This is a genomic window from Pseudorhodoferax sp. Leaf274 (genome assembly GCF_001422445.1).
Lineage (GTDB): Bacteria > Pseudomonadota > Gammaproteobacteria > Burkholderiales > Burkholderiaceae_C > Pseudorhodoferax.
Genome location: NZ_LMNA01000028.1, coordinates 168038 through 224164 on the forward strand (window position 1 = coordinate 168038; position 56127 = coordinate 224164).

Genomic DNA, 56127 nt, shown 5'->3' on the forward strand with positions numbered 1-56127 from the left:
GCTCTCGGCCACGTTCCGCATCAACCCCAAGGCGCGCTTTCACGACGGCTCGCCGGTGCAGGCGGCCGACGTGGTGCATTCGTACGAGATGCTGGTCGGCAAGCTCGCGGCGCCGCAGTACCGCGTGATCTACGCCGAGGTGAAGCGCGTGCGCGCGCTGTCCGAGCGCGAGGTGCGTTTCGAGTTCGCCAATCCCAACGCCGAGCTACCGCTGGTGGTGGGCGGCATGGCGGTGTTCAGCCGCCACTGGGGTGGCGGCAAGCCCTTCGACCAGATCACGACCGATGTGCCGATCGCGTCCGGCCCCTACAAGATCGCCAACCCGCGCCTGGGCCGCGACATCACCTACCAGCGCGACCCGGCGTACTGGGGCAGGGACCTCGCGGTGCGGCGCGGCCAGTTCAACTTCGACCGCATCGTCTACAAGATCTACCTGGACGAGACGGCGCGTTTCGAAGGGCTCAAGGCCGGCGAGATCGACTTCATGCGCGAGTTCACCTCGCGCAACTGGGCACGGCAGTACTACGGCCCGCAGTTCGACCGCGGCGACCTGGTCAAGCGCGCGTTCGAGAACCGCAACCCGGGCGACTTCCAGGGCTTCGTGTTCAACCTGCGCAAGGACAAGTTCAAGGATGTGCGCGTGCGCCAGGCCATCGGGCTGGCCTACGACTTCGAATGGCTCAACCGCCAGATGTTCTACAACCTGTACCAGCGCGTGCAGGGCTGGTTTCCGAACAGCGAGTTCCACGCCGATGGCCTGCCCGGGCCGGACGAGCTGGCGCTGATGGAGCCGCTGCGCGCCAAGCTGCGGCCCGAGACCTTCGGCCCCGCGCTGGTCTCGCCCAGCACCGCGCCGCCGGGCAGCCTGCGTGAGAACCTGCGCCAGGCCCAGCGGCTGCTGGCCGAGGCGGGCTGGACCTACCGCGATGGCGCGCTGCGCAACGCCAAGGGCGAGCCGTTCACCATCGAGCTGCTGAACGACCAGCCGGGGCTGATCCGCGTGATCACGCCGCTGCAGGGCAGCCTGCGCAAGCTCGGCATCGAGATGACGTTCCGCACGGTCGATTTCTCGCTCTCGCAGCAGCGCATGGACGGCTTCGACTTCGAGATGACGACGATCCGCCTGCCGGGCACGTCTGCGCCGGGCGGCGAACTCATCGAGCGCTTCGGCTCCGAGGCGGCCAAGACCAATGGCTCTTCCAACATCTGGGGCATCGCCGATCCGGGTGTGGACGCGATCGTGGCCAAGGTGGTGGCCGCCACCACGCGGCCCGAGCTGGCCACCGCCATGCGCGTGCTCGACCGCGTGCTTTCCTACGGTTACTACACGATCCCGCAGTACTACGGCAGCCCGTTCCTGATCGGCTACTGGCCCAAGCGCTTCGTGCTGCCCGAGACCATCCCGCCCTACTACGATGCCGGCACCTGGGCCGCGTCGACCTGGTGGGCGTCCGAAACCAACAAGTGAGCGAGGCGACGACGCGTGGCAGCCTATATCTTCAAGCGTCTATTGCTGATGCTGCCCACGCTGTTCGGCGTGTTGCTGTTGACCTTCGTGGTGATCCAGTTCGTGCCGGGCGGGCCGGTGGAGCAGATGGTGTCGCAGCTGCAGGGGCGCGATTCCGGCGGCGAGGGTGCAGCCGCCAGCGGCGCCGGCTACCGCGGCCGCCAGGGCCTGGACCCCAAGCGCATCGAGGAGATCAAGGCCTTCTACGGCTTTGACAAGCCGGCGCCCGAGCGCTTCTGGCAGATGCTCAAGTCCTTCGCGCGGTTCGATTTGGGCCAGAGCTTCTACCAGCGCAAGGGCGTCTGGGAACTCATCAAGGAGAAGATGCCGGTGTCCATCAGCCTGGGCTTGTGGACCTTCTTCATCAGCTACCTCATCGCCGTGCCGCTGGGCGTGGCCAAGGCCGTGCGCGCGGGCTCGCGCTTCGATTTCCTGACGACGCTGGTCGTGCTGGTGGGCTATGCGATCCCCGGGTTCGTGCTGGGCGTGGCGCTGCTGGTGGTCTTCGGCGGGCAGCTGCAGTGGTTCCCGCTGCGCGGGCTGGTCTCGTCGAACTGGGAGCAGCTGTCATGGGGGGCGCGCATCGTCGACTACCTCTGGCACATCACGCTGCCGGTGACGGCCATGGTGCTGGGCAGCTTCGCCGTGACGGCCATGCTGACCAAGAACTCGTTCCTGGAAGAGATCCGCAAGCAGTACGTGCTGACGGCCCGCGCCAAGGGCCTGGACGAGCGCCGCGTGCTGTGGAAGCACGTGTTCCGCAACGCGCTGATCCCCATCATCACGGGCTTTCCGGCGGCCTTCATCGGCGCGTTCTTCACGGGTTCGCTGCTGATCGAGACGCTGTTCTCGCTCGACGGTCTGGGACTGCTGAGCTATGAGAGCGTGATCCGGCGCGACTACCCGGTGGTGCTGGGCACCTTGTTCTTCTTCACGCTGATCGGGCTCGTGACCAAGCTGATCAGCGACCTGTCCTATGTGCTGGTCGATCCACGGGTGAAATTTGACTAGCAGCACCATGCCCCCCACGGCAGCGGCGCCAGCGCCGGTGCCGGCGCCCGAACCGCGCCACCTCTCGCCTGGCCGCCGCGCCTGGCAACGCTTTCGCCGCAACAAGCTGGGTTTCTACAGCCTGGTGATCTTCTGCACGCTGGTGGTGCTGAGCCTGTTCGCCGAGGTGCTGTCCACCGACAAGCCGCTCGTCGTGCGCTACGAGGGCCAGACCTACTTCCCGATCTGGCAGGACCACTCGGAGAAGGTGTTCGGCGGCGACTTCGAGAGCCCGGCCGACTACCTGGACCCCTTCATCCGCGAACGCATCACGGGCGGCGGCAACTGGGCCGTCTATGCGCCCAACCCCTACGGCCCACGCACGCTGAACTACTTCGCCAGCAAGCCCAACCCGGCCGCACCGTCGACCGAGAACTTCTTCGGCACCGACGACCGCGGCCGCGACCTGCTGGCCCAGCTGATCTATGGATTCCGCGTGAGCGTGCTGTTCGCGCTGGCGCTGACCGCGATCGGCGTGGTGCTGGGCATCGTCACCGGCGCCATCCAGGGCTACTTCGGCGGCAGGACGGACCTGGCGTTCCAGCGCTTCATCGAGATCTGGGGCTCCATGCCCGAGCTGTACCTGCTCATCATCTTCAGCGCCATCTTCGCGCCCAGCGTGTCGCTGCTGCTGGTGCTGCTCTCGCTGTTCGGCTGGATGGGGCTGTCGGACTACGTGCGGGCCGAGTTCCTGCGCAATCGGCAGATGGACTATGTGCGCTCGGCGCGCGCGCTGGGCGTGTCCAGCGTGCAGATCATGTGGCGCCACATCCTGCCCAACTCCATGGTGCCGGTCGTGACCTTCCTGCCCTTTCGCATGAGCGCGGCCATTCTCGCGCTGACCTCGCTCGACTTCCTGGGCCTGGGCGTGCCGCCCGGCACGCCCTCGCTGGGCGAGCTGCTGAGCCAGGGCAAGGCCAACATCGACGCCTGGTGGATCTCCATGTGCACCTTCGGCGTGCTGGTGCTCACGCTGCTGCTGCTCACCTTCATGGGCGACGCGCTGCGCGATGCGCTCGATCCGCGAAAGGCCGAGAAATGAGCGCCGTGCCGGGCCGTTCCGAACAAGCCCGCTCCCGCCTGGCGGGACAGGCCGCAGTCAGAAGGGTGCGCCGATGACCCAGCCGTTGTTGCTGAACGCCAAGCAGCTGCAGGTCTCCTTCGGCGGCCACACCGTGGTGCATGGCGTGGACTTTGCGCTGGCCCCGGGCGAGAAGCTGGCCCTGGTGGGCGAGTCCGGCTCGGGCAAGACGGTCACGGCGCTGAGCCTGTTGCGCCTGGTGCCGGACGCGCAGGTCACGGGCCAGGCGCTGTTCCAAGGGCGTGAAGGCTGGAGCGACCTCGCGAGCCTGCCCGAGCGCGAGCTGCGCGCCATCCGCGGCCAGGAGATCTCCATGATCTTCCAGGAGCCGATGACCGCGTTGAACCCGCTCTACACCGTGGGCGAGCAGATCGCCGAGGTGCTGCAGCTCAAGCAGGCCCTGCTGCGCGGCGAGGCCTGGCGCGAAGCCGTGCGCCTGCTCGGCGACACCGGCATTCCCGATCCCGAGCGCCGCGCTGGCGCCTACCCGCACCAGCTGTCGGGCGGGCAGCGCCAGCGCGCCATGATCGCCATGGCGCTGGCCTGCAAGCCCGCACTGCTGCTGGCCGACGAGCCCACCACCGCGCTGGACGTGACGCTGCGCGGCCAGATCCTGGACCTGCTGTCCGACCTGCAGCGCAGGAATGGCATGGCCGTGCTGCTGATCACGCACGACCTGAACCTGGTGCGCCGCTTTGCCGACCGCGTGGCGGTGATGGAGGCCGGCCACATCGTGGAGCAGGGCGCGGTCGAGCAGGTCTTCGCCCAGCCCAGGCACCCCTACACGCGCCGGCTGATCGACAGCCGGCCGCAGCGCGATGTGCTGGAGGCGCCGGCCGAGGGCGCGCCCGTGCTGCGCGCCGAGGGCATCCGCGTGAGCTATCCGGTCACACGCCCCGGCGTCGCGGGCTGGTTCCGCAAGGGCCGCTTCGAGGCCGTCAAGGGCGCGGACTTCGCGGTGCCGCCGGGCCGTACGCTGGGCGTGATCGGCGAGTCCGGCTCGGGCAAGTCGACGCTGGCGCTCGCGGCGCTGGGCCTGCTGCCGTTCCAGGGCCGGCTGGACGTGGCCGGCGGCGCCTGGGGCGGCGGGCGGCGGGCCGAACTGGCGCTGCGCCGGGCCGTGCAGGTGGTGTTCCAGGACCCGTTCTCCTCGCTCTCGCCGCGCATGACCATCGAGGAGATCGTCGGCGAGGGCCTGCGCGTGCACGCGCCCGCGCTCACGCCCGAGCAGCGGCGCCCGCGCGTGCAGGCGGCGCTGGCCGACGTGGGCATGACGGCCGAGCGCTTCCCGGGCCTGCTGCAGCGCTATCCGCACGAGTTCTCGGGCGGCCAGCGCCAGCGCATCGCGGTCGCGCGCGCGCTGATCGTCGAGCCCACGCTGCTGGTGCTGGACGAGCCCACCAGCGCGCTGGACGTGACGATCCAGAAGCAGGTGCTCGAGCTGCTGCAGAAACTGCAGCGTTCGCGCGGCCTGGCCTACCTGCTCATCACGCACGACGTGGATGTGGTGCGGGCCATGGCACACCACGTCATCGTCATGAAAGACGGCGAAATCGTCGAGGCCGGCGCCGCCGACAGGGTGCTGGACAGCCCGGAACACCCCTATACGCGCAGCCTTGTAGCGGCTGCCGCACCCGTAGGTGGTCACAGCGCGCCGAATCTGGGCTAGAATGCGCGCTTCACGACCAAATGGGCGGGTAGCTACCGGCCCTTTTTTTTTGGCCGCTTGATTTTGGGGATTGACGCAGGCACATAGGGCAAGTAGGCGCTTGTGCCTGGTTTGCGTCGATCGCGTTGTTGGTGTCGGTTGTTTGGGTTGAAGGAGAGCCGTGGCATTGCAGGAGCTGGTGACCAAGACTGTCGAAGGTCTGGGATACGACTTGGTGGAGATCGAGCGCTCCGCTGGCGGCTTGCTGCGCATCACGATCGACCATCCCTGGGTGCCGGGTACCGGCAAGGGCGCCGAGCAGTTCATCACGGTGGAAGACTGCGAGAAGGTCACGCGCCAGCTGCAATTCGGCCTGGAGGTCGAGGGCGTGGAGTACCGCCGGCTCGAGGTGTCCTCGCCCGGCATCGACCGCCCGCTGCGCAAGGAAGCCGATTTCCAGCGCTTCGCCGGCGAGCTGGTCGACCTGACGCTCAAGGCCCCGCTGGGTGCCGCGGCGGGTGGCCAGGTGGCGCCGACCCGCAAGAAGTTCCGCGGCCGCCTCGAGCGTGCCGAAGCCGTGCAGGCCGATGCGCCGGCGCAGTGGCAACTGCTGTGGAGCGAGGAGCCGCCCGCACCCAAGCCCGGGCAGAAGCCCTCGCGCAAGAAGCTCGACCTGCCGGTGCATGTGCTGGGCTTCACGCTGGACGAACTGCGCGACGCCCGCTTGGCGCCGGTGGTGAATTTCAAGGGCCGCGGCAACAGCGCGGCCACCGAAGAATGAAGGGACGCCCCAGGATGTCCCCGCAACGAATGAAGACTGCAGGAGAAGCATGACATGAACCGCGAAATGCTGATGTTGGTCGACGCGATCTCGCGCGAGAAGAACGTGGAGCGCGATGTCGTGTTCGGCGCGGTCGAGGCCGCCCTGGCCCAGGCCACCAAGAAGCTGTACCAGGGCGAAGTGGACATCCGCGTGGCCGTGGACCGCGACAGCGGCGTCTACGAGACGTTCCGCCGCTGGCTGGTGGTGCCCGATTCCGCCGGCCTGCAGAACCCCGAGGCCGAGGAGCTGTTCTCCGACGTCAAGGAAGACATCGCCGACATCGAAGAGGGCGACTACATCGAGAAGCCCGTCGAGTCGGTGCCGATCGGCCGCATCGGCGCCATGGCCGCCAAGCAGGTGATCCTGCAGAAGATCCGTGACGCCGAGCGCGAGATGCTGCTCAACGACTTCATGAGCCGCGGCGACAAGATCTTCGTCGGCACCGTCAAGCGCATGGACAAGGGCGACATCATCGTCGAGAGCGGCCGCGTCGAAGGCCGGCTGCGCCGTAGCGAGATGATCCCCAAGGAAAACCTGCGCACGGGCGACCGCGTGCGGGCCATGATCATGGAGGTCGACCTCACGCTGCGCGGCGCGCCCATCATCCTGTCGCGCTCCTCGCCGGCCTACATGGTCGAGCTGTTCCGCCAGGAGGTGCCCGAGATCGAGCAGGGCCTGCTGGAGATCAAGTCCTGCGCCCGTGATTCGGGTTCGCGCGCCAAGATCGCCGTGGTCTCGCACGACAAGCGCGTCGACCCGATCGGCACCTGCGTCGGCGTGCGCGGCACCCGTGTGAACGCGGTCACCAACGAGCTGGCCGGCGAGCGCGTGGACATCGTGCTGTGGAGCGAAGACCCCGCGCAGTTCGTGATCGGCGCGCTGGCCCCGGCCAACGTCTCGTCCATCGTGGTGGACGAAGAGCGCCACGCCATGGACGTGGTGGTCGACGAGGAGAACCTCGCGATCGCGATCGGCCGTGGCGGCCAGAACGTGCGCCTGGCAGCCGAGTTGACCGGCTGGAAGATCAACATCATGGATGCCGCCGAATCGGCGCAAAAGCAGGCCGAGGAGACCGACTCCAGCCGCAAGCTGTTCATGGAAAAGCTCGATGTGGACGAAGAGATCGCCGACATCCTGATCAGCGAGGGATTCACCAGCCTCGAAGAAGTCGCCTACGTGCCGCTGCAGGAAATGCTGGAGATCGAGTCCTTCGACGAAGAGACCGTCACCGAGCTGCGCTCGCGCGCCAAGGATGCCCTGCTTACCATGGAAATCGCCAAGGAAGAAGGCGCCGAAGGGGTGTCGCAGAACCTGCGCGACCTCGAAGGCCTGTCGGCCGAGACGATCGACAAGCTCCAAGCGAATGGGGTGAACACCCGCGACGATCTGGCCGATCTGGCCGTCGACGAACTCACAGATATCACAGGCCAGTCCGCGGACGAGGCCACGGCCCTGATCATGAAAGCGCGCGAGCACTGGTTCTCCAGCGATGCCGCTTCGCATGAGTAATGGCTATGAAAGGTTGCGCAGTACATGTCCACCACCACCGTCGCTGAATTCGCCTCCGAACTGAAGAAGCCCGCAGAAACCCTGCTGGAACAGCTCAAGGGAGCTGGCGTCTCCAAATCCTCCTCGGCCGACACCCTGTCCGAGACCGACAAGCAAAAGCTGTTGAGCTACCTGCAGGCCAGCCATGGCACGCAGAGCGCCGACCGCAAGAAGATCACGCTGGTCAAGAAGTCGACCACCGAGATCAAGCAGGCCGACGCCTCGGGCCGTGCGCGCACGATCCAGGTGGAGGTGCGCAAGAAGCGCACCTTCATCAAGCGCGACGATGCCGCCGAAGGCGAGGTGCAGGCCGAAGGCAGCGAGGAAGCCGAACGCGCCGCCGAGCGCGAGGAAGCCGAACTCGCCCGCCGCGAGGAAGAAGCCCGCCAGCAGGCCGAAGCCCTGCGCCGCCAGGAAGAAGAACTGGCCGAGCAGCGCCGCCGGCGCGAGGAACAGGAGCGCCGCGACCGCGAAGCCGCCGAGAAGGCCGAGCGCGAAGCCGCCGCCGCGGCTGCCGCGGCCGAAGCCGCGCGCAAGAGTGCGCAGCAGGCCCAGGCTCAGGCGCAGGCTGACGCCGCCCGCGCGGCCGAGGCCAAGGCCACCGGGCCGGCCACCGCAGCCCCTGCGGCTGCCGCACCGGCCGCTGCTGCCCCGGCACCCGCTGCAGCCCCCACACCTGCCGCAGTGGCACAGGCCGACAAGGCCGCCGCCGCTGCTGCCGCTTCCAAGGCCCGTGCCGAGGAAGAAGCCGCCCGCGCCAACGAACTGGCCGAGCGCCGCCGCAAGGCCGAGGCCGAGGCGGCAGCCATCCGCTCCATGATGGCCGCGCCCAAGAAGGTGCTGGTCGCCAAGAAGGAAGAACCCAAGCCCGTCGCCAAGCCGGCCGAAGCCGCCAAGCCTGGCGTCAAGGGCACGCTGCACAAGCCCACCACGCCTGGCGCTCGCCCGGCGGTGGGTGCGCGCCCGGGTGCACCGGCGCCAGCCGCGCCCGGCGGTGCCGGCAAGGAAATCAAGTCGGCCAAGACGTCTTCCGCCTGGGCCGGCGATCCGGCCAAGAAGAAGGCCATTCCCACGCGCGGCGATTCCAGCGGCGGTGTGGGCCGTGGCAACTGGCGCAGCGGCCCGCGTGGCCGCCGTGGCGACAGCCGCGACCAGCGCGACGACCATGGCCAGTCGGCTCCGGCCGAGGCGCGCATCCTCGAGGTGCACGTGCCCGAGACCATCACGGTGGCCGAGCTCGCACACAAGATGTCGATCAAGGCCTCCGAGGTCATCAAGCACCTGATCAAGCTGGGCCAGATGGTCACCATCAACCAGCCGCTGGACCAGGACACGGCCATGATCGTGGTCGAGGAAATGGGCCACAAGGCCGTCGTGGCCGCGCTGGATGATCCCGAAGCCTTCACCGAAGACGAAGTGCAGGGCGCGCAGGCCGAAGCGCTGCCGCGCGCACCGGTGGTCACCGTCATGGGCCACGTGGACCACGGCAAGACCTCGCTGCTGGACCGCATCCGCACCACCAAGGTGGCGGCGGGCGAAGCCGGCGGCATCACGCAGCACATCGGCGCCTACCACGTCGACACGCCGCGCGGCATGGTGACCTTCCTGGACACCCCGGGCCACGAGGCCTTCACGGCCATGCGTGCCCGCGGTGCGCAGGCCACCGACATCGTGATCCTGGTGGTGGCCGCCGACGACGGCGTCATGCCCCAGACCAAGGAAGCCATCAAGCACGCCAAGGCGGCAGGCGTTCCCATCGTGGTGGCGATCAACAAGATCGACAAGCCCGAAGCCAACAGCGAGCGCGTCAAGAGCGAGTTGGTGGCCGAGCAGGTCGTGCCCGAAGAATTCGGCGGCGATTCGCCGTTCGTCGAAGTCTCGGCCAAGACCGGCAAGGGCATCGACGACCTGCTGGAACAGGTGCTGCTGCAGGCCGAAGTGCTGGAACTCAAGGCGCCGGTGCAAGCCGCGGCCAAGGGCCTGGTCATCGAAGCCCAGCTGGACAAGGGCCGCGGCCCGGTCGCCACGGTGCTGGTGCAGTCCGGCACGTTGCGGATCGGCGACGTGGTGCTGGCCGGCTCGACCTCGGGCCGCGTGCGCGCCATGCTGGACGAAGACGGCCGCCCCTCCAAGGAAGCCGGTCCCTCGATCCCGGTCGAGATCCAGGGCCTCACCGAAGTGCCGCAGGCCGGCGACGAGTTCATGGTCATGGCCGACGAGCGCCGTGCCCGCGAGATCGCCACCTACCGCGCCGGCAAGTTCCGCAACACCAAGCTGGCCAAGCAGCAGGCCGCCAAGCTGGAGAACATGTTCTCCGACATGACGGCGGGCGAGGTCAAGACGCTGCCCATCATCCTCAAGGCCGATGTGCAGGGTTCGCAGGAAGCGCTGGCGCAGTCGCTGCTCAAGCTCTCGACCGACGAGGTCAAGGTGCAGCTGGTCTATACCGGCGTGGGCGGCATCAGCGAGTCGGACATCAACCTGGCCATCGCCTCCAAGGCCGTGGTCATCGGCTTCAACGTGCGTGCCGACGTCGGTGCGCGCAAGCTGGCCGAAGGCAACGGTGTCGACCTCAAGTACTACAGCATCATCTACGACGCCGTGGACGAGCTGAAGACCGCGATGGCCGGCATGCTGGCACCCGAGCGCCGCGAAGAGATCATCGGCCATGCCGAGATCCGCACCGTGTTCGTGGCCACCAAGATCGGCACGATCGCCGGTTCCTACGTGCTCGACGGCGTGGTGCAGCGCAATGCGCACTTCCGCCTGCTGCGCGACAACGTGGTCATCTACACGGGCGAAGTCGAGTCGGTGCGCCGCATGAAGGACGACGTCAAGGAAGTGCGCGAAGGCTTCGAGTGCGGTATCAAGCTGCGCAACTACAACGACATCCGCGAAGGCGACCAGCTCGAGCTGTTCGAGATCAAGGAGATCGCCCGTACCCTGTAAGGGGTCCGGGAGGAGCACGCCATGCCCGCCAAGAAGTCCGCAGCGCCCAACCGCAGCCTGAAGGTGGCCGACCAGATCCAGCGCGATCTGACGGAGATCATCGCGCGCGAGCTCAAGGACCCGCGCGTGGGCATGGTCACCGTGCAGGCCGTCGAGGTCACGCCCGACTACGCCCACGCCAAGGTGTTCTTCACCGTGCTGGTGGGCAAGCCGGACGAGACGCAGGACGCGCTGAACCAGGCCGCAGGCTTCCTGCGCAACCACCTGTTCAAGCGCCTGCACATCCACACCGTGCCGACGCTGCACTTCCAGTTTGACCGCACCACCGAGCGTGCGGCCGACATGAACGCGCTGATCGCGCGCGCCGTCGCCTCGCGCGCCAAAGACGACTAGACCGTGAGCAACGCCGGGCCGCCCCAAGGTGCGAGAGCCCCCTTGGGGGGCAGCGATTTACACGCAGTGAAAGAGCGTGGGGGTCAAATTCGAGCGCCACGCACCAGGGTGCAGCGGCGCCCTGTGCATGGGGTGTTGCTGCTCGACAAGCCGCTGGGGTTCTCCAGCAACGACGCCTTGCAGAAGGCGAAGTGGTTGCTGCGCGCCGAAAAAGCCGGCCACACCGGCACGCTGGACCCGCTGGCCACCGGCGTGCTGCCGCTGTGCTTCGGCGCGGCCACCAAGTTCAGCCAGCTCCACCTGGACGCCGACAAGACCTACGAGACCACCGTGCGCCTGGGTGTCACGACGACCACGGCCGATGCCGAGGGCGACATCGTCCAGCAGCGGCCCGTGGCCTGCAGCGTGGGCCAGGTGGTCGAGGTGCTGGACCGCTTCATGGGGCCCATCGCCCAACTGCCGCCCATGCACAGCGCGCTCAAGAAGGACGGCAAGGCGTTGTACGAGTACGCGCGCGCCGGCCTGACCGTCGAGCGCCAGCCGCGCAACGTGGTCATCCATGAACTGGAGCTGCTCGAGATGCAACTGGAGGGCGATGCGCCCTTCCTGCGCCTGAAGGTGGAGTGCTCCAAAGGCACCTACATCCGCACGCTGGGCGAAGACATCGGCGAGGCGCTCGGCTGCGGCGGACACCTCGTCGCGCTGCGCCGCGTGGCCACCGGCCCGTTCGAGGCCGCGCAGTGCATCACGCTCGCCGACCTCGAAGCCCTGCCCGAAGAGCAGCGCCTGGCACGGCTGCTGCTTTGCGAAGCCCTGCTGCCCGAACACATGCGCGTCACCTTGTCCGTGCAGGATGCGGGCCGTTTCCTGTCGGGCATGCGCAGGCGTGGTGCCTGGCCCGACGCCGATGCCGCCGCGGTGTTCGGCGACCAACCGCATGCCCTCCTGGGCACCGCCCATGTCAAAGCCGGGGAGCTGATCCCGTCCCGGCTGCTGAGTCCGACCGAAATCCAACAGATCCTGGAAACCCAACCATGAGCAAACAGATCCGCAACATCGCCATCATCGCCCACGTCGACCATGGCAAGACCACGATGGTCGACCAGCTGCTGCGCCAGAGCGGCACCTTCGCCGAACACGAGAAGGTCGTCGACACCGTGATGGACAACAACGCCATCGAAAAAGAACGCGGCATCACCATCCTGGCGAAGAACTGCGCCGTGACCTGGAAGGGCACGCACATCAACATCGTCGACACCCCGGGCCACGCGGACTTCGGTGGCGAGGTGGAACGCGCCCTGTCCATGGTGGACAGCGTGGTGCTGCTGATCGACGCGCAGGAAGGCCCGATGCCGCAGACGCGCTTCGTGACCAAGAAGGCGCTGGCCCTGGGCCTGAAGCCCATCCTGGTGGTGAACAAGGTCGACAAGCCGGGCGCGCGCCCGCAGCACGTGGTCAACGCCGCGTTCGACCTGTTCGACAAGCTCGGCGCGACCGACGAACAGCTCGACTTCCCCGTGGTCTACGCCTCGGGCATCAACGGCTGGTCCTCGCTCGAAGAAGGCGCACCGGGCGAGCAGTGGGGCTCGGACATGTCGGCCCTGTTCGACACCATCCTGGACCACGTTCCCGCGAACTCGGGCGACGCGGCCGCACCGCTGCAGCTGCAGATCTCCGCGCTCGACTTCTCCACCTTCGTCGGCCGCATCGGCGTGGGCCGCATCAGCCAGGGCACGATCAAGCCCATGATGGACGTGGTGGTCATGGAAGGCCCGGACGGCAAGACCTACAAGGGCCGCGTGAACCAGGTGCTGACCTTCCAGGGCCTGGACCGCGTGCAGGCCACCGAAGCCGGCCCCGGCGAGATCGTGCTGATCAACGGCCTGGGCGACATCGGCATCGGCGTGACCATCACCGACCCGGCCAACCCGGCGCCGCTGCCCATGCTCAAGGTGGACGAGCCCACGCTGACCATGAACTTCTGCGTCAACACCAGCCCGCTGGCCGGCCGCGAAGGCAAGTTCGTGACCAGCCGCCAGATCTGGGACCGCCTGCAGAAGGAACTGCAGCACAACGTCGCGCTGCGCGTGAACGAGACCGACGAAGAAGGCATCTTCGAGGTCATGGGCCGCGGTGAACTGCACCTGACCATCCTCTTGGAAAACATGCGCCGCGAAGGCTACGAGATGGCCGTCTCCAAGCCACGCGTGGTGTTCCGCACCGTCGACGGCGAGAAGCACGAGCCGATCGAACTGGTCACGGCCGACATCGAAGACCAGCACCAGGGCGGCGTGATGCAGGCCCTGGGCGAGCGCAAGGGCGAACTGGTCAACATGGAGCCGGACGGCCGCGGCCGCGTGCGCCTGGAGTACCGCATCCCGGCGCGTGGCCTGATCGGCTTCACCAACGAGTTCCTGAACCTGACGCGCGGCTCCGGCCTGATCAGCAACATCTTCGACAGCTACGAGCCGCACAAGGGCGACATCGGCGGCCGCAAGAACGGCGTGCTGATCTCGATGGACGACGGCGAAATCTTCACCTACGCGCTGGGCAAGCTGGACGACCGCGGCCGCATGTTCGTGCGCGCCAACGACCCGGTGTACGAGGGCATGATCGTCGGCATCCACAGCCGCGACAACGACCTCGTGGTCAACGCCACGCGCACCAAGCAGCTGACCAACTTCCGCGTGAGCGGCAAGGAAGACGCGATCAAGATCACGCCGCCGATCGACCTCACGCTGGAATACGGCGTCGAGTTCATCGAGGACGACGAACTGGTCGAGATCACGCCCAAGAGCGTGCGCCTGCGCAAGCGCTATCTGAAGGAACACGAGCGCAAGCGCGCCAGCCGCGAAGGCTGATCGGTATTTCCTAGGGTTAACCCTTGAAGCGGCCTCCGGACATCCGGAGGCCGTTTTGCTTGTGCGTCTGGAAGGCCGGGGCGGCGGCATGTGGCGCGGTTGGAATCCATTGGTAAATCAATGGGTTGCGCGCCCGTCTACGGTGGCACGGGCATTGCGAAGCGGCTTCTTTCTCCACCACCAAGAGACAAGCCATGGACCAAGACTCCAAGCCCCGTCCGTTCTACCGCTCGCTGTACTTCCAGGTCATCACCGCCATCGTGATCGGCGTGCTGCTCGGGCACTTCTATCCCGACACCGGCGCCGCCATGAAGCCGCTGGGCGACGGCTTCATCAAGCTGATCAAGATGATCATCGCGCCCATCATCTTCTGCACGGTGGTGGTCGGCATCGCCGCTGCTGTATTTCGAGATCGTCAGCTCCATCGCGCTGGTCGTCGGCCTCGTCATCATCAACATCGTCAAGCCCGGTGCGGGCATGAACGTGGATGTGAGCCAGCTCGACACCAAGGCCATTGCGGCCTACACGCAGCCCGGCCAGATGCAGGGCACGGTGGACTTCCTGCTGCACGTGATCCCCAACACCGTGGTCGATGCGTTCGCCAAGGGCGAGATCCTGCAGGTGCTGCTGTTCTCGGTGATGTTCGGCTTCGCGCTGCACCGCTTCGGCGGCCGGGGCACGCTGGTGTTCGACTTCATCGAGAAGTTCTCGCACGTGCTGTTCGTGATCGTGGGCTACATCATGAAGGTCGCCCCCATCGGCGCCTTTGGTGCCATGGCCTTCACCATCGGCAAGTACGGCCTGGGCTCCCTGGTGCAGCTGGGCCAGCTGATGGCTACGTTCTACGCCACCTGCCTGTTCTTCATCTTCGTGATCCTGGGCAGCATCGCCAAGGCCCATGGCTTCTCGATCTGGAAGTTCATCAAGTACATCAAGGAAGAACTGTTGATCGTGCTGGGCACCTCGTCCAGCGAATCGGTGCTGCCGCGCATCATGGCCAAGCTGGAGAACCTGGGCGTGCGCAAGTCCACGGTCGGCCTGGTGGTGCCCACGGGCTACTCGTTCAACCTGGACGGCACCAGCATCTACCTGACCATGGCCGCGGTGTTCATCGCCCAGGCCACCAACACGCCGCTGGACATCACGCACCAGATCACGCTGCTGCTGACCATGGCCGCGGTGTTCATCGCCCAGGCCACCAACACGCCGCTGGACATCACGCACCAGATCACGCTGCTGCTGGTGCTGCTGCTGACGTCCAAGGGCGCTGCCGGCGTCACCGGCTCGGGCTTCATCGTGCTGGCGGCCACGCTGTCGGCCGTGGGCCATGTGCCGGTGGCCGGCCTGGCGCTGATCCTGGGCATCGACCGCTTCATGTCCGAGGCCCGCGCGCTGACCAACCTGATCGGCAACGGCGTGGCCACCGTGGTGGTCGGCAAGTGGACCGGCGACCTGGACACCGCGCGCATGCAGCGCGTGCTGAACAACGAGACCGGCGCCCTGGCCGACGCGCCCGAGGCCGTGCTCGATGCGGTGGACCACCACATGCCGACGGGCAAGGCGGGCGCCTGAGTTCTGCGGGCAACTTGGTGCAAGATGGGGGCCGGCCGCCGCACCGGCGTCCGCATCCGTCCTTTGCATCCAGGAGACAAGCCATGGCAAGCAGCAAGACCGGTATCGACACCGAGGCCCTGATCGCGCAGTACGAGCAGGCCACCACCCAGCAAGGCCAGGCGCTGCGCCAGGCCGTGCACGACATGACGCTCAAGGCCCTGCAGCAGCGCGAACTCACGCTCAAGGCCATCAAGGAGGTGGTCAAGTCCGTGACCGAGGCCGCCGCGCAAGGGGCGGCGCGCAACACCCACGGCGTGGACGTCGAGGCCATGCTGGCCCAGACCGTGGCCGGTGTCGACGACGCCGTGCGCCAGGCCGTGCAGGCCAGCCAGCGCGCCTTGCAGCAGCTGCTCGACCAGGGGCTGGATCTGCGCGAGAAGCAGGCCAAGAAGGCCATGGACGACATCGAGAAGATGGAGGACATGGTGTTCCAGACCATGCGCAAGGCCACCAGCGGCGCCGCGCTGGCGCCGATGCAGGGCGCCTGGGCGCAGGCCCTGATGCTGTTCGGCCAGGGCGACAGCGCCACCGGCCAGGCCGCCAACGACGCGGTGGAGCAGTTGCTGGCCAAGGCCCAGGCCGCCACGCGCGAAGGCCGGGCCTTTAACCAGCGCGCGGCCCAGGCCTTCATGGACCACTACGCCACGCTGGTCAGCGGCGTGCTGATCGGCATGTCCGAGGCCATGGGCGCAGCGCCCGCACCCGCTGCCAAGCCAGCGCGCAAGAGCCGTTGACCGGCCGGCGGGAGCGCGATGGCGGACAGCCCGACCCAGCCAGCCCGCCCGATGCGCATGGCAGCGCGCCCGGCCACGCGCCTGACCGCGCGCCTGGCCGTGCGCACCGCCACCGCCGTGCTGCTGATCGGCCTGGCGGCCTGGGCCGGCAGTTGGCTCGCCATGCGCCAGGGCCTGGCCGCGCTGGAGCAGGTGGCAGCCCAGCGGCTGGAGGTGGCGGCCGCGCGGCTCGACGCACAGCTGTCGCGCTTCGACTTCCTGCCCTCGCTGCTGGAGACCTCGCCCGAGGTCATGCAGTTCTTCGCCCAGCCCGACAACGCCCAGCGCGGCTACGGCGTCAACCTGTACCTGCAGTCGCTCAACGCCATCGCGGGTTCCGACAACCTCTACCTGGTCGACCGCGCCGGCATCGCCATCGCCGCGGCCGACTTCGCCTTGCCCGGCACGCCGTACGGGCGCGACCTTTCGTACCGGCCCTACGTGCGCGAGGCGCTGGCCGGGGGGCGTGGCCACTTCTACGGCCTGGGCGTGACCAGCGCGCGCGCGGGCTACTACCTGTCGTACGCGCTGCCTTCGCAGGGCACGGCCCTGGGGCTGGCCACCGTCAAGGTGGACCTGGCCGGCATGGAGCAGGAGTGGCGCCAGCTGCCCGGGCCCGTGCTGGTGGTGGACGAACACCAGGTCGCCATCCTGTCCAGCCGCGACGACTGGCGCTGGCGCCCGCTGGTGGCGCTCTCCGAGGCGGCCCGCGCCGAGGCCGCCGCCGCGCGCCGCTACGGGCCGAGCAGCCTGGAGCCGCTGGGCTGGCGCGACCGCGGCGCGGGCGAAGGCCAGGCCCGGCGCGTACAGGCCGCCGGCCAGCGCTGGCTGGCCAGCACGCGCCAGGTGCACCAGGGCCGCTGGCAGTTGATCCTGCTCGACGACGAGGCCGCCGTGCGTGCCAGCGCACGCAACTGGGCCTTCAGCGCGGCGCTGGCGATGGCGCTGCTGCTGGCGGCGGCGGCCTTGCTCGACGCGCGCCGCCGCGCGATCCGCCAGCACCTGGCCAGCCGCGCGGCACTGCAGCGGGCCCATGACGCGCTGGAGCGCAAGGTGGCCGAGCGCACGGCCGCGCTGCAGGCCGCGCAGGACGAACTCGTGCACGCCGGCAAGCTCGCGGTGCTGGGCCAGCTGTCGGCCGGCCTGGTGCACGAACTCAACCAGCCGCTGGCCGCGCTGCAGACCGTCTCGGACAACGCCGACCAGCTGATCCAGCGCAACCGGCTGGACGAGGCGCGCGACAACCTGGCCCGCATCGGCCGCCTCGTGGCCCGGCTCAAGCGCCTGTCATCGCAGCTGCGGCTGTTCGCCAGCAAGCCGGCCGGCATCCTGGGCAGCGTCGAGCTGCTGCGCCTGGTGCAGGAGCTGCAGCAGCAGCTCGCGCCGCGCCTGCAGGAGGCCGGCATCGCGCTGTCGCTGGACGGCGTGCCGGCCACCTTGGCCGTGGCCGGCGACGAAAGCCGCATGGAGCAGGTGCTGGCCAACCTGCTGGGCAACGCCATCGATGCGCTGCAGGGCGTGCCCGGGCCACGGCGCATCGAGGTGCAGGCCACGGTGGCCGAGGGGCGCGCCCGCGTCGCGATCCGCAACAATGGGCCTCTGATCCCCGACACCATCCTGGCCCGCATGTTCCAGCCCTTCATCACCACCAAGCCCGCCGGCAAGGGCATGGGCCTGGGCCTCATGGTCTCGGCCCACCTCGTGCGGGAGTTCGGCGGCACGCTCAGCGCGCACAACCTCGTGCCCACCGGCGCCGAGTTCGTCATCGACCTGCCGCTGCGGCGCGCGGACGCGGAATGAACCGATCCCGCCTGTTGCCGACGAGCCGCAGCCATGTGCGCTGCGCTGGAGCACCGGCATGAGCACGGGCCTGCATCCCATCCATGTGGTCTTCGTCGAGGACGACGAGGACGTGCGCGCCGGCAGCGCCCAGGCGCTGGAGCTGGCCGGCTTCGCTGTGCGGGCCTACGACTCGGTCGAGGCCGCCCGGCCCGCCGTGGCCGCCGGCATGCCGGCCGTGGTGGTCAGCGACGTGCGCCTGCCCGGCACCAGCGGGGTGGCGTGGCAGGCCGAGCTGCGCCGGCTGGACGCAGAACTGCCGGTGGTGCTGATCACCGGCCACGGCGACATCGCCATGGCCGTGCAGGCCATGCGCGAAGGCGCCTACGACTTCCTGGAAAAGCCCTGCAGCTCCGAGCAGCTGGTCGCGGTGGTGCGGCGCGCGGCCGACAAGCGCCAGCTGGCGCTGGAGGTGGCCTCGCTCAAGCGCCAGCTGGAAAGCTGGCCCGGCATCCAGGCCACGCTGCTGGGCCGCTCGGCCGCCATGCAGCGTGTGCGCGCGCTGGTGCGCACGCTGTCGGCCGCGCCGGCCGACGTGGTGCTCTACGGCGAGACCGGCACCGGCAAGGATCTCGTGGCGCGCTGCCTGCACGAGCACAGCGCGCGCCGGCAGGCCCACTTCGTGCCGGTCAACTGCGCCGGCCTGCCCGAGTCGCTGGTGGACAGCGAGATCTTCGGCCACGAGGCCGGCGCCTTCACGGGCGCCACGCGCCGGCGCATCGGCAAGTTCGAGCATGCCCACGGCGGCACGCTGTTCCTGGACGAGATCGAAGGCATGCCGCTGCCCGTGCAGGCCAAGCTGCTGCGTGCGCTGCAGGACCGCAGCATCGAGCGGCTGGGCTCCAACCAGGCCGTGCCGGTGGACTGCCGCGTGGTCGCCGCCAGCAAGGAAGACCTGCGCCTGGCCTCCGAGCAGGGGCGCTTTCGCAGCGACCTCTATTACCGCCTGGGCGTGGCCTTCATCGCGCTGCCGCCGCTGCGCGAGCGGCGCGAGGACATCCCGCTGCTGTTCGAGCACTTCGTGCTGCAGGCCGCGCGCCGCTACGAGCTGCCCGCGCCGCTGGTCACGCCCGAGATCCTCACCGTGCTGATGGCCCACACCTGGCCGGGCAACGTGCGCGAGCTGCGCAACGTAGCCGACCGCTACGTGCTGGGCCTCATGGACGAGGAGCAGGCCCGGCTGCTGGGCGACGGCCCGCCGGCCAGCAGCCTGCCCGAGCAGCTGGAGCAGATCGAGCGCGTGCTGGTGTCCGAGGGGCTGCGCCGCGCGCACGGCGACGTGGGCGCCACGGCGGGGGCGCTGGGCATCGCCAAGCAGACGCTGTACGACAAGCTCAAGCGGCTGCGCCTGGACGCAGCCGCCTACCGCGCGGGCGAGTGAGGGATCGGGAAGATCGGGCGAGCGAGCGCCTTCAGGCGTATTTGCCCGTCAGCCCGCCATCGACCACCAGTTCCGTGCCCGTCACGTAGGCCGCCGCGTCCGACAGCAGGAAGGCGCAGGCATGGGCCACGTCCCAGGCCGTGCCCATGCGCTGCATCGGCACCTGGCGCGCGCGTGCGGCGCGCGCCTCGTCCAGGCTGCTGTCCGAGAACATCTTCGCCACCGTGCCGGCGATGCGCGGCGTGTCGATCAGCCCGGGCACCACGGTGTTGGCGCGGATGCCCTGGCCCGCGTACTGCTGCGCCACCATGCGGGTGAACTGCGTGACGGCCGCCTTGGTCACGCTGTAGCCCAGGTGCGGGTAGCCCACGTAGCGCATGCCGGCCACGGAGGAGATGGCCACCAGCGCGCCGCGGCCGCGCGCGGCCATGTCCGGCAGCACCTGCTGCGCGCACAGCAGCAGGCTGCGCACGTTGACGGCGTGGATGCGGTCGAAGTCCTCGGCGCTGGTCTCCATGGGGCCGCCGGTCTTGCCGATGCCCACGTTGTGGTGCAGCGCGTCGATGGGTCCGAAGCGTGCGCGGGCGGCAGCGAACAGGCGTTCCACGTCGGCCTGCACCGCCACGTCGCCCACCAGCGTCTCGGCCTCGCCACCCTCGGCGCGGACCAGCGCCGTGGTCTCGGCGGCCGAATCGGCATCGCGGTCGGCCACGCACACGCGCGCGCCCAGGCGGGCGTAGGTCACGCACGCCGCGCGGCCGATGCTCCAGCCCGGGCCGGCCGAGCCGCCGCCGGCGACGAAGACCACGCGGCCGTCCAGGCCCAGGGGCAGGCCGGCGTTCATGCGGCGCCCCGGCTCATTGCGCGCCCTCCGGCGCCTTGCCCACGAAGGGGATGGCGTGCTCCACCGTGTCCCAGATGAAGCGGCCCGAGGGGCTTTGCTGCTCCTCGACGATGTGGGCCACCAGGCCGGCCGCGCGCGAGATCACGGCAAAGCCGCGCATCACGTGGGTCGGCACGCCGATCTCGCCCAGCAGCGCGGCCACGGCGCCCGTCGCGTTGATGGTGATGGGCCGGCCGGCAACCTGGTCCACGGCCTTGGACAGGGTCTCCAGCGCGCGGATGCGGTCGCCCTTGAGTTCGGGCTCGGCACGGCCGAGCTCCAGCAGCTTGTAGGCGCGCGGGTCCACCGGCTTGTGCAGATGGTGGCCGAAGCCCGGCACGGCGCCCCTGATCTCCTTGTAGTGGCGGGCGATCTGCAGCGCCTCGGCATCCGGGTCGGCCGCGGCGGCGATGCGATCGAGCAGCGGCGCGCAGTTCTCCATGGTGCCCACGAAGGAGCTGCCCACGGCCAGCAGGCCCGCGGCCACCGCGCCCTGCAGGTTCTCGGGCGCGCTCATGTAGATGAGGCGCGTGGCGATGGCGCTGGGCGTCAGGCCATGTTCCATCAGCACGATCAGCACCACGTCGCAGATGCGCATGTCCACCGGGCGCGGCGGGCGCTGCAGGATCTGCATCAGCATCACCTCGGTGAAGCTGCGCTGGCCCATCAGGTCTTCGACCAGGTTGGCGTCGCCGTAGTGCAGGCTGGTCAGCGTGTGCGTGCACAGGCGGGTCTCGGGGGTCTTGGTCTTCATGCGTGTCTCCTTGGACATCAATCGGCTGCCAGCGCGCGTTCGCGCACGGCGTTCTTGAGCACCTTGCCCACCGGCGAGCGCGGCAGGCTGGCGTGGAAATGGATGCGCTTGGGCGTGGCCACCGGGCCCAGCCGCTCGCGCACGAAGGCCATCAGTTCGGCCTCGCCCGCCTGCCGGCCGGGGCGCAGCTGCACGGCCGCCTGCACCGCCTCGCCCCACTTGTCGTCGGGCACGCCGAAGACCGCGCATTCGTGCACGGCCGGGTGCTGGCCCAGCGCGTTCTCGACCTCGATCGGGTAGACGTTGAAGCCGCCCGTGATGACCATGTCCTTGAGCCGGTCCTTCAGGTAGAGCATGCCGCGTTCGTCGATGAGGCCGCGGTCGCCCGTGTGCAGCCAGCCGTCCACCAGCGTCTCGGCGGTCTTGTCGGGCAGGCGCCAGTAGCCGCTCATGACGAGATCGCCGCGCGCCACCACCTCGCCCACCTCGCCGCTGGGCAGCAGCCGGCCGTCCGGCGCCATGATGGCCACGTCGCTGAACCAGGCGGTGCGGCCGACCGAGGCCCAGTTGCGCTCGTCCTCGAAATCCTCTGGCTGCAGCACGGTCAGGATCTGTGGCGCCTCGGTCTGGCCGTAGGTGGTGGCCAGCACCGGGCCGAAGAAGGCGCGCACCTCGCGGATCTTCTCGGGCGGCATGGGCGCGCCGCCGTAGATCAGCCGGCGCAGCTGCGGGAAGTCGGCCCGCTGCGCGCCCGGCAGCGCCATCAGCATGTAGATGAGCGTGGGCGGCATGAAGGCCACCGTGCCGCCGCGTTCGCGGAAGGCCTGGCGCACGGCCTGCGCACCGCTGCCGTCCAGCAGCACATGGCAGCCACCCTGGGCCAGGATGGGCAGCAGGTAGGTGGAGGTGCCGTGCGTGACGGGCGCGGCCAGCACGTAGCGCTCGTGCTCGTCGAAGCCCCAGCAGTGGATCTGGTTGGCGATGTTGGCCATCCAGGCGCGGTAGGGCTGCATCACGCCCTTGGGCGCGCCGGTGGTGCCGCCCGTGAACTTGATGGCCTGGGTGGCGTCGTCCGGCAGCGCGATCGCGGGCTGCGGCGCGCCGGCATGGCGGGCGAGCAGCGTGGCCACGGTGTCGCCGCCGTCAGGCGCCGCATCGGTCCACAGCCGGTGGCCGGGCGCGCCTTCCAGCAGATCGGCGCAGTCGGCGTCCAGCACGAGGATGCTGGGGCCGGTGGCGTCCACCAGGCGGCGCAGTTCCGGCCGCGTGCTCTTGGGGTTCAGCGGCACCCAGACCTTGCCGCTGGCGAGCACCGCCAGCAGCGCGGCGATGTGGGCCACGCTGTTGTGCGCGCAGATGCCCACGCGGCTCTGCGGCGCCGGGTCGACGGCCTGGAGCGCGGCCGCCAGTGCGCGCACGCGTCCGGCCAGCTCGGCGTAGGTGACGAGCCCCTCGGGCGCGTCGATGGCGGTGCGCCCGGGCCAGCGGGTGGCGGCGCGCCAGAAGAAATCGATGGGGTACATGGCGTGTTCCGGTGCGGGGTGGGCAGGCTTACTCGACCGAGGCGCCCGAGGCCTTGACCACCGCCTGCCAGCGTGCGATCTCGGCGTCGGCGAAGGCGCGCATCTGCGCCGGCGTGCCGGCGGCGGGCGTGGCCGCCAGGTCCTGCAGGCGCTTTCTCACCTCCGGCGTCTCCAGCGCCTGGTTCAGCGCCTGGTTGAGCCGGGCCACGACGGGCGCCGGCGTGCCGGCCGGCGCGGCCAGGCCGAACCAGGACTGCACGTCCAGGCCCGGGAAGCCGGACTCGGCCAACGTCGGCACGTCGGGCAGCATGGGCAGGCGCTGCGCGCTGGTCACGGCGATGGCGCGCAGCTTGCCCGACTGCACGTGCGGCAGCGCCGAGGGCGCGTTGTCGAACATCGACTGCACCTGGCCGCCCAGCAGGTCCGCCACGGCCGGCGCGCTGCCGCGGTAGGGCACGTGCAGCATGTTGAGCCCGGTCTGCATCTTGAACATCTCGCCTGACAGGTGGATGGACGAGCCGCTGCCCGAGGACGCGAAGGTGATGCCGTTCTTCTCGGCCTTGGCGAAGCGCTGGTACTCGTCCACCGTCTTGACCGGCAGGCCCGGGTACACCACCAGGATGTTCGGGATCTTGGCTATGAGGCCGATGGGCGCGAAGTCCTTGCGCGGGTCGTAACCCAGCTTGCCGTACAGCGAGGCGTTGATGGTGTTGGCGATGGTGTAGACGTAGAGCGTGTAGCCGTCGGCGGGGGCGCGGGCCACCACCTCGGCACCGACGTTGCTGTTGGCACCCGTGCGGTTGTCCACGATGACCGGCTGGCCCAGCAGCTCGCCCATCTTCTGGCCGACCAGCCGGGTGACCACGTCGGTCGCACCGCCTGCCGCGTAGCCCACCACCAGGCGCACGGGTTTGGCGGGCCAGGTCTCGGCGTGGGCGGGCAGGGCGGCCAGGCAGGCCAGGCCGGTGGCACAGGCCAGCAAGCGGCGGCGCGAAGGATGGCGGTGGTTCATGTTGTCTCCTTGGGTTGGATGGTGCGGCCGGGGCTGCGGCACACTGCGCGGCATCGCTCCCGACCGCCGGAATTCTTCGCCATGGCCCGCCCCAGCACGAACCAGAACGTCCACAGTGCGGACGTTTCTCCCGCCGATGCCACCGGTGCGCGTGCGTTGCGGCGCGGGCTGCAGCTGCTGGACGCGGTGCTCGATGCCGGCCCCGAGGGCCTGCGCGTGGTCGAGCTGTGCCGCGCCTGCGGGCTCGAGCGGGCCACCGTGCACCGGCTGCTGGCCACGCTGCAGGCGGCCGGCTACGTGGCCGCGGCGGGCCGATTCCGCTATGCGGCGGGGCCGCGGCTGGGCCGCACGGCGGCAGCCCCCGCCCAGCCCAACATGGCGGTGCGGCTGCAGCCGGTGCTGGCACAGGTCAGCGCGGCCTACGGCGATGCCGCCTTCGCCATCGTGCGCGAGGGGCCGCATTCGCACTGCATCGCGCGCGAGGTCGGCACCCACCCGGTGCAGGTGCTGGTGATCCAGGTGGGCACGCGCCAGCCGCTGGGCGTGGGCGCGGCCGGGCTGGCCTTGCTGTCGGCGCTGCCGGACGCCCAGGTGCAGCAGATCGTCGCCGCCAACGCGCCCGTGCTGGGTGCCTACGGCGGCATGACGGCCGAGCGGCTGCACCTGCTGGTGCGCGCCACGCGCGAGCGCGGCTGGTCGGTGATCGGCAACCACGCCACGCGCAACGTGCTGGCGGTGGGCATGGCGGTGCGCGATGCGCGCGGCGAGCCGGTGGCCGCGATCAGCCTGGCCAGCACGCTGGCGCGCATGCCGCGCGAGCGCCAGCAGCTGGTGGCGCGCACCATGCGCGAGGCCCTGGCGCCGCTGGCCGCCTGAGCGGGTGCTTCCGACACGATGGGGCGCGGGCCGGTGGATGTTGCAAGCACCGTTCCGAGCGGCGGCGCACGCTGCCGGCTGCAGCACAATCGCGCCCGGCCGATGCCTGGCCGGAGACAAGAACCCATGCAGCTGACCCATACCCGCGCCCTGTTCCTCATGGTCCTCGTGACGCTGATGTGGTCGATCGCCGGGGTGGTCACGCGGCACCTGCAGGCGGCCGAGGGCTTCGAGGTCACCTTCTGGCGCAGCTTCTTCACGCTGCTCACGCTGCTGGTGCTGCTGCCGGCGCTGCAGGGCCGGGCGCTGCTGGCGCGCATGCGCGCGGCCGGCTGGGCGCTGTGGGTCTCCGGCGTGTGCTGGAGCGTGATGTTCACGGCCTTCATGCTCGCGTTGACGCTGACCAGCGTGGCCAACGTGCTCGTGACCATGGCGCTCGGGCCGCTGTTCACGGCGCTGGTGGCGCGCTTCGCGCTGGGCCACCGGCTGGCGCCGCGCACCTGGCTGGCCATCGTGCTGGCCGGCATCGGCATCGCCTGGATGTACGGCACGCAGCTCGGCCTGGGCGAGGGCGGCGTGCTGACCGGTACGCTGGTGGCGCTGTGCGTGCCGGTGGCCGCGGCCGTGAACTGGACCGTGGTGCAGCGCAGCCATGCGTCCGGCCGCGACCTCGACCTGGTGCCGGCCGTGCTGGTGGGCGCGCTGCTGTCCTCGCTGACCACGCTGCCGGCCGCCCTGCCGCTCACGGCCACGGCGCACGACGTCGGCCTGCTGGCGCTGCTGGGCGTGGTGCAGCTGGCCATTCCCTGCGTGCTGGCGGTGCGCTGCGCGCGCGTGCTGGCGGCGCCCGAGGTCTCGCTGCTGGCGCTGCTGGAGGTGATCTTCGGCATCGCGCTGGCCTGGCTGGGTGCGGGCGAGCAGCCCGGGCCCTCGGTGCTGGCGGGCGGCTCGCTGGTGATCCTGGCGCTGGTGGGCAACGAGTTGCTGGGCTGGCGCGCGCGGCGGTAAACGAATCCACCCCGTTTGGCTGGCGCACTGCGTGTCGCCATCCGATACCCCTCACGGCGGCGCACCCGGCGGCCGGGCAAGCCGGTTCCGCGGGTGCACGCGCTTGGCCTGCTCCGCGGCCGTGCGGCCAGCAGCCGCGAGCCGGTTCCGTGTCCTGCGAGTGGCTCCAGCGCGATGAGCACGCGCGGCAGGGATATGCTCGTGCCATGCCGCACCCGACTCCACCGCCCCGGACCCGTCCGCCCGCACGCGTGCCGGCGGCATGGCGCACCCTGGCGGCCTTGCCGATCCTGGCTGCGCTGGCGGCGCTGGCCGCGCCCGCGGCCCAGGCCTCGCCGTCCATGCGCTGCAATGGCCACCTCGTGGGCAAGGGCGAATCGCCGGTGGCGCTGCTGCACAAGTGCGGCGAACCGGTGTACCGCCAGCCGGTCTGCGTGCCGATGCTGCAACTGGGCTGGATCGTCACGCCCTACCGCGGCGACGGCCCGGGCGCCGTGCTGGCCAACCAGTGCGTGCCCATGGAGGAGTGGACCTACGACCGCGGCCCCGGCAACTTCCTGGGCATCGTGCGCCTGTACAACGGCGCGATCGAGTCGGTGCGCGACGGCGCGCGGCTGCGCTGAGCCCCGGTCAACCCAGCCGCGCCACCAGCGCCGCCACCCAGACCCCGACGCAGAACAGCAGCGCCAGCAGCACGGCCGCGCTGCCCAGGTCCTTGGCGCGCTTGGACAGCGCATGCCACTGCGGGCCGAGCCGGTCGATGGCCGATTCGACGGCCGTGTTGAGCAGCTCCACCACCAGCACCGCCACCACGCTGCCCACCAGCAGCGCCACCTCGACCCAGCCGCGGCCGAGCCAGAAGGCCAGCGGCAGCAGCACCAGCGACAGCTGGGCCTCCAGCCGGAAGGCCTTCTCGGCCCAGCCGGCGCGTAGCCCCTCCAGCGAATAGAGCAGCGCATGCCACAGGCGCACGGGGCCATGGCGGCGCTTGTGCGGGTTGTCGAACGAGGGCGCGGGCGGGGTGGAGCGGTCTTGGGTCACGGTGGGGAGGGTGGATGGCCGGGCGCAGTGCCCAGCGTGAGGGTGTCGCAGCGCCAGCCGTCGGCGTCCGGCCCGGTGGTGGCGAAGGTGCCGCCATGCACGGCGGCCACGCGCCGCACGACCTGGTGGCCCAGCCCCAGGCCCAGCACGGCGCCGCTGCGGCGGCGGTCGGTGGGGTGCAGCACGCTGGCGGCGTTGTCGCGCACCTGCAGCGCGGGTGGGTCGGCCTGCACGCGGATCTCGACGGCCGTGCCCGGCGGCGTGTGGCCCAGCGCGTTGACGACCAGGTTGCGCAGCGCGATCTCCAGCAGCACCGGGTGGCCGTTGGCCATGCATTCGGCCGGCGCGTCGACCGCCAGCTCGTGCACGCCGTCGAACGCCTCCTGGGCCTGCTCGGCCGCGATCCGGCGGGCCAGTGCCGCCAGGTCCAGCGGCTGGGCGGCCTCGGCCAGCTGGGCCCGGCCGGCCCGGGCCAGGGCCAGCAGGTCGTCCATGATGGCCGCGGTGCGCGCGGCATCGGCCTCGACCTGCAGCAGCGCGGCCTGGCGCTGCTCCGGCTTCAGCGTGCCGCGCAGCGAGGCGGCGTGCAGCCGCAGCGAGGACAGTGGCGTGCGCAGCTCGTGCGCGAAGGTGTCGGCCAGCTCGCGCTCGTGCACCAGCGCGGTCTGGTAGCGCGCCGCCAGCGTCTGGATCGACTCCACCATGGCCTGGAACTCGGCGTGCGCCGGCGCCTGCAGCCGGCTGGCATGGTGGATGTCCAGCGCCCGCACGCGCGCGCTCAGGTCCAGCAGCGGGCGCAGGCCGCGCCGCACGGCCAGCGTCAGCACCAGCGTGACGATGGGCAGCAGCCACAGGCCGGGCGTGGCCACCTGCTCGGCGATGTCCTCAGCCAGCTCGTCGCGTTCCTGCACGCTGAGCAGCACGGCGACCTTGCGTTCATGGCGCGCACCGTCCCAGCGCACGAACACGCGCCAGGCCTGGGCCGGCTGGCCCAGCTGCAGCGTGGAGAAGCCTTCGGGCGCGTCGGCGGGCGGCAGCGGCGCCGGGCCGGTGCTGGTCAGCAGCGCGCCGTCCGCGTTCCAGACCGCCACGCTGAGCGACTGCTGGTAGTCGTGCGCCTTGAGGCTGGGCGACACGCCCAAGGGTGCGGCATCGGGCCGCTGCTCGAACACGGTGCCGGGCTGCGACAGCAGCAGCGAGGCCACGCTGGCCAGGTGGCCGTCGGTGAGTTCGTCGGCTTCTTCCACGCCGGTGTGGTAGCCGACCAGCATGAACACCGACCAGACCACGACCAGCGCGCCCAGCGTCCAGGCCAGCAGCTGGCGCTGCAGCGAGGGCCGGCGCGTCACTTGCGCACGTCCTCGGGCACGAAATAGCCGACGCCGCGCATGGTCTGGATCAGGCCGTCGCCGAGCTTCCTGCGCAGGTGGTGCACGTGGACCTCGATGGCGTTGCTCTCCAGCGCCTGGTCGAAGTTGTACAGGCTGGCCTCGATCTGCTGGCGCGAGAGCACGCGCGGGCTGGCCTGCAGCAGCGTGAGCAGCACGCCGAACTCGCGCGTGGACAGGTCCACCGCGCGGCCGTCCTGGCGCACCTGGCGCGCCGCCGGGTCCAGCTCCAGCGTGCCGCGGCACAGCAGCGGCTGCGGGCGGCCGGCGGCACGGCGGCACACGGCGCGCAGCCGGGCCGCCAGTTCGTGCGCGTCGAAGGGCTTGCCCAGGTAGTCGTCGGCGCCCATGTCCAGGCCCGTGATGCGCGAGGCCACCTGGTCGCGCGCGGTCATGATCAGCACCGGCGTGGCCGGGTCGGGCCGGCTGCCGGTCGGCGCGTGGCGCAGGCGCTGCAGCAGCGTGGCGCCGTCGCCGTCGGGCAGGCCCAGGTCCAGCAGCACGGCGTCGAAGGGCTCCACGCGCAGCGCCGACCAGGCCGCCTCCAGGCTGCCGACGCAATCGACCGCCCAGCCGTGCTGGCCCAGCGTCAGGCGCAGGCCCTGGGCGATGCCCGGATCGTCTTCCACCACAAGAACACGCATGCCGCCATTGTGCCGAGCGCTCTTAAGGGTTCCTTAAGTGAGCGGCACGAAGCTCGCCGGCATGCAAGATCGACACGGAATCAAAGGCCCCGGCATCGTGGTGCTGGCCCTGCTGGCGCTGCCGCTGCTGTGGGACGCCGGCGGCTGGGACCTGGCCCTGGCCCAACGGATGGGCGGCGCGGACGGCTTCGCGCTGCGGGGCAACTGGTGGCTCAACCATGTGCTGCACGACGGCGCGCGCCAACTGGCCTGGGGCCTGGGACTCCTGCTGTGCCTGTCCGTGGCCTCGCCGGTCGGGCCGCTGCGCCGGCTGCCCTTCGCACGGCGCCTGCAGCTGGCGCTGTCGGGCCTGCTGGCCACGGGCATGGTCTCGCTGATCAAGTCGGGCAGCCACACCAGCTGCCCCTGGGACCTCGCGGCCTTCGGCGGCGTGGCCCGCTACCAGTCGCACTGGCTGGGCTGGCTGCAGGAAGACGGCGGCGCCGGGCGCTGCTTTCCGGCCGGCCATGCCAGCGCCGGCTTCGCCTACGTCGCGGGCTGGTTCGCGCTACGGCGCGACCTGCCGCGCCTGGCCACGGCCTGGCTGGCCGTGGCCATCGCCACGGGCCTGGTGCTGGGCCTCGCGCAGCAGCTGCGCGGCGCCCATTTCATGAGCCACACGCTGTGGACGGCCTGGATCTGCGCGGCCGTGGGCTGGGCCGTGGACGCCGCGTTCGCGCGTGTGCGGACCGACATGCAAGGAGCGATGGCATGAGCGCCGTGCCGCGCCGCGCCCGGCAAGCGCGCACCGCCGAAGGTCTCCGCATCACGCGCCGTCCGGTTTCGCCCCTGTGGCTGGTGCTGGCCGCCAGCCTGTGGATGACCCTGCTGGGCAACGGTGCGCTGTGGCAGCGCCTGTCCGAGCTGGGCCTGCTCGCCGGCGGCCGTGGCCTGGCCTTCGGCGCCACGCTGTGGCTGGCCATCTGGGCGCTGCTGGCCGCGCTGCTCGGCCTGTTCGCCTGGCGGCCCACGCTCAAGCCCATGCTCGTGCTGCTGCTGTTCAGCACGGCGCTGGCGCGGCACTTCATGGGCAGCTACGGCGTGCTGATCGACCCCGGCATGCTGGTCAACGCCATGCAGACCGACTGGCGCGAAGCCGGCGCGCTGCTGAACTGGCAGCTGCTGGCCGGCGTGCTGGTGCTGGCCGTGCTGCCGGCCTGGCTGGTCTGGCGCCAGCCCGTGGCCTACGGCGCGGTGCGGCGCCAGCTCTGGCGCAACCCGGCGTTCTCGCTCGCGGCCCTGCTGGCGCTGGCCGCGCTGGTGCTGGCCATGTTCCAGCCGCTCGCTTCCGCCAGCCGCAACAACAAGGACCTGCGCTACCTCGTCAATCCGGTGTCCAGCCTGGTGTCGGTCGCGCGGCTGGCGGCGCGGCCCTTCCAGCACGAGGCCGGCCCGCTGCAGCCGCTGGGCGAGGATGCCCAGCTGGCGCTTGCCACGCCGGCCGGCACCGCCCCAGGCGCGCGGCCGCGCCTGCTGCTGCTGGTGCTGGGCGAGACCGCGCGCAGCGACCATTTCGGGCTGAACGGCTACGACCGGCCGACCACGCCCGCGCTGGAGCGCGAGCAGGTGCTGAGCTTCCGCAACGCGTGGTCCTGCGGCACCAGCACGGCCGAGTCGCTGCCCTGCATGTTCTCGCACCTGCCGCGCGAGGAGTACCTGCACCGCAGCGGCAACTACGAGACCTTGCTCGACGTGCTGCAGCGTGCCGGCCTGGCCGTGCTGTGGTTGGACAACCAGTCCGGCTGCAAGGGCGTGTGCGACCGGGTGCCGAACGGCGCCACCGACACCACCGCCGCCAGCCCACTGTGCAGCGGCGGCGAGTGCCTGGACGGCGCGATGCTGGAGCAGCTGCAGGCCCGCCTGGCCACGCTGGACCCGGCGCGCCGCGCGCGCGGCACCGTGGTGGTGCTGCACCAGATGGGCAGCCACGGCCCGGCCTACGCCCACCGCTCGCCGGCCTCGGCCAAGCGCTTCCTGCCCGAGTGCACGAGCAATGCGCTGCAGGACTGCGATCCCCAGGCGCTGCGCAACGCCTACGACAACTCCATCGCCTACACCGACCAGTTCCTGGGCGAGGCCATCGCCTGGCTGCGGCGCAACCCCACGGGCACCGACAACGCGCTGATGTACGTGTCCGACCATGGCGAATCGCTGGGCGAGAACAACCTGTACCTGCACGGCATGCCCTATGCCATCGCGCCCGACGTGCAGAAGCATGTGCCCTGGATCACTTGGCTGTCGACCGGCTTCGCGCAGGCCACGGCGCTGTCGGACGGCTGCCTGCGCGCGCGTGCCGACGCGCGGGTCTCGCACGACGACTACTTCCACTCGGTGCTGGGGCTCATGGACGTGTCCACGCGCATCTACCGCATCGCGAACGACGCCTACGCGCCGTGCCGGCAGGACGCCACCTGGGCCGGCCGCCTGCCGCGCCAGGCCGCGGCGCTGGCCGGCGCGCCGACAGGCGGTTCCTGAACCGCGCTGTGCGGCTCGGCCGTGGCTTGGAACTTGCGGGTCCCGCCGCATGCTCCAACGCCTGTCCCTCTTCCAGAAATTCGCCATCCTCGCGCTGATCGGCGTGCTCATGTGCCTGCTGCCCAGCTGGCTCTACACCCGCGGCGCGCTGCAGACGCTGCAGCAGGCCAGCCACGAAGCCCGCGGCGCCGCGCCGCTGGCCGCGCTCAACCAGACCGTGCAGTGGATGCAGGTGCACCGCGGCCTGTCGGCCAGCATGCTCAGCGGCAACGAGGTGCTGGCCGCGCGCCGCCCGGCCGCGCGCGACGCGGTGGCCAAGGCCCTGGAGGCCGCGGACGCGCGCTTCGCCGAAGCCGATGTGCCGGCCGCGCAGCGCCAGGCCTTTGGCCAGGTGCGCCAGACCTGGCAGCAACTGGAGTCCGAGGTGGCCGCGCGCAGCCTGGAGGCGCCGCAGAGCACCGCGCGGCACACCGCCCTCGTCGCCGCCACCATGCGCATCGGCGAGGAACTGCTGCAGAGCTTCCGGCTCACGGTGGAGCCCGACCCCGCGCTGCAGGCGCTGATCCAGGCCTCGCTGGTGCAGGCCCCCATGCTGGGCGAGAAGCTGGGCGTGATGCGGGCGCAGGGCGCGTCCTTCCTCGCGCGCGGCGAATTGCCGCCGCCCGGCCGCGCGCTGCTGCAGTCGCTGCGCGAGCGCGTGCTCGAGCTGCAGGGCGAGGCCTTTCGCAACTTCGCGCGCGCCACCGCGGCCGACGCCGGCCTGCGCGAGGCACTGCAGGCGCCGGCGCGCCAGCAGGCCGAGCGCATCAGCGCCACGCTGCAGCTGGCCGAGCGCGAACTGCTGCAGGCCGCCACGCTCACGCTGCCCGGCCAGGCCTACTTCGACGACTTCACCCGGACCATCGACGGCCTGTACGCACTCAACACGCTGGCCATGGCCAGCCTGGACGCGGCGCTGCAGCAGCGCATCGTGGACCAGCGCCGCGCGCTGCTGTGGACCGGCCTGGCGCTGGCAGTGGCGCTGCTGCTCGCCGGCGGGCTGATGGCCGCGTTCGTGCGCTCCATCACGCGGCCGCTGGCGCAGGCCGTCGCGCTGGCGGGCGCCGTGGCGCAGGGCGACCTGGCCGGCCCGGGCATCGCGCACGGCACGGACGAGGTCGGCCGGCTGATCGCCGCGCTGCTGCGCATGCGCGAGCAGCTGACCCAGGTGGTGGTGCGCGTGCGCGGCAATGCCGACGGCGTGGCCACCGCCAGCGCCGAGATCGCCCAGGGCAACAACGATCTCTCTGCGCGCACCGAGAGCCAGGCCAGCGCGCTGCAGCAGACCGCGGCCTCGATGGAGCAGATGACCGCCACCGTGCGCCAGAACGCCGACACCGCGCGCCAGGCCAGCCAGTTGGCGGCCAGCGCCAGCAGCGTGGCCGAGCAGGGCGGCGCCGTCGTCGCGCAGATGGTCCGGACCATGCAGGGCATCCATGCCGCGTCGGGCCGCATCGCCGACATCATCGGCGTGATCGACGCGATCGCGTTCCAGACCAACATCCTGGCGCTCAACGCCGCCGTGGAGGCCGCGCGCGCGGGCGAGCACGGCCGCGGCTTCGCGGTCGTCGCCAGCGAGGTGCGCATCCTGGCCAAGCGCAGCGCCGACGCGGCCAGGGAGATCAAGGCGCTCATCACCGACAGCGTGCAGGGCGTCGACGCCGGCAACGCGCTGGCCGGCCAGGCCGGCACCACCATGCAGGAGCTGCTGGCCGCCGTGCGCCGCGTGTCCGACCTGATCGGCGAGATCAGTGCTGCCAGCCAGGAGCAATCGCAGGGCGTGGCCCAGGTCGGCGAGGCCGTCACGCAGATGGACCAGACCACGCAGCAAAACGCCGCGCTGGTCGAGCAGATGGCCGCCGCCGCGGGCAGCCTGCGCAGCCAGGCCGGCGCGCTGGTCGAGGGCGTGGCGGTGTTCCGCACGCAGGCATCGGCGCGAGGCGCGCTGCTGCTGGAGCCGGCCTGAGGGCCTGGACGTCTGGGTTCCTGAGCGCTGAGCGCTTGAGCGGCGCGCGCGCCGACCCAGCCGCTCGCGCGCTTGCCTTTCAGGCGGCGAGCAGGCCGCCGTGCGTCTGGGCCTGGGCCTGTGCCGGGGCCTCGGCCTGCAGCTGCCATGGCGCCGACAGGCCCAGCATCAGCCCCAGGTTCTGCACCGCGCCACCGGCGGCCCCCTTGCCCAGGTTGTCGAACACCGCAGACAGCAGCACCTGGCCCGTGCGCTCCTGCGTGAACACCGCCAGACGCAGGCGGTTGCTGCCGTTCAGCGCGCGCGGGTCGAGCCGCTGCGCATCGGCATCGGCGCCCAGCGGCTGCAGTTCGATGCAGGCCTGCCCCGCGTAGCGCGCCGCCAGCGCGGCGTGCAGACGCGCGGCCGTCACGCCGGCGGGCAGCAGGCGCAGGTGCAGCGCGATGGTCAGCACGATGCCTTGCCGGTAGTGGCCGTAGGCCGGCACGAACACCGGCGCATGCGCCAGGCCCGCATGCTGCTGGATCTCGGGCACGTGCTTGTGCTGCAGCCCCAGGCCGTAGACCTGGAACGGCGCCGCGGTGGCGGCCGCTGCGCCCTCGTGGTCGTCGAGCCCGGCGCGCCCGCGCCCGGAGTAGCCCGACACCGCGTGGATGGCCAGCGGATGGTCGGCCGGCAGCAGCCCGGCGTCGACCAGCGGCCGGAGCAGGGCCACGGCGCCGGTCGGGTAGCAGCCGGGGTTGCTGACGCGCCTTGCGCTGGCGATGCGGCCGGCCTGTTCGGCGTCCAGCTCCGGCAGGCCATAGACCCAGCCCGGCGCGGTGCGGTGCGCGGAGCTGGCGTCGATCACGCGCACGCCGGGGCGGCGCACCAGCGCCACGGCCTGGCGCGCGGCCTCGTCCGGCAGGCACAGCAAGGCGACGTCGCAGTCGTTCAGCGCCTCGGCGCGGTGGGCGGCGCTCTTGCGGTGTGCGGGCGGCAGCTGCAGCACGCGCAGGTCGGTCCGGCCGGCCAGCCATTGCCGCACCTGCAGGCCGGTCGTGCCTTGGTCGCCATCGATGAAAACGAGAGGGGTCATGGGGCTGCTCCGGTGGGGTTCGGGGCGCATGGTGCAGCGTGCGGCGCGTGCAGGCCAGTTGAATCTGACAAACTCGCCATGCACGAATCCTGAATCACCCTGCGCCCCCTGGGCGCTGCACGATGCGCGAAATCAACCTCGACCGCCTGCGCACGCTGCTGGCCGTGGCCGACCTCGGCTCCTTCGCCAAGGCGGCCAAGGCACTGCACCTGGCGCCGCCCACCGTCACGCTGCACGTGGCGCAGCTCGAAGCCCGCCTCGGCACGCGCCTGCTGCACCGCGCGCCCTCGGGCGTGACGCCGACATCCGCCGGCAGCCTGCTGATCGACAAGGCGCGGCGGCTGCTGGCCGAGGCCGACGACCTGCTGCAGGCCGTCCAGGCCCAGATCGCCGCGCGCGGCGGCCGCGTGCGCCTGGGGGCGTCCACCGGCGCGCTGGCGCACCTGCTGCCGCAAGCGCTGGAGGCCCTGGCGGCGCGGCACCCCGAGATCGACGTGCAGGTTGCGGTGGTGACCAGCGTGGAAGCCCTGGCGCGGCTGGCCGCCGGCAGCCTGGACATCGGCATCGTCGCGCTGCCGCAGCCGGTGCAGCGCGGCCTGCGCGTGCAGGCCTGGCGCAAGGACCCCGTGCTCGCGTTCATCCCGACCGGCTGGAATCCGCCGCGGCATGTGACGCCGGCCTGGCTCGCCGCCCGGCCCCTGATCGCCAACGACCGCGGCACGCGGCTGTCGCGCCAGACCGCCGAATGGTTCGCCGCCGCCGGCGAGCGGCCGCAGGCGCGCATCGAGCTGAACTACAACGACGCGATGAAGAGCCTCGTGGCCGCGGGCTATGGCGCCGCGCTGCTGCCGCACGAAGCGGGCGCGCCGCCGCCCGAACCGCGCATCAGCATGCGGCCGCTGCGGCCGGCCCTGTCGCGGGCACTGGGCATCGCGCACCGGGCCAGGCTGGACGACGGTGCGACGCAGGTGACGCTGCGGGCCTTGCTGGCGATGAAGGCGGTGTGAGCGGGAGGGACGGCGAAAGCCCGCGCAGAGCGGGCAGAAACGCGCAAGGCCCGTTGCCGGGCCTTGCGTTGGGGTGAAGAGGGCGAAGAGCCCTCTGGCGTCACAGGGCGCCGTCGCCCAGCACGATGCCCTCGCGGCGTGGGTCCACGCCGCCTTGCAGCACCCACTTGCCGTCCTTCTGGACGCGCATCACGGTGGAGATGCCGCTGGACTGGGCACCGGTGTTCACCGTGTGGCCCAGGGCCTGCAGGCCGCTCACCAATCCCGAGAGGTCCAGCGTGGCATTGGGGTTGGCAGCCCTGCGGAAGTTCGAGCCGTCCACGTTGGTCGTAACGCTGTTGGTAGCGCCGAAGTCCACCAGCGAGGTGGCCTGCTGCGCATCCAGGCCCCAGTCGAGCGCGCCGACCACGGTCTTGAGCACGTACTGGATGATGGTGCCGCCGCCCGGTGAGCCGGTGGCCATCATGAAGTCGCTCGTGTCGGCACCGCGGAACACCAGCGTGGGTGCCATGGTGCTGCGCGGCCGCTTGCCCGGGGCAATGCGGTTGGCGACCAGAGTGCCGGTGCTGTCGGTCGGCTGGACCGAGAAGTCGGTCAGCTGGTTGGTCAGCAGGAAGCCGTTGGTCATGTGGAAAGAGCCCATGCTCGACTCCACCGTCGAGGTGACCGAGGCCACATTGCCGTAGGCATCGACGATGGAGAAATGCGTGGTGCCCGCTTCCGTCGAGGTGTCCCGGCCCAGCGGCACGTTGCCCAGGTCACCCGGCTGTGCGGTGCCCATGCTGCGGGTCATGCTGATCAGGTTGGCGCGGCTCTTGAGGTAGTTCTTGTCGAGCATGGTCGCCAGGCCACTGCCGGGCAGCGGGATGTAGTCCGTGTCGGCCACGTACTTGTCGCGGTCGGCGTAGGCCAGGCGGTTGGCCTCGGACACCAGGTGCACGCCCATGACGCTGGGTATGCCGCCCTCGTTCTCGGGGTTGGTGGGGCCGTAGCCCGACATCGTGAAGTTCTCCAGGATGCCCAGGGACTGCGCGATCGCGATGCCGCCGGAGGACGGCGGCGCCATGGAGCAAACGTAGTAGGCGCGGTAGGTGATGCAGGCCGGATCGCGCTTCTTGGGTTGGTAGCCTGCCAGGTCAGACAGGGTCATGAGGCCCGGGGTGATCGGCGTACGGGCGGCGTCGTCGCCCACGCTCTGCGCCACCTTGGCCACGATGGCCTCGGCGATCGGCCCTGTGTGCAAGGCATTGGCGCCTTGAGTGGCCAGCGCTTTCAGGGTGTCGGCATAGGGCAGATTCTTGTTGGTGTCGCCGGCCTTCTTGGGCGTGCCATCGGCGTTGAAGAAGGCGGCCACGGCGTTGGCGTCGCGGCGCAGGTCGGCTGCCGTGCTGTTGATCGCATCGCCCATGCGCCTTGGAATGATGTAGCCGTTCGTTGCCAGGTCGATGCCTTCATCGAAGAGCTGGTTCCATTTCAGCTTTCCGTGCTCCTTGTGCGCCATCTCCATCATGCGCATCACGCCTGGAACGCCAATCGAGCGGCCGCTGCGGCGGGCGTCCGGAACTGGGCGCGGCGACCCTGCATCTGCCTGTTCCTGGCGGGCCAGGTAGAAGTTCGTTGCCGCGGCGGGCGCGGTTTCACGGCCGTCGTAGGCCGTGATCTTCTTGCTCCCGGCGTCGTAGTACATCATGAAGGCGCTGCCGGCGAGGGTGCTCGACTGGGGTTCGACCAACCCGAGCACGGCCTGCACGGCGATGGCGGCGTCTGCGGCCGTGCCACCGGCCTTGAGCACCTCGCATCCAGCCTTCACCGCGAGTGGCGTGTTGGCCACCACCATGTAGCTGTTGGAGTTTTTGGCCTTGTAGCCGAGGCGGTAGTCCGAGGCCGGCTCGGGTGCCGCCGGGTCGCCGGCCAGTCCCGACCCCACAGTGATGGGCGTCCCGCTGCCGTTGGCCAGTGAGCAGCTGCTCGGGTTCGTGTCGACGACCAGATCATCTCCATCGCCGCCGCAAGCGACGAGGGCGAGAGCGACTGCAATCGGGGTGGCGATCCAGAGAGGGGTACGTGTTGTTGATTTCATTGGAATGGATGGACCTCGGGACAGGAAATCTGTGCCCCAACATGGAGCACAGGGCGACGTGGGAAGCACCTACTGTGCCAGCGAGGCCTCCATCCAGGCCATTGCTGCAAACCAGCAAGTTGTTGCCACGTGTTACGGACGCTGAAGGCTTACTTGCGCGTCGGCAGCCGCACCACGCCGGTGGCGAGGGACGTCCCGCACAGGATCACCGCGCCACACCCTAGCATCGCCGGCGTCAGCGCCTCGCCCAGCAGCAGCGTGCCGTACAGCACGCCGAACACCGGCACCACGAAGGTCACGGTCAGCGTGCGCGCCGGCCCCACTTTGGCGATGAGGCGGAAGAACAGGATGTAGGCCAGCGCCGTGCACAGAACGCCCACGGCCGCCAGGCTGGCGAGCGCCTTCAGGCTCGGTGTCTGGCCGGGCCATAGCCACAGCGCCGGCAGCGCCAGGCCCAGCGTGGCGCCCAGCTGGCTGCCGGCCGCCAGCACCAGCGGCTTGACGTCGCCCAGGTAGCGTTTGGTGAAGCTGGCGGCGAGGGCATAGCAGATGCAAGCCAGCAGGCACGCCAGCACGGCCCAGCCGGTGGCGGCGGCGCCGGCCTTGGGCGTGAAGCTGGCCTTGTTCCAGGCCAGCAGCGCCACGCCCACGAAACCCAGCGCCAGCCCGAGGCTGCGCGAGGCGCCGGGCCGCTCGCGCAGCCAGGCCCAGGCCACGACGGCACCGAACAGCGGCACGGTGGCGTTGAGGATGGCCGACAGGCCAGTGGAGATCGACAGCACCGCGTACGAATACAGCGCGAACGGGATGCCCGAGTTGAGCAGGCCCACGAACAGCACCGGCCGGTGGTGGCGCACGAGATCGGGCCACAGGCCGCGCCGCCACAGCAGCGGCAGCAGGCACAGCGCCGCGATGCCCACGCGCGCGGCGGCGGTCGGCAGCGGGCCCAGTTCGAGCGCGGCGTTGCGCATGAACAGGAAGGAGGCGCCCCACAGCGCAGAGAGCAGGACGAAGTCGCCGATCCAGGCGCTGCGCTGGTCCTTCATGCGGCCACTTCCAGCTCTGCGCTTTCCAGCGCCAGCAGCGCCTGCTTGCGTGGCAGGCCGCCGGCATAGCCGGTCAGCGCGCCGCCGTGGCCCAGCACGCGGTGGCAGGGCACGATCACGCTGACCGGGTTGCGGCCCACCGCGGCGCCCACGGCGCGCACCGCCGCCGGACGCGCGATCTGCCGGGCCAGCGCGCCGTAGCTGCTGGTGGCGCCCGCGCCGATCTCCAGCAGCGCCTGCCAGACGGCCTGCTGGAACGGCGTGCCGCCGGACAGGTCCAGCGGCAGGTCGAAGCCCGTGCGCCGGCCGCCGAAGTAGCCGTGCAACTGGGCCTGCGCGGCCTGCAGCACCGGGTGCTGCGGCGCCTGCGGCCAGGCGTCGGGTGCGGGCTGGTGGCGCTGGCCGTCGAACCACGCGCCATTCAGGCCAAGATCGGAGGCGGACAGCACCATGGCGCCCAGCGGCGTGTCGATGCGGGTGTGCACGGTGGAGGGGTGGAACTGCATGGTCATTCCTTGGTTGTCTTGGTGGTTTTCGTGGGGCGCGCCGGCAGCAGGGCCCAGGCGCGCAGGACGGCGTAGCTGCGCCAGGGTTTCCAGGGTTCGGACGCGGCCTCGGCCGCACGCGCGGGGTGCGGCGCATCGCGCACGCCCAGTGCGTTGTGCAGTGCCACGTCGCCGGCGGGGAAGGCGTCGGGCCAGCGCAGCGCGCGCATGGCGATGTACTGCGCCGTCCAGTCGCCGATGCCGGGCAGCGCTTTCAGCGCGGCGATGGTGGCCGGCACGTCGCCGCCGGGCTGCAGGTGGAGTCCGCCGGCCACGGCGTGCGACAGCGCCACGATGGCCGCCTGGCGCTGGCGCACGATGCCCAGGCCGCCCAGCGCATCGCCGGCGGCATCGCCCAGCTCGGCCAGCGCCTGCGGCGCGGGAAACAGGTGGGTGAGGCCGGGCTCGGGCGTGGCGATGGGCTGGCCGAAGCGCGTGACCAGGCGGCTGGCCAGCGTGCGCGCGGCCGCCACCGTGATCTGCTGGCCGAGCACGGCGCGCACGGCCAGCTCGTAGCCGTCCATGCAGCCCGGCACGCGCAGGCCGGCGCCATCGGGAAAGCGCGTGCCCAGCACGGCGTGGATGGCCTGCGGGTCGGCATCGAGGTCGAGCAGCACCCGCACCCGCCGGATCACCAGCGGCAGCACGGCGCGCAGGCTGTCGGACACGCGCAGCAGCAGCTGGTGGCGTTCGGGCGCGAAGGCCATGTGCAGCCAGCCCGTGTGCCGCTGCCCTGCCGCCTGCAGCGCCAGTGTGCGCGCGATGCCGGGCGACGCCGCGTCGGGGTCGGCCACCGTCTCCATGCCGGGAATCTGCCGCGCCGCGAAGAAGGCCAGCATGGCCTGCCAGTCGTACGGCGGGCGGTAGCCCAGCCGCACCTGGCTGCCCTGGCCTTCGCGCTCGCCGCCGGCGCGGCGCAGCGCAGCGGGGTTGAGCCCGTAGTGCGCGACGAAGGCCGCGTTGAAGCGGCGCAGGCTGTGGAAGCCGCTGGCCTGCGCGACCTGGGCCACGGGCAGGTCGGTGTCGGCCAGCAGCTGCTTGGCCGCGAGCAGCCGGCGCGTCTGCAGATACTGCAGCGGCGAGACGCCGAACTGCGCCTCGAAGATGCGGCGCACATGCCGGTCGGACACGCCCAGCCGTTCGGCCAGCGCCTGCACCGTGGGGCCGGCCTCGGGCCAGGCGTCGGGCGCGTCCAGCAGCCGCGCGGCCTGCTGCGCGAGGGTGGCCGACGCGTCCTGCGTGGACCAGGGCAGCACCTGCGGCGCCAGCTCGGGCCGGCAGCGCAGGCAGGGCCTGAAGCCCGCGCGCTCGGCCTGGGCCGCGTGCTCGAAGAAGCGGCAGTTCTCGCGCCGCGGCGTCTTCACGCTGCAGACCGGCCGGCAGTAGATGCCGGTGCTGGTCACGCCCGTGAAGAAGCGGCCGTCGAAGCGGGCGTCGCGCGCGGCCAGCGCGCGGTAGCGGGCTGCGTCGAGCGGGTCGCCGGGGGAGGTGGTGGACGCGTCCATGGCCCGGATCATAGGGGGCGGGATGCCGGTGGACTGGCCGTTTTCGGACATGTGCCTCGGCCGCTGCCGACAGCTCTGCAGGACGCCGGCCGACAGCCACCACGCCGCGCTGCAAGCACCATCGCAGCCGAAAGAGGATGCCATGACCCCTGAACATTTTTGCGTGACCGCCGTGCGCTACCAGAACCAGCAGCTCACCGCCGTGCAACTCGGGCAGGGCGACGGCAGCGGCGCCTGGCAGCAGGAGCCGCATGCCGTGGCCATCGACCAGGTCGTGGCCCGCATCGATGCGGGCGACAAGGTGCATGCGCTGCTGCGCGACGGCGACCATGTGTCGCTGGGCCCGCGCCTGAAGGTGGTGCAGGCGGGCGAGGGCGGCCGCTCGCTGGCGCTGGACAACGCGCCCACCGACTGCCTGGAACTGTCCGACCTGGAGCGTTTCTAGCCATGCAGCGCAAGCCCCTCAACCACGTGCAGTACCTGGCCGAACTGAACCAGCGGCTGTGGGCCGACCCGGAGTTCGCCGAGGGCATGGCCTTCCACATCTATCCCGACGGCAAGATCGCGGGCCACCTGCGCGATGCCAGCGATGTGGGCAGCTGCCGCATCCCGGCGGTGTTCAGCCGCATCGAGCAGGCCGTGGCGTGCGAGTACGAACTGGTGGTGCCCGTGGCCGCGCCGCGCATCGCCGAAGGCATGCTGGCTTGAAGGGCATGGCCACGCCGGCGGGCTCCTAAACTGGGGCTTTCCATTCGCCCTGAGGAGACCCGCATGTACAAGCAGATCCTGGTTCCCGTGGATGGCTCGCAGACCGCGCTGGCCGCGCTGCGCCATGCGGTGGAACTTGCGCGTGCGTTCGACGCCGGCGTGTTCGTCGTGCACGTGGTCGACATCTATCCGTTCCTCGGCGTCGGCGCCGACAGCGCGGTGGGCCAGGCCGAGTATCTGCAGGCGGCCACCGCCAATGCCAATGGCGCGCTCGGCGCGGCCTTGGCGATCGCCGAAGCGGCGGGCGTGGCGTGCGAATCGGCGACGGTGGAAGGCCACGCCGCCGAGGAAGGCATCCTGAACACGGCCGGGACCTGCGATGCCGACCTGATCGTGATGGGCTCGCACGGCCGGCGCGGCATCGAGAAGCTGCTGCTGGGCAGCGTGACCCAGCGCGTGCTGCAGAACGCACGCGTGCCCGTGCTGGTGGTGCGCGGCACCGACGACTGACGCGGCGCGCCCGCCCCGCGGGCGTGGCACCATCGGCGCCCACCATCCCGCCGAAGGAGCGCCATGTCCGCCGATGTCACCCTGCACGCCACACTGGGCGCCACGCCCTATGCCGTCCAGTTCCGCGACGAGGCCGGCCACCGCTGGAGCGGCGACGAGCCCGCGGTGCAGGGCGGCGGCGACACCGGACCGACACCGCACGCCTTGCTGCTGTCCAGCCTGGGCGCCTGCACCGCCATCACGCTCAAGATGTTCGCCGCGCGCAAGCAGTGGCCGCTGGAGGGCGTGCAGGTGGCCCTGACGCTGCGCGCCGCCGCGCCCGGCACCGCCGGCACCGACATCGCGCGCAGCATCACGCTGCAGGGCCCGCTGGATGCGGCCCAGCACGAACGGCTGCTGGCCGTGGCCAACGCGTGCCCGATTCACAAGGTGCTGACGGGCGAGGTGCGCATCGCGACCGGGCTGGCGGGCTGAACCGGCGCGGCTGCGGCGCCGGCAGCCATCACGGCATGCCGTCCCACACCTGTGCATGCGTGCAGCGCTTAGGCTGCTGCTGCGAAGCAGGCCCGGACCTGCCTTCGGCCCTTCAACCAACGTTTTCAGGAGCAGCGCATGGCCCGATCCAGGCAGAACCAGATGGCGGAGTCGTCCGCACAGGCACATGGCGAACGCGATGGCCTCGGTGCACGCGATGCGGGCGGCGGGCAGCAGCAACAGTCCGCGTCCGATTCCGTTTCCTCCGACCCGTCACGCGAGCAACGCATCCGCGAGGCCGCCTATGCCGCGGCCGAGCGCCGCGGCTTCGCGCCCGGCCACGAGGTCGAGGACTGGCTCGATGCCGAGCGCGAGGTGGGCCAGCAGGTGACCCAGCAGGCGGGTTGACGGCGGCGGCGCGCCGTCAATGCACCTTGAAGAAGCCGTGCCGCTCCGCCAGCAGCGCGAGGATGCGGCGCGGGTCCGACACGAAGTGCCTGCCGTTGACGGTCTGCGCATCCGCCGGCGGCGGCAGGCTGTCGCCGAAGATCAGCACGGGCAGGCCCTGGTGGTCGGCATCGAGCGCAGCCACCACCGTGCTGCGCGGCCTGGCGAAGGCCACGCGCTCCACGTCCAGCTGCGCGCCGCGCGTGGGATCGGTCGACAGCAGCCCTTCGATGGGCAGGCAGTCGATGCAGACGAACTGCTCGCCCGGGTACTTGGCGTCGCTGAAGCCGGGCTGCAGCAGGATCAGGCGGTCGTTGGCCACGGCGCGCCTGCTCAGCGGTTCGGCTGCGGCGTGATGCGCAGGTAGGGCCGCACGGCGGTGTAGCCCTTGGGGAAGCGCTCGGCCAGTTCCTGCGGGTCCTGCAGGCTGGGCAGGATGACCACGTCGTCTCCGTTATTCCAGTTGGCCGGCGTGGCCACCTTGTGGCTGTCCGTCAGCTGCAGCGAATCGATCACGCGCAGGATCTCGTCGAAGTTGCGGCCGGTGCTGGCCGGGTAGGTGATGGTGGCGCGCACCACCTTCTTCGGGTCGATGATGAACACGCTGCGCACGGTGGCCGTGGCCGATGCGTTGGGGTGGATCAGGTCGTACAGCTCGGACACCTTGCGGTCGGCGTCGGCCAGGATGGGGAACTGCACCGAGGTTTTCTGCGTCTCGTCGATGTCCGCGATCCACTGCTGGTGCTTGTCGACCGGGTCCACGCTGACCGCGATGGGCTTGACGCCGCGCTTGGCGAATTCACCCGACAGCGCGGCGGTCTTGCCGAGCTCGGTGGTGCACACGGGCGTGAAGTCGGCCGGGTGCGAGAACAGCACGACCCAGTCGTTGCCGGCCCAGTTGTGGAACTGGACCGTGCCGAGGCTCGATTGCTGCGTGAAGTCGGGGGCGGTGTCGCCCAGTCGAAGGGTGGCCATGGAGGGGGCTCCGTCAGGTTGAAACCCCGCCGAGTATGGAATTGCGCGCGCCACAGACAACGAATTTCTGCGTCTATGCTTACTCGCTCGCTGCCCTGCCGGTGAACCAGGCCATGGGTTTTGGCGTACAAGACGGCGCCTGCCCTTCCTCGACGTACCCATGGCCTTTTCTTTCGCGCTGCATCGACTGCCCTGTATTGCCGCGCTGGCGCTCGCCGCGGCGCAGCCCAGCGCACATGGGCAGCAGACCTGGTTCACGCTGGTCGGCAACCCCGTCGCCGCCGAGACCGACACCATCGAGCTCGATCCGGTGACGGTGACGGTGGACGGGCCGATCAGGCTGATGGCGATCCGTGTGAACCGTAGCGCGGAGCGTGTGAGCCGCGACGGCGTGCGCTTTCGCTCGTTCAGCGGCCTGGTGCAGTTCGATTGCAGCACGCGCATGGCGCGCTTCGTGCAGAGCAGCTTCTTCGCGCTGCCGCTGTGGCAGGGCCCGAGCGTCGAGCTGCGCTATGGGCCCGACCAGGTGCGGCCCATGGCGTTCCGCGGCTTCGAGCCCAACCCCAGCGAGCGCGTGATCCGCGCGGCTTGCCGCAGTTACGCAGAGTGATTCAGGGCCTTGCCAGGCCCAGCAGGGCACTGGCCAGCAGCAGCACGCCGCCGCCCGCCAGCAGCCGCGCGATGCGCCGGGGCGCGTAGGTGAGCGTCAGCACCACGGCCAGCGCGGCCACCGTCATCGCGCCGAACCAGAACACCCAGCCCTGGGCGCTGCCGTAGCCCGCGATGGCGGCCCACAGCGACAGCACCAGACCGAGCCCGCCGCCCAGTTGCAGCCCGCGCCGCAGCCCGGGCGGCGGGGTGTTGCCACGGCCCTTGTAGTCCTCGTAGTGCCGGTCCATCGCCAGGCTCAGCGCCGAGAAGGCGGTCAGCGCGGCCGAGAACGCGAGCAGCCCCTTCATCGGCCGGCTCCGGCGGGTTCGAGCAGCGGCTCGGGCGTGCGTGCCGGGGCCGGCGCCTTGGCTGGCACCGCACGCGGCTTGGCGGCCGGCTTGCGCTTGCCGGCGTACCAGGCCGCCGCGAGCAGGCCGGCGCCCAGGGTCAGCGCGGTCAGGTCGAAGCCGGCGATGCGCCATTCGCCCGCGGGCAGGCTGGCACCGAGCCCCATGCCGCCCGTCAGCGCATTGAGCACCGGCAGCAGCCCGAACAGCAGGCCGCCCAGCGCCAGCTGGAGCTGCCACATGCGCCGGGCCGGCCAGGCCAGGCCAGCCACGGCCGCCAGGCCCCAGGCCCAGAAGAAGCAGGCGATCTCGGTGGCCGGGCGTTCGGCCATGTTCACGGGCACGAAGCGGTTGGCCCAGAAGAACGCCGCCATGGCCAGCGGCAGGCCGGCGATGGCGCCCACGTTCAGGCTGTCGACCAGGCGCAGGCCGAAGCCCACGCGGCCGCCCTGCGCCAGCGCCTTGGCGTACTTCTGCCGTTCCTTGACGGACCAGAGCAACAGGCCCGTGGCCACCATCACGCAGCCCGCGACGCCCGAGACGAAGAACAGCCAGCGCAGCAGCGGATGGGCGAAGCGGCCGATGTGCAGGCCGTAGAGCACGCCGCGCGTGTTCGACGCCGGCGCGATGTCCTCGCCGGCACGGCCCAGCAACTTGCCGCTGGCGCCGTCGAAGGTCATGGAGCTCTGGTTGGCCGAGAGCTTGCCGCCCTCGTGCCGGTACAGCGTGACGCGGGCCGTGGCATCGCCCGGGTTGTTGACGACGACGCGGCTCACGGACGTGCCGTGCCAGGCCGCACTGGCCTGGCGCATCAGGTCGGCCACGGGCACCAGCGGCGCGGCCACGCCCGATGGCTTCTGGTTGCTGAAGCCGGCGGAGGAGGGGAACACCTCGGCGATGTAGGTCTGGCGGTCGTCCTTGTAGACGGCCTCCTGGCCCCAGGGCATGTACAGGAACATCAGCGTGACCAGCCCGGTGTAGGTGATCATGAGGTGGTAGGGCAGGGCCAGCACGGCGGTGGCGTTGTGCGCGTCCAGCCAGGAGCGCTGGCCCTTGCGGGGACGGAAGGTGAAGAAGTCCTTGAAGATGCGCTTGTGCGTGACGATGCCGCTGACGATGGCCACCAGCATGAACATGGCGCAGAAGCCGACGATCCATCGGCCCCAGATCGCCGACATGTAGTGCAGGTCGAAGTGCAGGCGGTAGAAGAAGTCGCCGCCACGCGTCTCGCGCGGGGCCGCCACCGGTTGGCCCGTGGCCGGGTCCAGCGTGGCCGAGGCGAAGCGCGCGCGGCGCGGGCGTTCGCCGGCGGCGCGCGGGGCCGATGCGGCGGCGGCCGGCTGCGGCACGGTCCAGCCGGTGCGCAGCAGCGGCTCGCGTTCGCTGGGCAACTCGATGCTCCAGCGCGGGCTGCCGGCCGCTGTGTCCTGCAGGTGCAGCAGGGCCAGGGCGGCCGCCTGGGCGGGCTCGACCGGCGCGGCAGCCGTGGCGGCGTGCAGCTCGGGTTTCATCCACAGGCTGATCTCGTCGCGGAAGTAGGCCGAGGTGCCGCCCGCGAACACGAGGAACAGCACCCAGCCGACCAGCAGGCCCGACCAGGTGTGCAACCAGGCCATGGATTGGCGGAAACCTTCCTTCATGCCGCCGCTCCTGCGCGTTGCGCCAGCCACAGGCCGCAGGCCAGCAGCAGCGAAGGCACGGCCAGGCCGCCCCAGGCGCGCCAGGCGTTGCGCGCCGCGAAGGCCCACATCACCGCGCAGGTGTAGACCACGAAGGACGCCAGCGTGCCCGTGATCACCGCCTCGGAGCGGTGCAGCGGCAGGTACAGCGCCAGCACCGTGGCGGCCAGCGCCGACAGTGCATAGCCGCCACCGATGGCGGCCAGGGCGCGCGAGGCCACCGCGAGGCGGTAGCGCGCGCCGATCTTTTCCTTCGACATCCCTTGTCTTCCTTCGGCCCCGGTCGGGCCGGCTGGGCCCGGCACTGCGGGCTGGCGGGGAACAGGTCGTCCCCGGAAGCGGGCGATCTTAAATGAAAATTACTCTCAATTGAGAGCGGCGGGGCGTAGCAGCGCCGTCAAGCCGCGCCGTCAAGCCGCGCCGTCAATCCGCGTCGGTCAGCACCACGCGGTTGCGCCCGCCACGCTTGGCGTCGTAGAGCGCGCGGTCGGCGGTCTGCAGCAGCCGGTCGAGGCTGGCGTCGGCCGGCTGGCTCACGCTGGCGCCGATGCTCACGGTGAAACCCATGGTCCGGCCCTGCTCGAGGTCCACCGCCGTCTGGGCGCAGGCCTGGCGCACGCGTTCGGCGACCAGGCGGGTCTGCTCGCGGTCGGCGCCGGGCAGCAGCACGGCGAATTCCTCGCCACCCAGCCGTCCCAGCAGCGGCGGGCCTTCGGGCAGGTTGGCGGCGACGACGTCGGCCACGAGCGTGATGACCTGGTCGCCCACGGCGTGGCCGTAGGTGTCGTTGACGCTCTTGAAGCGGTCGATGTCCAGCACCAGCAGGCCCACGCCCTGCCGTGCCGCACGGGCGGCATGCAGGGCGCTGCCGGCGTGCTCGGCGAACGCGCGGCGGTTCATGGTGTCGGTCAACGGATCGTGCTCGGCCATGTGGCGCAGCCGTGCCATCAGCCGGCGGTTGGCGGCCATGGCGCTGGCCACGGCGAGCGGCGAGATCGCGATCAGCGTTACGCCCAGGCGCACCGACATCAGCATGGCAGGCGACTGGACCTGCACCGCGGTGTCCAGGATGCCCTTGGAGATCGCCACCAGCGTCCACGAGGTCGTCAACAACGCCAGCACCGAGGTGGGGAAGACGCCGTAGCGCATGCCGCACCACAGCAGCGCCGGCACCGGGAACGCCATGGCGCCCGGCCCGCCGACCACCACGGCCGCGCCCAACGCGGCCACCAGCGCCAGCAGCGGCACGGCGCGTCGCAGCGGCGGCACGCTCTGGCGCCACCGGCGCACCACCTCGCGGTGCCCGGCCGCGGGAATGCTCAGCACGGCCGGCAGGATGGTGAAGTAGTTGACGATCTCGCTGACGAACCAGGCCAGGCCCGATTCCACCGCCTTGCCGCCGAACGCCATCGGCCCCACGATGCTGCCCGCCACGCCGCCGGCGGCCGATGCCACGCTGGCGATCGCCAGCAGTTGCAGCACGCCGGCCGCACCGTTCAGCCGCCTGGCGTCGGTGCCGAAGCGCTGGGCCAGCAGCAGGTAGCCGGTCACCACGCTGGCGAAGTTGGTCAACGTCAGCAGCACGGACATGTGCAGTGGATCGCCCACCAGGTAGCCGGCCAGCAGGTGGCCCGCGCAGGCGCCGGCCCAGCCCGCCGGAGTGTCCAGCCGCGGAAAGCGCATGAACAGGCCGAGCAGCAGGGCGTTGGCCGGCCAGAACACGGCCAGCTGGCCGGCCAGCCGGGTCCACACGCCGAACAGGCAGATCGCCGCGATGACCGCGGCCACCAGCACGCCGCCGGCCAGCAACTGCGCAGGGCTTGCCGGCAGGTCGGGGGGGCCTGTTTCCAGCTTGTGGGGGCGGCTCAGCTTGTCGCGTTGGGAGTTCAAGGTCTGCATTGCGTCTCCCTGCGTGGTGGGGGCGGGCGCGCAAGCGTGCCGGCAATGCAAATTGTTGCAGATGTCTCACCCTGCTCGGCCAAGGATTTGTGAATATCTGACAGCAAATCAGCCGAGCATGGCCGTTGACGGCCGAAATGCTGCGCCTGGCGCAGCGGGGATCAGGTGTGTGTCAGTCCACCGTGGCGCCCGAGGCCTTGACGATGCGTTCCCACTTGGCCAATTCGCTGCGCGTGTAGGCCGCGAACTCCTGCGGCGTGTTGCCCACCGGCTCGGCGCCCAGCCCGGCCAGGCGCTCGCGCACGGCCGGTTGGCGCACGGCCTGGGCGATCTCCTGCGAGACGCGGTTGACGATCTCGGCCGGCGTTCCGGGCGGTGCCCACACGCCGTACCAGGTGCTGATGTCGTAGCCCGCCACACCGGATTCGGCGATGGTCGGCACGTCGGGCAGCGCGCTGGCGCGCTTGGCGGTGGTCACTGCGATGGCGCGCAGCTTGCCGGCGCGGATCTGGCCGATGCTGGACGGCATGGAGTCGAACATCAGTTGCGTCTGCCCGCCGATCACGTCGGCCAGCGCCGGGCCGCTGCCCTTGTAGGGCACGTGCTGCATCTGCACGCCGGTGGCGATCTTGAAGGCCTCGCCCGCCAGGTGCGGCGCCGCGGCGTTGCCCGAGGACGCGAAGTTGAGCCGGTTCGGATCGGCCTTGGCCGCGGCGATCACGTCCTGCACGGTGGAAAAGCCCAGCGAAGGCGCGGCCACCAGCACCAGCGGCACGTCGGCGATCAGGCTCACGGGTGCGAAGTCGCGGATGGCGTCGTAGGGCGGCTTCTTGTACAGGCTGGGGTTGATCACGTGGATGGACGCGTTGACCAGCAGCGTGTAGCCGTCTGGCGGCGCCTTGGCCACGATGTCGGCGCCGATCATGCCGCTCGCGCCGGGCTTGTTGTCGACCACGACCGGCTGGCCCAGCCGGCCTTCGAGCTGCTGCGCCACGATGCGGCCCAGGATGTCTGTGGGGCCGCCGGGCGGGTAGGGAATCACCATGCGGATGGGCTTGTGCGGCCAGGCCTGGGCCTGCGCTGGGGTGGCCAGGCCGGTGCCGGCGGCCACTAGCAGAGCCGCCAGTGCATGGACGGTGGCGCGGCGGTTCAGATGGGGCATGTGTGTCTCCTCGGATGGGTGCGTTCAGCCCTGCACGGCGATGCCGTCACGTTCCAGCGCAGCGGTTTCGTCGGCGGAATAACCGATCTCGGCCAGCACCGCGCGCGTGTGCTGGCCGGTGGCGGGCGCCGGCGGGATCGGGCCGCCGCGCGGCGTGCCTGGCACATAGGGCATGGGCAGGGGCTGGTAGGGCGGCTGCGCGAGTTCGCCGAAGGCGCCCAGGTGCTGCATCTGCGGGTGCTCGCGGAACTGGGCGTAGTCCTGCACCTCGGCACACAGCACGTCGGCGGCCTCCAGCGTGGCGATCCAGTGCGCGCTGGTGCGTTGCGCCAGCTGCGTGGCGATGGCGGCGTTGAGCGCGGCGGCGTTGCGGCCGCGCGCGGTGTTGTCGGTGTAGTCGCTCGCCGTGCGCCACTCGGCGCGGCCCAGCGCGTCGCACAGGCGCAGCCACATGTCCTGGCGCAGCACCAGCAGCGTGACGAAGCCGTCCAGCGTGCGGAACACGCCCGAGGGCACGGCCGTGGGCGGTGCCTGGCGGCCCGCGAACAGCGCGCTCTCGTAGATCGGCGCGGCCTGGAACGCGGCGCAGCACTCGGCCAGCGAGATCTGCACATGCCGGCCGCGCCCGCTGCGGCTGCGCGCGTACAGCGCCGCGCCCACTGCCTGCGTGGCGTACAGCGCCGACACCGTGTCGGGCACCAGCATGCCGATGCGGCGCGGGCGGCCGTCGGCCTCGCGGTTCAGCATGGCCAGGCCCGTGTAGGCCTGCAGCACGGAGTCGGTGCCAGGCTTGTCGACCCACGGCCCGCTGGCGCCGAAGCCCGAGATCGACAGGTACACCAGCGCCGGATGCCGCGCGCACAGCGCAGCGGCGTCCAGGCCCAGCCGGGCCATCACGCCAGGGCGGAAGTTCTCGACCAGCACGTCGGCCTGTGCCGCCAGTCGCTCGATGGCGGCGCGGCCCTCGGGCTTGCGTGCGTCGATGCACAGCGAGCGCTTGCCCAGGTTGCTGGCCACCGCGAGCGGCGTCATGCCGGCCTTGCCGCCGCCCATCACGCGGATCCAGTCGCCGCCGGGCGGCTCGACCTTGACCACGTCGGCGCCCTGCAGGCCCAGCAGCGCGGCGCAGTAGGGGCCGGCCACGCCTTGGCTCATGTCGAGCACGCGCAGGCCGGCGTAGGCTTGGTCGTCCAGCAGCATCATTCGACCTTCACGCCCGTGGCCGCGACCACCTTCTTCCACTTGTCGATCTCGGCCGCGATCTGCCGGCCGAATGCTTCGGGCGAGCTGGCCACCGGGGCGGCGCCCATCTCCTGCAGGCGCTGCGCCGCCGCGGGTTGCCGCAGCAGCTCGGCCACGCTGCGCTGCAGCAGCTCGACGATGGGCCGCGGCGTGCCGGCGGGTGCCAGCAGACCGAACCAGGCGCTGGCCTCGTAACCTGGCACGCCGCTCTCGGCCACGGTGGGAATGTCGGGCGCGCCGGGCCAACGCTGGGCCGTGGTCACGGCCAGCGCGCGGATGCGGCCGGACTGGATGTGCGCCATCGACGACGGCAGGTTGTCTACGCCCACGGGTATCTGGCCGCCGATCAGGTCGGTCAGCATCGGGCCGCCGCCCTTGTACGGGATGTGGACCATGTCCACGCCGGCCATCATCTTGAGCAGCTCCACGCTCATGTGCGGCGAGCCGCCTGCACTCGTGGAGCCGAAGCTGAGCTTGCCGGGCTGCGCGCGCGCCATGGCCAGCAGCTCGGGCAGCGTCTTGACGGGCAGGGCCGCGTTGACGGTGATCACGTTGGGCGTGCTGGCCACCAGCGTGATCGGCGCGAAGTCGGCCACGGGGTCGTAGGGCAGGGCCTTGTTCAGCGCGCTGTTGATGCCGTGCGAGCTGATCGTCGCCATGACCAGCGTGTAGCCGTCTGCCGGCGACTTGGCCACGGCCAGCGAGCCGATGGCACCGCTGGCCCCCGCCCGGTTGTCGACCGTGAAATTCTGGCCCAGCTTCTCGCCCAGGCCGGCCGCCACCAGGCGGGCCAGCAGGTCGGTGGTGCCGCCGGGCGGGTAGGGCACGACGAGGCGCACGGGCTTGTGGGGGTAGGCGGCCTGCGCCATCGCGGGCGCCGCGGCGCAGGCGGCCAGCGCGCCCAGGCCCAGCACGGCGGTGCGGCGCTTCATGCCGTGGCCTTCTCGGGGTGGTTGCGCAGCTGGCCGACCAGCGCCTCGGGCACGTCGATGGGAAAGCGCAGCAGCGCGGCCGACATGGCCTTGCCGTACTGGTCCAGCGCGAGGCTGCGCGAGACGCCGCCGCCCAGCGCGCCGTGCGCGACGAAGTTGATGGCGTGCAGGCCGTCGACGGGGTAGCGCAGCACCTCGCCCGTGATGGCGCCCTGGTAGAAGGCCTTGAGCTTGTCGGCGGTCAGCTGCTCGACGAGCAGCGGGTACAGCGCGGGCTCGTAGGCGAACACGGCGATGTTGACGGTGTTGCCCTTGTCGCCGGAGCGGCAGTGGGCGAGGTGTTGGAGCATCACTTGCATGTTGGGGTCCCGTGGTGTTTTGGAGCGCGCAGCGCAATCGGTGGCGCGGCCGAGCGAAGCGATGGCCCGTATGTGACCCCGCTCCCACCCCTGTGCGCACGCTGAGGAGCGCAGTGGCCGGGGCGGCGCGGGGAACCTCGCGCTTTGTTGACTGACTCATTGCACTTGTTCGAGCTGAACGAACGCAGTGAGTGGTGCGAGTTGTGCAATGCGCCCAGGCCGCGAGCACCGCAGGTTGCCCGGAGCGCCTGAACGAACGCAGTGAGTGGTGCGAGTTGTGCAATGCGCCCAGGCCGCGAGCACCGCAGGTTGCCCGGAGCGCCAGCGGAGGGACGGGGGCACCGGGGCCGCCTTCTTTTGCTTCCTTTTCTTGGCGGAACAAGAAAAGGGAGTCGCCGTGCGGGGGCGAATACCCCGCCTCCTCACTCTGATCGGCAGGTAGTGTGCATAGAACAGACTGCTTTCGCGCGAGCACCTGGAGTCGGGATGTGCGCCCGGCAGCGCAGTCACTTTCTCTTGCTTCGCCAAGAGAAAGTAACCAAAGAGAAGGCGACCCCGGTGCCCCTGTCCCTGCGCTGGCGCTCCGGGCAACCTGCGGTGCTCGCGCCATGGGCTGCATTGCGCAACTCATGCTGTTCACTTGTGCCCCTGTCCCTGCGCTGGCGCTCCGGGCAACCTGCGGTGCTCGCGCCATGGGCTGCATTGCGCAACTCATGCTGTTCACTTCGTTCACTGCATTCGGACAAGCGCAATGAGTCAGTTCACGAAGCGCGAGGTTCCCCGCGCAGCCCATGGCACTGCGCTCCTCGGCAGGGGCACAGGGGGAAGTCACATTCGGGCCATCGCTGCGCTCGGCCTGGAGCTCGGGCCGTCGCTTCGCTCGGCCGCTGGGCGCAGATTTGGAGCGCTGCACCTCAATTCTCCAGGTAGTGGATGCTGGGCTGGATCGCCTCGCGCGGCACCAGCGTGGACCACACGCCGATGACCTCTCTGGTGCGGTCCTGGTGCGGCACGCGCTTGCCCGTGTGGGCGATGCCTGAGACGGCCATGCCGTCGACCTCGCGGCCGACCTTGAGCGCTTCCTCCTTCGTCCGCGTGCGCGCCGCCACGCGCACCGCGATCTCGTAGGGCTCGGGCCAGTCGGCCGGCGTGGCCTTGCCGTGCACCGCATTCATGCCCAGGAAGTCGATGCGCAGGTCTTCGGCCTGGAGGCCGACGATGCGAAAGCGCTCTTCCAGGATGCGCTTGGCCAGCGTTGCGCGGCGCAGCGCGCCGGGGCCGGCGTAGAAGAACATGTCCTCGCCGATGAAGCCCTCGGTGCAGCCCACCGAGGCCTTGAGCGTGGGGGTGCGCGGCTTGCCGCCGATGCCGGACACGCGTACGCGGTCGGGGCCGATCTGCTCGAGCCGCGTGGTCGTGAAGTCCACCACCACGTCGGGGGTGATGTAGTTGGCCGGGTCGTGCACCTCGTACAGCAGCTGCTCCTTCACCGTGCGCAGGTCGATGGCGCCACCGGTGCCGGCCACCTTCTCGATCACCGCGCTGCCGTCGGCCGACACTTCGGCGATGGGGAAGCCGAAGTTCCAGGGCTCGGGCACGTCCTTGAAGCCGGGGTCGCTGAAGTAGCCGCCCGTCACCTGCGCGCCGCATTCGAGCAGGTGGCCGATGCCATTGCCAGCGCCCAGGCGCGCATGGTCCAGCGCGTCCCAGCCGAACTCGGCCATCATGGGCGCCATGAAGACCGAGGGGTCGGCCACGCGGCCCGTGACCACGATCTGCGCGCCGGCGCGCAGGGCTTCGGCGATGGGTTCCGCGCCCTGGTAGACCTCGGCCGAGATGATGCTGGCGGAAAGCGTTGCCAGCGGCGCGCCGGTCTCCATGACCGTGTCGGCCAGCTGGCCGATGCGCTCGGTGACGAGGCTGCCGTCCACGGCGGCGATCTTCACGCCCTTGTGGCCCATGCCGGCCAGCAGCTCGGCGATGCGTGCCGCGGCGCCGCGCGGGTTGATCCAGCCCTGGTTGGAGACGATGCGCACGCCCTGCGCGATGCAGGCCGGCAGCACGGCGCGCATGCGGTCGTCCAGGTAGGTGTCGTAGCCGGGGAAGGACGGGTCGCGCCGCGCGCGCACCTGGGCGGCCGAGATCGTGGCCTCGGCCATGGTCTCGAAGCACAGGTAGTCGAGCCGGCCCTGCTCGGCGTTCAGCTGGGCGGGTTCGACGCGGTCGCCCCACCAGGCCGAGCCGGAGCCGATGCGGATGGTCTTGGTCATGGGGTCTCCTTCAGTTCGCTGTCAGTTCGATGAGTGCATCGACGACGGTGGCGCCTTCGCCCGCCGGGCCGAGCAGCACCGGGTTGAGGTCGATGGAGGCGATGCGACCCTGGGCCGCGACGATGAACCGGCCCACCTGCACCGCCACATCCGCCAGTGCCTGCACATCCAGCGGCGGGTCGCCGCGCGTGCCGGCCAGCAGCGGGGCGATGCGCAGTCGGCCCAGCGCCGCCACCACCTCGGCCCTGTCGAACGGCGGCACCAGCAGCGCCACGTCGCGCATGGCCTCCACGTACTTGCCGCCATCGCCCACGGCCACGACCGGGCCGAACTGCGGGTCGATGTGGGCACCGACCATGGCCTCGTGCCGGCCGCGGCGCATGCGGGCGACCAGCACGCCGTCCTGCGCGGCGCCCATGGCCGCGAGTCGGTCCCATTGCTGCGTGAAGGTGGCGGCCACCGCGTCGGCATCGGCGAGGTTCAGCGCGACCAGGCCGTGCTCTGACTTGTGGGGCACGTCGCGCGAGCAGGCCTTCACGGCCACGGGGCCGCCGAGTCCGGCAAGTGCCGCGCGCGCCTCATCGGCCGTGCGGCACAGTCGGTGCGCGACCACCGGAACGCCCTGGGCGGCCAGCAGCGCCAGGCTGTCGGCTTCGTTGAGCAGGCCGCTGGTGGCGGGCAACGCAGGCAGGGGCAGCGCCTCGGCCTGCGGCGCCGGTTCGCGCAGCAGCGCCATGTGGCCAGCCACCTGCGCCAGCGCGCCCAGGGCGTCGTGTTCGTTGGCATACGTGGCCACGCCCGCGGCACGGAACACCGCGGCCACGCTCTCCTGCCAGGCCGCCACGGCCACGGGCTTGCCGCTGGCTTTCGCGAACGCCGCCGTGTCGCGCGCGAAGCGCTCCACGTCGTAGCCGGCGCCCGAGACCGGGATGTGGATGAACACCATGTCGGCCGCATCGTCCTGCGCCAGCACCGGCAGCACCTCGCTGAACAGCCCGCTGTTGGACAGCAGCGCGGCCGTGATGTCGATGGGGTTGGTGGTGGTCGCGAAGCCCGGCAGCCGCGCGGCAAGCGCGCGCCGCGTGGTGTCGGACAAGGTGGCGATCTGCAGGCCGTGCTGCTCCGCGGCGTCGGCGCCCATCACGCAGCTGGCGCCCGAGTTGCTGACGATCACCAGCCGCCGGCCGCGCGGCTGCCAGCCCTGCAGGTAGCCCGGTGCCGCCAGTGCCAGCGCATGCGGATCGCGAACGCGCCAGATGCCGTGGCGGCGCAGGAAGGCGTCGACTACGCGGTCCTCGTTGGCCAGCGAGCCGGTGTGCGACGAGGCCGCCAGCGCGCCCCCGGCCGTGCGCCCGGCCTTCACGGCCACGATGGGCAGGCCGCGCGTGCGCGCATGGGCGGCCGTGGCGGCCAGCAGTGCGGGGTTGGCAATGTGCTCCAGGTACAGCAGCAGCAGCTTCACGTCGGGGTCGTGCGCCACGGCCCAGGCCAGGTCGGCCACGCCCACGTCGGCCTCGTTGCCGGTGGCGTGCACATGGCGCACACCCAGGCCGCGTTCGCGCAGCAGGCCGTAGGCCATGGCCGCCATGCCGCCGCTCTGGCTGACGACGGCCACGGGCCCGTCATCGGGCGGCATCTCGGTGAACAGCGTGGAGAAGCTGGCGATGGCGCCCGTGCCGAAGTTGGCCAGGCCCTGCGTGTTGGGGCCCACCAAACGCATGCCTGCGGCGCGGGCCACGTCGCGCATGTGGTCCTGCCGGGCCTTGCCGGCCGTGCCTGTTTCGCCGAAGCCCGAGGCGATCACGACGGCGCAGCGCACGCCACGCGCGGCGCAGTCCTCCACCGCGGCGATGGCCTGGTCGCCGGCGACGATGACGATGGCCATCTCGGGCACTTCGGGCAGGTCGGCCAGCGCGGCGTAGCAGGCCAGGCCCTGCAGCTCGCGCCGGGCCGGGTTGATCGGGTAGAGCCTGCCGCGGTAGCCCATGCGCTGCATGTAGGCGATGGGCCGGCCGCCGATCTTGTGCGGGTTCTCGGACGCGCCGATGACGGCGATCGAGGCGGGGTTCAGCGCTGCGGTGAGCAGGTCGGTCATG

Annotated in this window: 50 protein-coding genes and 3 pseudogenes (2 of these 53 only partly in view); 28 read left to right on the forward strand and 25 right to left on the reverse strand. The window is 70.9% G+C overall.

Annotation, left to right across the window (positions count from 1 at the left end; translation table 11 throughout):
- The 15 genes and pseudogenes from ASF44_RS24660 to ASF44_RS24725 all read left to right on the forward strand — a co-directional run.
- Positions 1-1468, forward strand: the 3' portion of a protein-coding gene (locus tag ASF44_RS24660; RefSeq protein ID WP_056901896.1) for an extracellular solute-binding protein. It extends 329 nt beyond the left edge of the window; the window shows 1468 of its 1797 coding nt (coding positions 330-1797); the start codon falls outside the window, past its left edge; the stop codon is at positions 1466-1468.
- Positions 1469-1483: 15 nt separating this feature from the next.
- Positions 1484-2518 carry a microcin C ABC transporter permease YejB gene (locus ASF44_RS24665; RefSeq protein WP_056901897.1) on the forward strand — a complete coding sequence of 345 codons (1035 nt, stop codon included), beginning with the start codon at positions 1484-1486 and terminating at the stop codon, positions 2516-2518.
- Between the two features lie 7 nt (positions 2519-2525).
- The gene (locus ASF44_RS24670; RefSeq protein WP_056901898.1) at positions 2526-3599 is read left to right on the forward strand and encodes an ABC transporter permease; all 1074 of its coding nucleotides are present in this window, start codon (positions 2526-2528) and stop codon (positions 3597-3599) included.
- Positions 3600-3672: 73 nt separating this feature from the next.
- Positions 3673-5307, forward strand: coding sequence for an ABC transporter ATP-binding protein (locus ASF44_RS24675; RefSeq protein WP_056901899.1), 1635 nt, complete (start codon positions 3673-3675; stop codon positions 5305-5307).
- 160 nt (positions 5308-5467) lie between these two features.
- The gene (rimP, locus tag ASF44_RS24680) at positions 5468-6067 is read left to right on the forward strand and encodes a ribosome maturation factor RimP (RefSeq protein ID WP_056901900.1); all 600 of its coding nucleotides are present in this window, start codon (positions 5468-5470) and stop codon (positions 6065-6067) included.
- Between the two features lie 54 nt (positions 6068-6121).
- Positions 6122-7618, forward strand: a complete 1497-nt coding sequence (gene nusA / locus ASF44_RS24685) for a transcription termination factor NusA (protein WP_056901901.1) — start codon at positions 6122-6124, stop codon at positions 7616-7618.
- 24 nt (positions 7619-7642) lie between these two features.
- A pseudogene (locus ASF44_RS33310) lies at positions 7643-8201 on the forward strand (translation initiation factor IF-2 associated domain-containing protein); the annotation flags it as partial.
- A 71-nt stretch (positions 8202-8272) separates the two neighbouring features.
- A pseudogene (gene infB, locus ASF44_RS24690) lies at positions 8273-10606 on the forward strand (translation initiation factor IF-2); the annotation flags it as partial.
- Between the two features lie 21 nt (positions 10607-10627).
- Positions 10628-10999 carry a 30S ribosome-binding factor RbfA gene (rbfA, locus tag ASF44_RS24695; protein ID WP_056901903.1) on the forward strand — a complete coding sequence of 124 codons (372 nt, stop codon included), beginning with the start codon at positions 10628-10630 and terminating at the stop codon, positions 10997-10999.
- Positions 11000-11086: 87 nt separating this feature from the next.
- The gene (gene truB / locus ASF44_RS24700) at positions 11087-12037 is read left to right on the forward strand and encodes a tRNA pseudouridine(55) synthase TruB (RefSeq protein ID WP_056902049.1); all 951 of its coding nucleotides are present in this window, start codon (positions 11087-11089) and stop codon (positions 12035-12037) included.
- Entirely contained in the window at positions 12034-13860 is a 1827-nt protein-coding gene (gene typA, locus ASF44_RS24705) for a translational GTPase TypA (protein ID WP_056901904.1), read from the forward strand. Before truB ends, typA begins: the two co-directional genes overlap by 4 nt.
- 194 nt (positions 13861-14054) lie before the next feature.
- Positions 14055-15432, forward strand: a pseudogene (locus ASF44_RS24710) (dicarboxylate/amino acid:cation symporter).
- Positions 15433-15515: 83 nt separating this feature from the next.
- Entirely contained in the window at positions 15516-16208 is a 693-nt protein-coding gene (locus ASF44_RS24715) for a DUF6781 family protein (protein ID WP_056901905.1), read from the forward strand.
- A gap of 57 nt (positions 16209-16265) precedes the next feature.
- Entirely contained in the window at positions 16266-18047 is a 1782-nt protein-coding gene (locus ASF44_RS24720; RefSeq protein WP_235579344.1) for a sensor histidine kinase, read from the forward strand.
- 58 nt (positions 18048-18105) lie between these two features.
- Positions 18106-19467 carry a sigma-54 dependent transcriptional regulator gene (locus tag ASF44_RS24725; RefSeq protein WP_056901907.1) on the forward strand — a complete coding sequence of 454 codons (1362 nt, stop codon included), beginning with the start codon at positions 18106-18108 and terminating at the stop codon, positions 19465-19467.
- A gap of 31 nt (positions 19468-19498) precedes the next feature.
- Here ASF44_RS24725 and ASF44_RS24730 read toward each other — a convergent pair whose 3' ends face one another.
- From ASF44_RS24730 to ASF44_RS24745, 4 genes are read right to left on the reverse strand one after another with little or no spacing between them, the layout of a single operon-like run.
- Positions 19499-20311 (reverse strand): SDR family NAD(P)-dependent oxidoreductase, encoded by an 813-nt coding sequence (locus tag ASF44_RS24730; protein ID WP_056901908.1) that lies wholly within the window; start codon positions 20309-20311, stop codon positions 19499-19501.
- Positions 20312-20324: 13 nt separating this feature from the next.
- Entirely contained in the window at positions 20325-21104 is a 780-nt protein-coding gene (locus tag ASF44_RS24735; protein WP_056902050.1) for a citryl-CoA lyase, read from the reverse strand.
- A 17-nt stretch (positions 21105-21121) separates the two neighbouring features.
- Positions 21122-22627, reverse strand: a complete 1506-nt coding sequence (locus ASF44_RS24740) for a class I adenylate-forming enzyme family protein (RefSeq protein WP_056901909.1) — start codon at positions 22625-22627, stop codon at positions 21122-21124.
- A 28-nt stretch (positions 22628-22655) separates the two neighbouring features.
- A complete protein-coding gene (locus tag ASF44_RS24745; RefSeq protein ID WP_056901910.1) occupies positions 22656-23639 on the reverse strand; it encodes a tripartite tricarboxylate transporter substrate binding protein in 984 nt (327 codons plus the stop codon).
- An 81-nt stretch (positions 23640-23720) separates the two neighbouring features.
- On the opposite strand from ASF44_RS24745, the gene ASF44_RS24750 reads away from it, so the two are divergent.
- The 3 genes from ASF44_RS24750 (at position 23721) to ASF44_RS24760 (ending at position 26146) form a co-directional block, all read left to right on the forward strand.
- Positions 23721-24515: an IclR family transcriptional regulator gene (locus ASF44_RS24750; protein WP_056901911.1), complete on the forward strand. Its 795-nt coding sequence runs from the start codon at positions 23721-23723 to the stop codon at positions 24513-24515.
- 126 nt (positions 24516-24641) lie between these two features.
- Complete coding sequence (locus ASF44_RS24755; protein WP_056901912.1) at positions 24642-25523, forward strand: DMT family transporter; 882 nt, start codon at positions 24642-24644, stop codon at positions 25521-25523.
- A gap of 206 nt (positions 25524-25729) precedes the next feature.
- Positions 25730-26146, forward strand: coding sequence for a DUF2845 domain-containing protein (locus ASF44_RS24760; RefSeq protein ID WP_082525025.1), 417 nt, complete (start codon positions 25730-25732; stop codon positions 26144-26146).
- 7 nt (positions 26147-26153) lie between these two features.
- On the opposite strand, the gene ASF44_RS32075 is transcribed toward ASF44_RS24760, so the two are convergent.
- Genes ASF44_RS32075 through ASF44_RS24775 form a run of 3 tightly spaced genes read right to left on the reverse strand, consistent with a single transcriptional unit; the run spans position 26154 to position 28596 of the window.
- Complete coding sequence (locus tag ASF44_RS32075; RefSeq protein WP_056901913.1) at positions 26154-26564, reverse strand: diacylglycerol kinase; 411 nt, start codon at positions 26562-26564, stop codon at positions 26154-26156.
- On the reverse strand, positions 26561-27913 hold the full coding sequence (locus ASF44_RS24770) for a histidine kinase dimerization/phospho-acceptor domain-containing protein (protein ID WP_056901914.1): 1353 nt from the start codon (positions 27911-27913) through the stop codon (positions 26561-26563). The genes ASF44_RS32075 and ASF44_RS24770 overlap by 4 nt, the downstream gene beginning before the upstream one ends.
- Positions 27910-28596, reverse strand: coding sequence for a response regulator transcription factor (locus tag ASF44_RS24775; protein WP_056901915.1), 687 nt, complete (start codon positions 28594-28596; stop codon positions 27910-27912). Before ASF44_RS24775 ends, ASF44_RS24770 begins: the two co-directional genes overlap by 4 nt.
- Before the next feature lie 61 nt (positions 28597-28657).
- On the opposite strand from ASF44_RS24775, the gene ASF44_RS24780 reads away from it, so the two are divergent.
- Genes ASF44_RS24780 through ASF44_RS24790 form a run of 3 tightly spaced genes read left to right on the forward strand, consistent with a single transcriptional unit; the run spans position 28658 to position 33115 of the window.
- On the forward strand, positions 28658-29350 hold the full coding sequence (locus ASF44_RS24780; RefSeq protein ID WP_082525039.1) for a phosphatase PAP2 family protein: 693 nt from the start codon (positions 28658-28660) through the stop codon (positions 29348-29350).
- Positions 29347-31110, forward strand: a complete 1764-nt coding sequence (locus ASF44_RS24785) for a phosphoethanolamine transferase (RefSeq protein WP_082525027.1) — start codon at positions 29347-29349, stop codon at positions 31108-31110. The genes ASF44_RS24780 and ASF44_RS24785 overlap by 4 nt, the downstream gene beginning before the upstream one ends.
- 49 nt (positions 31111-31159) lie before the next feature.
- A complete protein-coding gene (locus tag ASF44_RS24790; RefSeq protein WP_056901916.1) occupies positions 31160-33115 on the forward strand; it encodes a methyl-accepting chemotaxis protein in 1956 nt (651 codons plus the stop codon).
- Between the two features lie 79 nt (positions 33116-33194).
- Here ASF44_RS24790 and argC read toward each other — a convergent pair whose 3' ends face one another.
- Entirely contained in the window at positions 33195-34193 is a 999-nt protein-coding gene (gene argC / locus ASF44_RS24795; RefSeq protein ID WP_056901917.1) for an N-acetyl-gamma-glutamyl-phosphate reductase, read from the reverse strand.
- Between the two features lie 122 nt (positions 34194-34315).
- Between argC and ASF44_RS24800 the strand changes: the two genes are divergently transcribed.
- Complete coding sequence (locus ASF44_RS24800; RefSeq protein WP_056901918.1) at positions 34316-35200, forward strand: LysR family transcriptional regulator; 885 nt, start codon at positions 34316-34318, stop codon at positions 35198-35200.
- Positions 35201-35300: 100 nt separating this feature from the next.
- Here ASF44_RS24800 and ASF44_RS24805 read toward each other — a convergent pair whose 3' ends face one another.
- The 4 genes from ASF44_RS24805 to ASF44_RS24820 form a co-directional block, all read right to left on the reverse strand.
- On the reverse strand, positions 35301-37280 hold the full coding sequence (locus tag ASF44_RS24805; RefSeq protein WP_056901919.1) for a gamma-glutamyltransferase family protein: 1980 nt from the start codon (positions 37278-37280) through the stop codon (positions 35301-35303).
- A gap of 149 nt (positions 37281-37429) precedes the next feature.
- Positions 37430-38326 (reverse strand): DMT family transporter, encoded by an 897-nt coding sequence (locus tag ASF44_RS24810; RefSeq protein ID WP_056901920.1) that lies wholly within the window; start codon positions 38324-38326, stop codon positions 37430-37432.
- Positions 38323-38832: a methylated-DNA--[protein]-cysteine S-methyltransferase gene (locus ASF44_RS24815; protein WP_056901921.1), complete on the reverse strand. Its 510-nt coding sequence runs from the start codon at positions 38830-38832 to the stop codon at positions 38323-38325. The genes ASF44_RS24810 and ASF44_RS24815 overlap by 4 nt, the downstream gene beginning before the upstream one ends.
- A 2-nt stretch (positions 38833-38834) precedes the next feature.
- Positions 38835-40376: a DNA-3-methyladenine glycosylase 2 family protein gene (locus ASF44_RS24820; protein WP_056902053.1), complete on the reverse strand. Its 1542-nt coding sequence runs from the start codon at positions 40374-40376 to the stop codon at positions 38835-38837.
- A gap of 142 nt (positions 40377-40518) precedes the next feature.
- On the opposite strand from ASF44_RS24820, the gene ASF44_RS24825 reads away from it, so the two are divergent.
- From ASF44_RS24825 to ASF44_RS24845, 5 genes are all read left to right on the forward strand, one after another.
- Positions 40519-40821 (forward strand): hypothetical protein, encoded by a 303-nt coding sequence (locus tag ASF44_RS24825; RefSeq protein WP_156374667.1) that lies wholly within the window; start codon positions 40519-40521, stop codon positions 40819-40821.
- Positions 40822-40823: 2 nt separating this feature from the next.
- The gene (locus tag ASF44_RS24830; RefSeq protein WP_056901923.1) at positions 40824-41084 is read left to right on the forward strand and encodes a hypothetical protein; all 261 of its coding nucleotides are present in this window, start codon (positions 40824-40826) and stop codon (positions 41082-41084) included.
- Positions 41085-41147: 63 nt separating this feature from the next.
- Positions 41148-41594: a universal stress protein gene (locus tag ASF44_RS24835; protein ID WP_056901924.1), complete on the forward strand. Its 447-nt coding sequence runs from the start codon at positions 41148-41150 to the stop codon at positions 41592-41594.
- A gap of 63 nt (positions 41595-41657) precedes the next feature.
- Entirely contained in the window at positions 41658-42068 is a 411-nt protein-coding gene (locus tag ASF44_RS24840) for an OsmC family protein (protein ID WP_056901925.1), read from the forward strand.
- 138 nt (positions 42069-42206) lie between these two features.
- Positions 42207-42476: a DUF2934 domain-containing protein gene (locus tag ASF44_RS24845; RefSeq protein ID WP_082525028.1), complete on the forward strand. Its 270-nt coding sequence runs from the start codon at positions 42207-42209 to the stop codon at positions 42474-42476.
- 16 nt (positions 42477-42492) lie between these two features.
- Here ASF44_RS24845 and ASF44_RS24850 read toward each other — a convergent pair whose 3' ends face one another.
- A complete protein-coding gene (locus ASF44_RS24850; RefSeq protein ID WP_056901927.1) occupies positions 42493-42837 on the reverse strand; it encodes a DUF3088 domain-containing protein in 345 nt (114 codons plus the stop codon).
- 11 nt (positions 42838-42848) lie between these two features.
- Positions 42849-43490: a peroxiredoxin gene (locus tag ASF44_RS24855; RefSeq protein WP_056901928.1), complete on the reverse strand. Its 642-nt coding sequence runs from the start codon at positions 43488-43490 to the stop codon at positions 42849-42851.
- Between the two features lie 160 nt (positions 43491-43650).
- On the opposite strand from ASF44_RS24855, the gene ASF44_RS24860 reads away from it, so the two are divergent.
- Complete coding sequence (locus ASF44_RS24860) at positions 43651-44100, forward strand: surface-adhesin E family protein (RefSeq protein WP_056901929.1); 450 nt, start codon at positions 43651-43653, stop codon at positions 44098-44100.
- Between the two features lies 1 nt (position 44101).
- Here the strand turns inward: ASF44_RS24860 and ASF44_RS24865 are convergent, their stop codons facing one another.
- The 11 genes from ASF44_RS24865 to ASF44_RS24915 all read right to left on the reverse strand — a co-directional run.
- Positions 44102-44449, reverse strand: coding sequence for a DUF3325 domain-containing protein (locus tag ASF44_RS24865; RefSeq protein WP_056901930.1), 348 nt, complete (start codon positions 44447-44449; stop codon positions 44102-44104).
- The gene (locus tag ASF44_RS24870; RefSeq protein ID WP_056901931.1) at positions 44446-46128 is read right to left on the reverse strand and encodes a PepSY-associated TM helix domain-containing protein; all 1683 of its coding nucleotides are present in this window, start codon (positions 46126-46128) and stop codon (positions 44446-44448) included. Before ASF44_RS24870 ends, ASF44_RS24865 begins: the two co-directional genes overlap by 4 nt.
- A complete protein-coding gene (locus tag ASF44_RS24875) occupies positions 46125-46427 on the reverse strand; it encodes a DUF3649 domain-containing protein (protein ID WP_056901932.1) in 303 nt (100 codons plus the stop codon). The genes ASF44_RS24870 and ASF44_RS24875 overlap by 4 nt, the downstream gene beginning before the upstream one ends.
- Positions 46428-46590: 163 nt before the next feature.
- Complete coding sequence (locus tag ASF44_RS24880) at positions 46591-48066, reverse strand: sensor domain-containing diguanylate cyclase (protein ID WP_056901933.1); 1476 nt, start codon at positions 48064-48066, stop codon at positions 46591-46593.
- Positions 48067-48238: 172 nt separating this feature from the next.
- Positions 48239-49228, reverse strand: coding sequence for a tripartite tricarboxylate transporter substrate binding protein (locus ASF44_RS24885; protein ID WP_056901934.1), 990 nt, complete (start codon positions 49226-49228; stop codon positions 48239-48241).
- A gap of 24 nt (positions 49229-49252) precedes the next feature.
- Complete coding sequence (locus tag ASF44_RS24890) at positions 49253-50428, reverse strand: CaiB/BaiF CoA-transferase family protein (RefSeq protein ID WP_162243867.1); 1176 nt, start codon at positions 50426-50428, stop codon at positions 49253-49255.
- Positions 50428-51402: a tripartite tricarboxylate transporter substrate binding protein gene (locus ASF44_RS24895; protein WP_056901936.1), complete on the reverse strand. Its 975-nt coding sequence runs from the start codon at positions 51400-51402 to the stop codon at positions 50428-50430. Before ASF44_RS24895 ends, ASF44_RS24890 begins: the two co-directional genes overlap by 1 nt.
- Positions 51399-51761: a hypothetical protein gene (locus ASF44_RS24900; RefSeq protein WP_056901937.1), complete on the reverse strand. Its 363-nt coding sequence runs from the start codon at positions 51759-51761 to the stop codon at positions 51399-51401. Before ASF44_RS24900 ends, ASF44_RS24895 begins: the two co-directional genes overlap by 4 nt.
- A gap of 914 nt (positions 51762-52675) precedes the next feature.
- Positions 52676-54031, reverse strand: a complete 1356-nt coding sequence (locus ASF44_RS24905; protein WP_056901938.1) for an acyclic terpene utilization AtuA family protein — start codon at positions 54029-54031, stop codon at positions 52676-52678.
- A gap of 10 nt (positions 54032-54041) precedes the next feature.
- Entirely contained in the window at positions 54042-56126 is a 2085-nt protein-coding gene (locus ASF44_RS24910; protein ID WP_056901939.1) for an acetate--CoA ligase family protein, read from the reverse strand.
- Positions 56123-56127: the final stretch of an oxepin-CoA hydrolase, alternative type gene (locus tag ASF44_RS24915; RefSeq protein WP_056901940.1), read on the reverse strand. The gene runs 781 nt beyond the window's last position; the window shows 5 of its 786 coding nt (coding positions 782-786); its start codon lies off the right edge, out of view; the stop codon is at positions 56123-56125. The genes ASF44_RS24910 and ASF44_RS24915 overlap by 4 nt, the downstream gene beginning before the upstream one ends.

Excerpts from the sequence above, each read along its gene's own strand:
- ASF44_RS24670 (WP_056901898.1), top strand. The coding sequence starts at position 2,526 with ATGCCCCCCACGGCAGCGGCGCCAGCGCCGGTGCCGGCGCCCGAACCG.
- ASF44_RS24675 (WP_056901899.1), top strand. The coding sequence starts at position 3,673 with ATGACCCAGCCGTTGTTGCTGAACGCCAAGCAGCTGCAGGTCTCCTTC.
- nusA (WP_056901901.1), top strand. The coding sequence starts at position 6,122 with ATGAACCGCGAAATGCTGATGTTGGTCGACGCGATCTCGCGCGAGAAG.
- rbfA (WP_056901903.1), top strand. The coding sequence starts at position 10,628 with ATGCCCGCCAAGAAGTCCGCAGCGCCCAACCGCAGCCTGAAGGTGGCC.
- typA (WP_056901904.1), top strand. The coding sequence starts at position 12,034 with ATGAGCAAACAGATCCGCAACATCGCCATCATCGCCCACGTCGACCAT.
- ASF44_RS24715 (WP_056901905.1), top strand. The coding sequence starts at position 15,516 with ATGGCAAGCAGCAAGACCGGTATCGACACCGAGGCCCTGATCGCGCAG.
- ASF44_RS24720 (WP_235579344.1), top strand. The coding sequence starts at position 16,266 with ATGGCAGCGCGCCCGGCCACGCGCCTGACCGCGCGCCTGGCCGTGCGC.
- ASF44_RS24725 (WP_056901907.1), top strand. The coding sequence starts at position 18,106 with ATGAGCACGGGCCTGCATCCCATCCATGTGGTCTTCGTCGAGGACGAC.
- ASF44_RS24730 (WP_056901908.1), bottom strand. The coding sequence starts at position 20,311 with ATGAACGCCGGCCTGCCCCTGGGCCTGGACGGCCGCGTGGTCTTCGTC.
- ASF44_RS24735 (WP_056902050.1), bottom strand. The coding sequence starts at position 21,104 with ATGAAGACCAAGACCCCCGAGACCCGCCTGTGCACGCACACGCTGACC.
- ASF44_RS24740 (WP_056901909.1), bottom strand. The coding sequence starts at position 22,627 with ATGTACCCCATCGATTTCTTCTGGCGCGCCGCCACCCGCTGGCCCGGG.
- ASF44_RS24745 (WP_056901910.1), bottom strand. The coding sequence starts at position 23,639 with ATGAACCACCGCCATCCTTCGCGCCGCCGCTTGCTGGCCTGTGCCACC.
- ASF44_RS24750 (WP_056901911.1), top strand. The coding sequence starts at position 23,721 with ATGGCCCGCCCCAGCACGAACCAGAACGTCCACAGTGCGGACGTTTCT.
- ASF44_RS24755 (WP_056901912.1), top strand. The coding sequence starts at position 24,642 with ATGCAGCTGACCCATACCCGCGCCCTGTTCCTCATGGTCCTCGTGACG.
- ASF44_RS24760 (WP_082525025.1), top strand. The coding sequence starts at position 25,730 with ATGCCGCACCCGACTCCACCGCCCCGGACCCGTCCGCCCGCACGCGTG.
- ASF44_RS24775 (WP_056901915.1), bottom strand. The coding sequence starts at position 28,596 with ATGCGTGTTCTTGTGGTGGAAGACGATCCGGGCATCGCCCAGGGCCTG.
- ASF44_RS24780 (WP_082525039.1), top strand. The coding sequence starts at position 28,658 with ATGCAAGATCGACACGGAATCAAAGGCCCCGGCATCGTGGTGCTGGCC.
- ASF44_RS24785 (WP_082525027.1), top strand. The coding sequence starts at position 29,347 with ATGAGCGCCGTGCCGCGCCGCGCCCGGCAAGCGCGCACCGCCGAAGGT.
- ASF44_RS24790 (WP_056901916.1), top strand. The coding sequence starts at position 31,160 with ATGCTCCAACGCCTGTCCCTCTTCCAGAAATTCGCCATCCTCGCGCTG.
- argC (WP_056901917.1), bottom strand. The coding sequence starts at position 34,193 with ATGACCCCTCTCGTTTTCATCGATGGCGACCAAGGCACGACCGGCCTG.
- ASF44_RS24800 (WP_056901918.1), top strand. The coding sequence starts at position 34,316 with ATGCGCGAAATCAACCTCGACCGCCTGCGCACGCTGCTGGCCGTGGCC.
- ASF44_RS24805 (WP_056901919.1), bottom strand. The coding sequence starts at position 37,280 with ATGAAATCAACAACACGTACCCCTCTCTGGATCGCCACCCCGATTGCA.
- ASF44_RS24810 (WP_056901920.1), bottom strand. The coding sequence starts at position 38,326 with ATGAAGGACCAGCGCAGCGCCTGGATCGGCGACTTCGTCCTGCTCTCT.
- ASF44_RS24815 (WP_056901921.1), bottom strand. The coding sequence starts at position 38,832 with ATGCAGTTCCACCCCTCCACCGTGCACACCCGCATCGACACGCCGCTG.
- ASF44_RS24820 (WP_056902053.1), bottom strand. The coding sequence starts at position 40,376 with ATGGACGCGTCCACCACCTCCCCCGGCGACCCGCTCGACGCAGCCCGC.
- ASF44_RS24825 (WP_156374667.1), top strand. The coding sequence starts at position 40,519 with ATGACCCCTGAACATTTTTGCGTGACCGCCGTGCGCTACCAGAACCAG.
- ASF44_RS24830 (WP_056901923.1), top strand. The coding sequence starts at position 40,824 with ATGCAGCGCAAGCCCCTCAACCACGTGCAGTACCTGGCCGAACTGAAC.
- ASF44_RS24835 (WP_056901924.1), top strand. The coding sequence starts at position 41,148 with ATGTACAAGCAGATCCTGGTTCCCGTGGATGGCTCGCAGACCGCGCTG.
- ASF44_RS24840 (WP_056901925.1), top strand. The coding sequence starts at position 41,658 with ATGTCCGCCGATGTCACCCTGCACGCCACACTGGGCGCCACGCCCTAT.
- ASF44_RS24845 (WP_082525028.1), top strand. The coding sequence starts at position 42,207 with ATGGCCCGATCCAGGCAGAACCAGATGGCGGAGTCGTCCGCACAGGCA.
- ASF44_RS24855 (WP_056901928.1), bottom strand. The coding sequence starts at position 43,490 with ATGGCCACCCTTCGACTGGGCGACACCGCCCCCGACTTCACGCAGCAA.
- ASF44_RS24860 (WP_056901929.1), top strand. The coding sequence starts at position 43,651 with ATGGCCTTTTCTTTCGCGCTGCATCGACTGCCCTGTATTGCCGCGCTG.
- ASF44_RS24865 (WP_056901930.1), bottom strand. The coding sequence starts at position 44,449 with ATGAAGGGGCTGCTCGCGTTCTCGGCCGCGCTGACCGCCTTCTCGGCG.
- ASF44_RS24870 (WP_056901931.1), bottom strand. The coding sequence starts at position 46,128 with ATGAAGGAAGGTTTCCGCCAATCCATGGCCTGGTTGCACACCTGGTCG.
- ASF44_RS24875 (WP_056901932.1), bottom strand. The coding sequence starts at position 46,427 with ATGTCGAAGGAAAAGATCGGCGCGCGCTACCGCCTCGCGGTGGCCTCG.
- ASF44_RS24880 (WP_056901933.1), bottom strand. The coding sequence starts at position 48,066 with ATGCAGACCTTGAACTCCCAACGCGACAAGCTGAGCCGCCCCCACAAG.
- ASF44_RS24885 (WP_056901934.1), bottom strand. The coding sequence starts at position 49,228 with ATGCCCCATCTGAACCGCCGCGCCACCGTCCATGCACTGGCGGCTCTG.
- ASF44_RS24890 (WP_162243867.1), bottom strand. The coding sequence starts at position 50,428 with ATGCTGCTGGACGACCAAGCCTACGCCGGCCTGCGCGTGCTCGACATG.
- ASF44_RS24895 (WP_056901936.1), bottom strand. The coding sequence starts at position 51,402 with ATGAAGCGCCGCACCGCCGTGCTGGGCCTGGGCGCGCTGGCCGCCTGC.
- ASF44_RS24900 (WP_056901937.1), bottom strand. The coding sequence starts at position 51,761 with ATGCAAGTGATGCTCCAACACCTCGCCCACTGCCGCTCCGGCGACAAG.
- ASF44_RS24905 (WP_056901938.1), bottom strand. The coding sequence starts at position 54,031 with ATGACCAAGACCATCCGCATCGGCTCCGGCTCGGCCTGGTGGGGCGAC.
- ASF44_RS24910 (WP_056901939.1), bottom strand. The coding sequence starts at position 56,126 with ATGACCGACCTGCTCACCGCAGCGCTGAACCCCGCCTCGATCGCCGTC.